Consider the following 57,671-nt stretch of genomic DNA (forward strand, 5'->3'; position numbering starts at 1 on the left):
ATTGCTGGCTATTACGCAAAGCGCTTTGGGAAACGTTTTTTGATGCGCATCGCGGCGGTCGCCGGGCTGCTGTTCTATGTCGGGATGCTGACGGTGCATACGCCCGCGCTGCTGCTGGCTTTACAGCTGCTGAACGCCATCTATATCGGCATTCTCGCCGGGATTGGCATGCTCTACTTCCAGGATTTAATGCCGGGTCAGGCAGGCTCTGCCACCACCCTTTATACTAATACCACCCGCGTGGGCTGGATTATTGCGGGCTCGATGGCCGGTGTCGTGGCGGAGATCTGGAACTACCACACGGTATTCTGGATTGCCCTGGTGATGTGCGTCCTGACAATCACCTGTCTGACGCGGATCAAAGACGTTTAGGGCGCGGTGAGCGCTTCCAGCTCAAGCAGGTACGTCATCGCCTGCGCTCGCGTACTGCCGCACATGTCCGCGGAAGGCTGAAGCCCGGAGCACACCTTCGGGCGCAGGGGCGACCCAAAGATCATACAGAGATTAGCGTCAGAAAGCTGAACGCAGCGGGTATTGGCAGGCTTGCCCTCTGGCATTCCTGGAATGGGGCTTGAAATGGACGGTGCAGTACAGCACGCGCCACAATCTGAACGACAATCCATAAATGCTCTCAGTCAGTGATGAACGCCCGCGCAGTCGGGCATTGGGCGCACAGTAACACCTTTTTTGTATTGATAGCAAAAGCCACGAATTCCGCTTGCCTGAAAGGCCGCGCGCGAGTAATTTGGCGCGATATTTTTTACCTCCCGTAAACAGGATTACTGCAATGCCAAGAGCGAACGAAATTAAGAAAGGTATGGTACTGAATTACAACGGCAAACTGCTGATTGTGAAAGATATCGATATTCAGGCACCTAGCGCCCGTGGTGCAGCGACGCTGTATAAAATGCGTTTCGCCGATGTGCGTACCGGCCTCAAAGTTGAAGAACGCTTTAAAGGTGACGATATCGTCGATACCGTGACCCTGACCCGTCGCTATGTTGATTTCTCCTACATCGACGGCAACGAATACGTGTTCATGGACAAAGAAGATTACACCCCGTACATCTTCACTAAAGATCAGATCGAAGAAGAGCTGCTCTTTATCCCTGAAGGCGGTATGCCGGATATGCAGGTGCTGACCTGGGACGGCGTGCTGCTGGCGCTGGAGCTGCCTCAGACAGTGGATCTGGAAATCGTGGAAACCGCACCGGGCATCAAAGGCGCGTCAGCCAGTGCGCGTAACAAACCGGCTACCCTGACTACCGGTCTGGTTGTGCAGGTGCCAGAATACCTGTCTGCTGGCGAGAAGATCCGCATCCATATCGAAGAAAAACGCTATATGGGTCGCGCTGACTGATTGCGGCGTTTGTCGGGTGGCGGCTTCGCCTTACCCGACCAACAAAAACACAAAAACCGGCTCTCAGGCCGGTTTTTTATTGTAGGCCCGGTAAGCGCAGCGCCTCCGGGCAACAGAGCTTACAGAAGCTCCGGATACTTCGTCATCTTCAGCGCCAGCTCAACGCCGCGCACTTCTGCCATCCCTTTCAGGCGACCAATCGCCGAATAGCCTGGGTTGGTTTTCTTACGCAGATCGTCCAGCATCTGGTGTCCGTGATCCGGACGGAACGGAATGGGACGCACATCGCCCGCGTGCTTACGGCGCACTTCTTCCGCCAGAATGGCGTCCACCACCGCCACCATATTCACGTCACCGTTCAGGTGCGCGGCTTCGTGGAAGGTTTTTGGGTTCTCTTCGCGGCAGGTTGCACGCAAATGCGTGAAGTGAATACGATCGCCAAAGGTTTCAATCATCCGTACCAGGTCGTTATCCGCACGCACGCCGTAAGAACCGGTACACATCGTAAAGCCGTTATAGATACTGTCTACCGTCTCTTTCAGCCACTGCATATCTTCAATCGTCGACACGATACGCGGCAGGCCGAGGATAGGACGCGGAGGATCGTCCGGGTGAACAGCAAGACGCACGCCGGACTCTTCTGCCACCGGTACTATCGCGCGCAGGAAGTACGCCATGTTTTCGCGCAGCTGGTTCTTATCGATATCACCGTATTCCGCCAGACGCGCGCGGAACTGGTCCAGCGTGTAGCCTTCTTCAGCACCCGGCAGCCCGGCAATGATGTTGCGGGTCAGCTTTTCAATATCCGCTTCACTTGCCGCGTGGAACCACGCGAGCGCCTGCTGCTGCTCTTCTGCGGTGTAATCCGCTTCAGCACCCGGACGCTTCAGAATGTGCAGTTCAAAGGCCGCAAACGCGATCTGGTCGAAACGCAGCGCTTTTGAACCATCCGCCATCTGGTATTCAAGATCGGTACGCGTCCAGTCCAGAATCGGCATAAAGTTATAGCAGACCGTATCAATGCCGCAGGTCGCCAGATTACGGATACTCTGCTGATAGTTAGCAATCCAGGTCTGGTATTCACCCGTATGGGTTTTGATATCCTCGTGGACCGGAATACTTTCCACGACTGACCAGGTTAACCCCTTCTCCGCCAGCAACGCCTGACGCTTTTGAATTTCCTCAACCGGCCACACCTGACCGTTAGGAATATGATGCAGTGCCGTGACAACGCCTGTCGCGCCAGCCTGACGCACATCATCAAGAGAAACCGGATCGTTCGGCCCGTACCAACGCCAGGTTTGTTCCATTGCCTCACCCTCTCAAGTTGTTATACCAATATGATTTACCGCAATGACGACTACCATACATGTTTACCGCGAAGGGTCAACACAGCGCCACACATTGATTGATCAAACTCACAGAACGGGGATATTTACGGCTTACCAATTTAATTTGTTGTCATATAACTTTACACTGCCATTGTTAATTAATGGTTAATCAGGTGTGTATTTCATGAAGACAATTGCTTCCACCTCGCTTCCTGCCCGCGTGCAGCAGCCTCGCTACGATCGCCAGCAATTACGCTCGCGCATTGTCCATTTTGGCTTCGGCGCATTTCACCGCGCGCATCAGGCGTTGTTAACAAACCGGGTGCTGAATGAGAAAGGAGGCGACTGGGGTATTTGTGAAATTAGCCTCTTCAGCGGTGATGTGCTGATGAGCCAGCTGCGCGCGCAGGATCATCTCTTTACCGTGCTGGAAAAAGGTGCGGAGGGGAACCAGGCTATTGTTGTCGGCGCGGTACATGAATGTCTGAACGCCAAACTCGATTCGCTGGCGGCCATTATTGAGAAATTTTGCGAACCGCAGGTTGCGATTGTCTCCCTCACCATCACGGAAAAAGGCTATTGCATCGATCCGGCGACCGGCAAGCTGGATATGCACAATACCCGCATCCTGCACGATCTGGAAAACCCGACCGAGCCGCATTCCGCGCCGGGGATCCTGGTCGAAGCCCTACACCGCCGTCGCGAGCGCGGCCTGCCGCCGTTTACCGTTCTCTCCTGCGACAATATCCCGGACAACGGCCACGTCGTAAAAAATGCCGTGCTCGGGATGGCGCAAAAACGTTCCGCTGAGCTGGCCGGGTGGATTGATGCTCACGTGAGTTTCCCGGGCACGATGGTCGACAGAATTGTCCCCGCCGCAACGGAGACCTCGCTTGTGGAAATCACGCAGGAACTGGGCGTTGAAGATCCCTGCGCCATCAGCTGCGAGCCGTTTATCCAGTGGGTGGTCGAAGATAACTTTGTCGCCGGACGCCCTGATTGGGAAGCTGCAGGCGTGCAGATGGTGAAGGATGTTCTACCGTGGGAACAAATGAAGTTGCGGATGCTCAACGGTAGCCACTCTTTTCTGGCTTATCTGGGATACCTCGCCGGATACGCGCATATCAATGAATGCATGGAGGACGCGAGCTTCCGCGAAGCCGCCCGCCGCGTAATGCTGAACGAGCAGGCTCCCACTTTGCGCATCACAGACGTGGATCTCACGGCCTATGCCGACAGCCTGATCGAACGTTTTGCAAACCCCGCATTGCAGCATCGAACCTGGCAAATCGCGATGGACGGCAGCCAGAAGCTGCCTCAGCGCATGCTGGATGGGATCCGTGTCCATCTCGAACGTAACAGCGCGTGGCCGCTGCTGGCGCTGGGGGTTGCAGGCTGGATCCGCTACGTCAGCGGCACGGATGAGCGCGGAGACGCGATTGATGTTCGCGACCCGCTTAGTGATAAAATCCAGTCGCTCGTCAAGGCCAGCAGTGAAGCGGAGCGCGTGAACGCCCTGCTGACGCTGAGCGAAGTCTTTGGACAGGATCTGCCTCATAACAGCGTCTTTGTAGATGCGGTAAACGAAGCCTATCAGCGCCTCACCCGCTACGGTGCGCGTCAGGCTGTTATTGAAACGTTAAAAATTTAACCATTCTTGCCCTTAAGGCGAACGGAAAACCTCTCCGTTCGCCCTTCCCCCTTCTCATGACGCTTTTTTTTCGCCAGGATGATGGCTAATTGTTATAGCATCACAGTAAGTCATGGGAGCGCATGTGACCAAAACCAACCTCATCACCGGTTTTCTCGGCAGCGGAAAAACCACCTCAATTTTGCACCTGCTCGCGAATAAAGACCCGGCAGAAAAGTGGGCCGTACTGGTCAACGAATTCGGCGAAGTGGGCATCGATGGCGCATTGCTGTCTGACAGCGGGGCAATGATCAAAGAGATCCCGGGCGGCTGTATGTGTTGCGTGAATGGTTTACCCATGCAGGTCGGGCTGAACACGCTGCTGCGCCAGGGTAAACCGGACCGTCTGCTGATAGAGCCGACCGGGCTGGGCCACCCTAAGCAGATCCTCGATTTGCTGACCGCACCGGTTTACGAGCCGTGGATCGACCTGCGCGCCACGCTGTGTCTTCTGGATCCGCGCCTGCTTCTGGACGAGAAGGCCGTGGCCAATGAAAACTTCCGCGATCAGCTCGCCGCGGCAGATATCATCGTGGCGAATAAAGAGGATCGCGCAACGGCTGAAAGCCAGGCCGCGTTCGATGCCTGGTGGCAACATTTCGGCGGCGATCGTCAACGGGTTCACACCACTCAGGGCAAAATTGACAATGCCCTGCTCGATCTCCCTCGTCTGAACCTGGCGGAACTGCCCGTCAGCGCGGAACACGCGCATAGCCACGCGGTGAAGCAGGGTCTGGCTGCCCTGAGCCTGCCGGCACATCAGCGCTGGCGTCGTAATCTCAATAGCGGTCAGGGCTACCAGGCTTGCGGATGGATCTTCGATGCCGATACGGTTTTCGACACCATCGGGATTCTGGAATGGGCCAGACTTGCTCCGGTCGATCGCGTCAAAGGCATTATGCGAACCCCGGACGGGCTGGTACGCATCAATCGCCAGGGCGCAGATTTCTTTATCGAAACGCAAAATGTTGCCCCCCCGGACAGCCGGATAGAGTTAATTAGTGCGGTTAACGCCGACTGGAACGCGCTGCAGACCAACCTGTTGAAGCTTCGTTTAAGTTCCGACGGCTAACGTTGCCCCAGATTTCAAACGATGCTGAACGTTATGACGACTCGATTTCCCTTAATACTGCTGCTGAATGCTGCCGGTCTGGCACTCTTTTTATCCTGGTATCTGCCGGTGAACCATGGTTTCTGGTTCCCGCTGGATTCCGGTATTTTCCACTTCTTCAACCAGGCGCTGGTGAAGAGTGAAACCTTCCTGTGGCTGGTCGCGATTACCAACAATCGCGCCTTCGACGGCTGTTCACTGCTGGCCATGGGCTGCCTGATGCTCTCTTTCTGGCTGAAAGAAGATAAAACAGGACGTCGCCGCATTGTGATCACAGGCCTGGTCATGCTGCTGACTGCGGTAGTGATTAACCAGCTGGCGCAACATTTGATGCCGGTAAAACGCGCAAGTCCTTCGCTCTATTTCCCGGATATTCACCGCGTCAGCGAATTACTGCATATCCCGACTAAAGATGCGTCAAAGGACAGTTTCCCCGGCGATCACGGTATGATGCTGCTTATTTTTTCAGCATTCATGCTGCGCTATTTTGGCAAAAAAGCCTTTGCGACGGCGCTGGTAATTGTGGTGGTGTTTGCTTTCCCGCGCGTCATGATCGGCGCTCACTGGCTGACGGATATTGTTGTGGGTTCGCTCTCTGCGGTGCTGATTGGTTTGCCATGGGTGCTGATGACGCCGTTAAGCGATCGATTAATAGCCATTTTTAATCGTTACCTGCCTGGCGATAAGTAACAAGTTCTAAACAAATAACCCATCGTAATTAACGCAAACTATCGGGGATCATTTCGTTCCCTGATAGTCCCCTCTCTTCAATTGCCCCGCGCCGTCATATTCTTGTCATCTCATTCATGTTGAAAATGAAGCAATTGCCTGAGCTGCAGCCGCTTCTGACGGCATTTTGGGGCATTTACGTTTTTTTACTCTCGGTATCACAATTTCTTATAAAAAATCGGACTTTTTTGCTCGCAATGCCCCTTGCAATCGGTTAATCTCGAACTCGTTTTGCCCCACTGAGATAATTATTATCATGGTGAATAAATTTGTGCACTGCGCCACAAATCTGACCAGAAAGAATTGTCTCAATGTGAACAGCTAATTAGTCTCGTCACGTTTGGCATTTTTATAACGATATTTATCGTTAAGGACTTCAAGGGAAAATAAACAAAATGGTCAAATCTCAACCGATTTTGAGATATTTCATGCGGGGGATCCCGGCGATAGCAGTAGCGGTTCTGCTTTCGGCATGTAGTACATCGAACACCGCTAAGAATATGCATCCTGAGACGCGTGTTGTGGGAACAGAAGATTCCTCGTCACTGCAAGCCTCTCAGGATGAATTTGAGAATATGGTGCGTAATCTGGACGTGAAGTCCCGTATTATGGACCAGTATGCTGACTGGAAAGGCGTGCGTTATCGTCTTGGCGGCAGCACGAAAAAAGGCATTGATTGTTCCAGTTTCGTACAACGAACCTTCCGTGAACAATTTGGGTTAGATCTTCCGCGTTCAACCTATGAACAGCAGGAGACGGGCAAGTCGATTTCACGTTCCAAACTGCGTACCGGTGATTTAGTTCTGTTCCGTGCGGGTTCTACGGGTCGACATGTTGGCATTTACATTGGCAACGACCAGTTCGTTCATGCTTCCACCAGCAGCGGTGTGACCATTTCCAGCATGAATGAACCGTACTGGAAGAAGCGCTACAACGAAGCGCGCCGTGTATTGACCCGCAGTTAATATGATGATTGTATCGTTGGTTATCCCTTGGCTGGCGATACAATAAAAAAAAGCACTGCTTCGGCGGTGTTTTTTTTTGCCCGTTACACTGAATACATTCAGCGGCTACTCAGGAATCACGCTCTCTATGTTCACCCGCTACTTTTCCAGTCATCGCAAGATACTGTTTCTCAGTATTGTCACAGGGCTGTTTGTCGCCCTGCTCCTGGGCTCATTGCAGTTTTTCTGGAGTTACCACAAGCGGGAAGTCAGATTCGATACCCTGATTGAAGATGTGAGCATCTACATGGAGAGCTACTTCGGAGAGCTAAAAGAGTCTATCGATCTCCTCCAGCCGCTTACGCTGAACAATTGCCATGAGGTTAACGCTGAACTGACTTCACGCGCTGCCTTCAGTATTAATGTGCGCGCCTTCCTGCTGGTCAGAGACAAAATAGCGTTCTGCTCTTCCGCCACAGGGCCGATGAATTCCCCGATGGAAGCGCTTATACCCGAGCTGCACATCAACAAGCCGATCGATATTGCTCTGTTGTCCGGCACGCCCATGCTGCCGAGTAAACCGGCCATTGCCATCTGGTACCGTAATCCGTTGGTTAAGGACGGCGGCGTCTTTACCTCGGTGAATCTCAATCTGACACCATACCTGCTCTATGCCGCGCGTCAGGACGAGTTCGCGGGTATTGCCATCATCATTGGCGACAACGCGTTGTCGACGATGTCCAGCACGCTGGTTAAGGCGGAAGATCTCCATGAACACGCCGCCCGCACCGCCACGCTGAAAGACATCCCTCTGACCATCAAGATCTATGCCGAAGCCTGGACCAGCGAGGAAATCCTCTTCGCCCTCTTCTTCGGGCTGGTGTGCGGCATAGCCGCCGGAACGCTCAATTTTTATATCCTGACCATACGTCTGAATCCGGGTAAGGAAATTTTAACCGCGATTAAGCACAATCAGTTCTATGTGGTGTATCAGCCCGTGGTCGATGCTAAAGAGCTGAAAATGCGCGGTGTGGAAGTGCTGATGCGCTGGAAGCACCCGACGATGGGCGAAATCCCACCGGATGCGTTTATTAACTTTGCTGAAGCGCAAAAGCTGATTGTTCCTCTGACGCTGCATCTTTTTGATCTCATTATTCGTGACGCACCGGTATTACAAAGCGTATTGCCTGCGGGAGCCAAGCTGGGGATAAACATTGCGCCAGGGCATTTGCATGCGGAGAGTTTTAAAGAAGATATGCAAAGCTTCAACGCCTCGCTGCCGCCCGATCATTTCCAGACGGTACTGGAAATCACCGAGCGCGACATGATTAATCAGCGCGAGGCCAACCAGCTTTTTGAATGGCTACACAATGAAGGCTTTGAAATCGCGATTGATGATTTCGGGACCGGCCACAGTGCCCTGATTTATCTCGAGCATTTCACAATGGACTACATCAAGATCGACCGGGGTTTTGTCAATGCCATTGGAACCGAAACCGTTACATCGCCCGTACTTGATGCCGTATTGACCCTCGCAAGGCGACTGAACATGTCCACCGTCGCCGAAGGGGTGGAAACGCCTGAGCAGGCGGCCTGGCTGCGCGAGCATGGCGTTAACTTCCTGCAGGGATACTGGATCAGCCGCCCTATGCCGCTGGCGCAGTTTCGCACATGGCAACCCAATATGATGTCCGGTGAATAATTTCACAATGGCGGCGACGTCACTTATTATTCAGTTTTAATGTGAACGAAGGATCCGCCACGAGATGTTTATGCGCGTCGTAGTGATGTTAATGGCGGTGGTGAGCCTGTCCAGCCAGGCGCAAACCATCAAAGAGAGCACGGCATTCGCGGTGATTGGCGAACCTAAATACGCGGTTAATTTTACCCACTACGATTACGTCAACCCCGCCGCGCCTAAAGGTGGAAACGTGACGCTCTCAGCCACGGGCACCTTCGATAACTTTAACCGCTTTGCCCTGCGCGGCGTGGCGGCGGCGCGTACGGAGTCCCTCTATGACACGCTGTTTGTGACGTCAGACGATGAGCCGGGCAGCTACTACCCGCTGGTGGCGGAAAACGTACGTTACGCGGATAACTTCGCGTGGGCCGAAATTTCACTTAACCCGCAGGCGCGTTTTCATGATGGCACGCCGGTTAGCGCCCGCGACGTGGCCTTCACGTTTCACAAGTTTATGACCGAAGGGGTCCCGCAGTTCCGTCTGGTGTACAAAGGCACCACCGTAAAAGCTATCGCCCCGCTGACCGTGCGTATCGAACTGAGCGAACCTAACAAAGAGAATATGCTGAGCCTGTTCTCCTTGCCCGTCATGCCTGAGTCCTTCTGGAAAAACCACAAGCTGAGCGACCCGCTCTCCACGCCGCCGCTGGCGGGTGGCCCGTATCGCATTACCGACTGGCGTATGGGGCAGTATGTGGTCTATTCCCGGGTCAAAGATTACTGGGCTGCTAATCTTCCGGTAAACCGTGGCCGCTGGAACTTTGACACCCTTCGCTATGATTATTACCTTGACGATAACGTGGCGTTTGAGGCGTTCAAGGCGGGTGCGTTTGATTTGCGCGTGGAGAGCAGCGCTAAAAACTGGGCTACGCGCTATATCGGGAAAAACTTTGCCAACGGTTACATCGTTAAAGACGAGCATAAAAATGAATCTGCCCAGGATACCCGCTGGCTGGCGTTTAACATCCAGCGCCCGGTATTCAGCGACCGTCGGGTGCGCGAGGCAATTACCCTGGCGTTCGATTTCGAGTGGATGAACAAGGCGCTGTTTTACGGTGCCTACAGCCGCGCTAACAGCTATTTCCAGAACACTGAATATGCCGCTCGCGACTATCCTGATGCCGATGAGCTGGTCTTGCTGGCTCCGCTGAAGGCGGAACTCCCGCCAGAGGTCTTTACGAGCGTGTTTGAACCGCCTAAATCCGACGGTAAGGGCTTTGACCGTGACAACCTTCTGAAAGCCAGCGCGCTGCTGGATGAGGCGGGATGGCACCTGAAAAATCAAAAACGGGTGAACGTGCAAACGGGCAAACCGCTGAGTTTCGAGCTCCTGCTCGCTTCAGGGGCAAATGACCAGTGGGTACTGCCGTTTAAGCAGAATCTCGCCCGGCTGGGAATTACTCTGAATATCCGCCAGGTGGATATCGCTCAGCTCACCAACCGCAAGCGCAGCCGGGATTACGATATGATGCAGAGCCTGTGGGCCGCGCAGCCGTGGCCCAGCGGCGATTTGCAAATTTCATGGGCCTCCAGCTATATCAACTCCTCCTACAATGCCCCCGGCGTTAAGAGCCCGGCGATCGACGCGCTGATTGAGAAAATCGTGGCCGCGCAGGGCGATAAAGAAAAATTGCTTCCGCTTGGCCGCGCGCTCGACAGGGTGTTAACCTGGAACTACTACATGCTGCCAATGTGGTACATGGGCGAAGATCGCCTTGCCCGTTGGGACAAATTCTCGCTGCCCTCTGTACGCCCTGTCTATACGCTGGGTTTCGATACCTGGTGGTATGACGTGAACAAAGCCGCCAAACTGCCCGCAGAGCGGCGTTAAGGAATAACAATGGGTGCTTATCTGATCCGCCGCTTGCTGCTGGTTATCCCGACGCTGTGGGCCATCATCACGATTAACTTTTTCATCGTCCAGATTGCCCCTGGCGGACCGGTGGATCAAGCTATCGCCGCCGTGGAATTTGGCCACAGCGGGGGAATGCCCGGCGGCGGCGGTGAAGGGATGGGCGCAAGTCACGCAAGGACCGGCGTGGGGAATATCAGCGAAAGCCACTACCGCGGCGGGCGCGGGTTGGATCCCGAGGTGATCGCCGAGATCACCCATCGCTACGGCTTTGATAAACCGCTGCATGAGCGTTATTTCAAGATGCTCTGGGATTACGTCCGCTTTGATTTTGGCGATAGCCTGTTTCGCAGCGCATCCGTGCTGACGTTAATTAAGCAAAGCCTGCCGGTTTCCGTCACCCTTGGTCTGTGGGGAACGTTGATTATCTATCTGGTCTCCATTCCGTTGGGCATTCGAAAAGCGGTCTACAATGGCAGCCGCTTTGATATCTGGAGTAGCACGTTCATCATCATCGGCTATGCGATTCCGGCGTTTCTGTTTGCGGTTCTGCTTATCGTCTTTTTCGCCGGGGGGAGTTATTTCGATATTTTCCCGCTCCGGGGATTGGTGTCAGCTGATTTCAGCACCCTGCCGTGGTATCAAAAAATCACCGATTATTTCTGGCACATCACGCTGCCGGTGCTCGCGACGGTCATTGGCGGTTTTGCAGCGCTGACGATGCTGACCAAAAACGCCTTTCTTGATGAAATCCGCAAACAGTATGTTGTCACCGCGCGCGCAAAGGGCGTGGGTGAAAAACAGATCATGTGGAAGCACGTTTTCCGCAACGCGATGCTGCTGGTGATTGCCGGATTCCCGGCCACCTTCATCAGTATGTTTTTTACCGGCTCGCTGCTGATAGAGGTGATGTTCTCCCTGAACGGTCTGGGACTGCTGGGCTATGAGGCCACCGTCTCGCGCGATTACCCGGTCATGTTTGGCACACTCTATATTTTCACCCTGATTGGCCTGCTGCTGAATATCATCAGTGATATCAGCTATACGCTGGTCGATCCCCGAATCGATTTTGAGGGCCGCTGATGCCGCGTTTAAGCCCCGTCAACCAGGCCCGCTGGGCACGCTTTCGCCACAACCGCCGCGGCTACTGGTCGCTGTGGATCTTCGCCGTGCTGTTTATCTTAAGCATGTGCGCCGAGCTGATTGCGAACGATAAGCCGCTGCTGGTGCATTTTAACGACCGCTGGTATGTGCCTGTGTTGAACAACTACAGCGAGAGTGATTTTGGCGGCCCGTTTGCGACCCCGGCTGAATATCAGGATCCGTGGCTTCGCGATCAAATCGACAGGCACGGCTGGGCGCTCTGGGCCCCCATTCGCTTTGGCGCAAACAGCATAAACTTTGCTACCTCAACTCCCTTCCCTTCGCCTCCCTCCGCGCAGAACTGGCTGGGAACCGACGCGAACGGCGGTGACGTGCTGGCGCGCATTCTCTACGGCACGCGGATCTCTCTGCTCTTCGGGCTGATGCTGACGCTCTTTTCCAGCGTGATGGGTGTCGTCGCGGGTGCCGTTCAGGGCTATTACGGCGGAAAGCTCGATCTCTGGGGGCAACGCATCATTGAAGTCTGGTCAGGAATGCCAACGCTGTTTCTGATCATCCTGCTTTCCAGCGTCGTGCAGCCTGGCTTCTGGTGGCTGCTGGGGATCACCGTCCTGTTTGGCTGGATGGCGCTGGTGGGCGTAGTGCGCGCGGAATTTCTGCGCACGCGGAACTTTGACTATATCCGTGCCGCACAGGCGCTGGGGGTCAGCGATGGGGCGATTATTTTCCGCCATATGCTCCCCAACGCCGTAGTCGCAACCCTGACCTTTCTGCCCTTTATTTTGTGCAGTTCCATCACCACCCTCACCTCGCTTGATTTCCTTGGTTTTGGGCTGCCGCTCGGCTCGCCATCGCTCGGCGAACTATTGCTGCAAGGCAAGAACAATCTTCAGGCGCCGTGGCTTGGCATCACTGCGTTTCTCTCGGTGGCCGTGCTGCTTTCGCTGCTGATCTTTATTGGCGAAGCCGTGCGCGATGCCTTTGATCCCGACAAGGCGGTATAGATGACGCAACCTCTTCTGAGCATTGAAAACCTGTCTATTGCCTTTTCGAAGCAGGGCGAAACCCGCACGGTGGTGAATGACCTGTCACTGCAGATCCAGCGCGGCGAAACGCTGGCGCTGGTGGGGGAATCGGGTTCCGGTAAGAGCGTTTCGGCCCTCTCTATCCTGCGTCTGCTCCCTTCCCCGCCGGTCAGCTATCCGCAGGGTGACATTCTGTTCCATGGCAGTTCGCTGCTGCATGCGGATGAGCAAACCCTGCGCGGGATCCGCGGCAATAAGATTGCCATGATTTTTCAGGAGCCGATGGTCTCGCTCAACCCGCTGCATACGCTGGAAAAACAGCTCTACGAAGTGCTGTCACTTCACCGGGGCATGCGCAAAGAGGCGGCGCGGGGTGAAATTCTCGATTGCCTTGAGCGCACGGGCATTCGCAATGCCGCCAAACGACTGACCGATTTTCCGCACCAGCTCTCCGGCGGAGAACGTCAGCGCGTGATGATCGCCATGGCGCTGCTGACGCGTCCTGAACTGCTGATCGCCGATGAACCGACGACGGCACTGGACGTGACGGTTCAGGCGCAGATTTTGACGCTGCTGCGGGAACTGCGTGACGAGCTGAACATGAGCCTGCTGTTTATTACGCACAACCTGGGCATCGTAAGAAAGCTGGCTGACAGCGTGGCGGTGATGCAAAACGGACGATGTGTTGAGCAAAATACGGCAGCCTCGCTGCTGACGGCACCTCAACACCCCTATACGCAGCGCCTGCTCAACAGCGAACCCTCCGGCGATCCCGTTCCCCTGGATGCCGACAGCGAGCCGCTGCTGCGCGTTGAGGGGCTGGGCGTTTCATTTCCCGTTCGTAAAGGCATTTTACGGCGCGTTGTCGATCGGAACCCGGTTCTGAAAGATATTCGCTTCTCTCTGCGTCCCGGTGAATCGCTGGGGCTGGTTGGTGAGTCGGGTTCCGGCAAGAGCACCACCGGTCTGGCGCTGCTGCGCTTAATCGCCTCGCAGGGTGAGATCCTCTTTGACGGCATGCCGCTGCACACCCGGAACCGTCGCCAGATGTTGCCCGTGCGTCCACGCATGCAGGTTGTTTTTCAGGATCCCAACTCCTCGCTTAACCCAAGACTGAGTATTTTGCAGATTGTTGAAGAGGGTTTGCGCGTACATCGTCCCACGCTGAGCGCTCAGCAACGTGAAGAAGAGGTCATGCTTGTCATGGCTGAAGTGGGATTAGATCCCGCTACGCGCCACCGCTATCCTGCGGAATTTTCCGGCGGTCAGCGCCAGCGCATCGCGATTGCCCGCGCGTTGATCCTGAAACCTGAGTTGATCATTCTTGATGAACCCACCTCTTCACTGGACAGAACCGTACAGGCGCAGATCCTGACGCTGTTAAAAGGGTTACAGGAGAAACATCGGCTGGCCTATATCTTCATCAGCCACGATTTACAGGTGGTGCGGGCGTTGTGCCATCAGGTGATTGTGTTGCGGCAGGGAGAAGTCGTCGAACAGGGAGAGTGCCAGCGCGTATTCACTGCGCCGACGCAGAGCTACACGCGCCAGCTACTGTCAGCAGACTAGCGCTCAGAAAGGATATTGACCAGAGAAAGGCTCGGCAATTGCCACGCCGAAGTTTTTCAGACGGCAGGTGGCAGCGAATTCATCCTGGCTGTTCACAAACAGGCAAGGCTCGCCTTCGCATTCCAGCACGGAGCTATCCACTTCGATATCCGTCAGCGCCTGACTGAGGCGCTCCATCACCGGCCATGCATTTTCGTCGCTCGGACTCAGCAGTTTGAGCGCAACCAGACAATTCTCGCACCCTGCGCCGCTTTGCGGAATCGGTTCAACTTTCGAACCTGCAAAACCCGCCGACCAGCGATAGCTCTGGGGCAAGCGATGGACAATGGAGAGTTGTAATGTATTCACGTTCGTTCCCCGGAAGCAAAATTACTTCACAATTTATTTACATTTATAGTATCACATGATTGTAAACCTGCACTATTTAGCGGTTTTTATAGGCATTGCAGGCTCGCGTGGGCGCTATATGTACCCGTTTCTGCGATCTAACTCAACCTTTTTAAATACAATGATGTGACTTTTTACATAAATAGATTTTACATAAAAGAAACAAACACAGGGTAAACGAACAGCGCTTTGGTTGATATGCATCAACAAAAAAGGCCCGAATCGGGCCTTCAGCGTGCTTTAGTGAGCGGCTTTACGCGGCCGACTGGCATAAAGATAGAAAAGAATGGAGCTGGTTGCGCAGAAAGCGATAGCCCACAGCATCGGCCATGCGGTGTTAAACGTGGCCATCGAGAGCAGCGCCCCAACGACAGCGCCAATCCCAAAGCGGAACGTCCCCGCCAGTGACGACGCCGTGCCTGCCATATGCGGGAATTCGTCGAGGATGACCGCCATCGCGTTGGAAGAGATCATCGACACGCAGCCGACAAACGCCGCCACGCCCACCACCAGCGCCCAGAAGCCAATCCCCAGAAACGCGCTCACCACCATCCAGATAGCCATAACGAACTGGATCCACAGCCCGGCGCGGAACATATTGATCGCCCCTACCCGCCGTACAAAGCGGCTGTTGATGATGGTCATAACAAACAGAAACACGATGTTCAGCGCAAAGTAATAGCCAAAGTGCTGCGGTGAAACGTGGTTCAGTTCGATATAAACAAACGGCCCGGCGCTCAGGAAGGAGAACATCCCGGCAAAGCTGAAGCCGCTCGCCAGCATGTAGCTCAGCACGCGCTTATGGCGAAACAGCGAGGCGAAATTCCCCATTGTCGTACGAATGTGGAACTTCTGCCGACGCTCGACGGGCAGCGTTTCATCAATAAAGAAGAAGATCATCGCCGACGCCAGCAGCGCGGCAACCGCCAGGATCCAGAAAATGGCGTGCCAGCTGAACCACACCAGCACGGCACCACCGACCATCGGGGCCACCAGCGGCGCAATGGTGGTGACCAGCATGACGAACGACATCATGCGGGAGAACTCTTCTTTCGGGTAGACATCGCGCATCAGGGCGTTGATCACCACGCTCGCGGCGGCGGCGGCCAGACCGTGGAAAAAGCGCATGATAATCAGCTGATCGATACTCTGCGCCAGCGCACAGGCGACGGCTGCACCCGCAAAGACCAGCGTTCCGCCCAGGATAACAGGCTTGCGCCCAAGGCTATCCGCCATCGGCCCATACAGAAGCTGACCGATAGCAAAACCGAGAATATAGGTACTGAGCGTCATCTGCGCGCTGCCCGCCGGTACGCCAAACTGCGCGGAAATCACCGGCAACGCGGGCAGATACATATCGATGGAGAGCGGCATCAGCATCGCCAGCAGGCCAAGGATGAAAACGATCTTGAAAGACGAGTGTGGCCTGGTGGTCACAGAGTTCTCCTGAAATTTAGCGTGAAGGCAGACCGACGCTGGCGATCTCTTCTTCCGTTAACGGGCGGTATTCGCCTGGCTCGAGTTCCGGGTCAAGCTCAATCGCACCAATACGTTCACGATGCAGGCCCACAACGTGGTTGCCCACTGCGGCGAACATCCGTTTCACCTGGTGATAGCGACCTTCGCTGATGGTCAGACGCACTTCCGTCGGGGTGATGACTTCAAGCACCGCCGGTTTGGTCAGATCTTTTTCATTATGCAGCTGAACGCCTTTGGTGAATTGCTCTGCCGTGTCATCCGATACCGGCGACCCCAGCGTGACCAGATAGGTTTTCTCGCAGTGATGGCGCGGAGAGGTGATGCGGTGAGACCACTGACCGTCATCGGTCATCAGCACCAGACCGGTAGTATCGATATCCAGACGACCTGCGGCATGCAGCTTGTGCGCCACTGGCTCATCGAGGAAATAGAGCACCGTCGGGTGATCCGGATCGTCCGTTGAACAGACGTAGCCTTCCGGTTTGTTGAGCATGAAATAGCGCGGACCGTGCTGCTGGGTCAGCGGATTGCCGTCATACTCCACCTGATGTTCAGGCTGGAGTTTGAAAGCGGTGTCTTTCACAATATCGCCATCCACGGTAACGCGGCTGGCGCGAATCTCGCGCCCGGCAATAGCGCGGCTTACGCCGAGTTGCTGAGCGATAAACTTATCAAGTCGCATGAAATCTTTTTAGCCTTAATGGTGCTGGAAGTCGGACAACGCGCCCGAAAAAGAAGCAGTCAAGAACGGTTCAGTATAATGGTCTGGTTGCGCCACTCAAGGGAAAAAGTTTCGTGGCATACTATCTATACCCTAAATAATTCGAGTTGCATGAAGGCGGCAAAGGAGTGAATCCCCGGGAGCTTACATAAGTAAGTGACCGGGGTGAACGAGTGCAGCCAACGCACAGGCAACTTGAAGTATGACGGGTATATGTGCGGAATAACGAAACCGAGACCCTATGACTTTTACACTTCGCCCCTATCAGCAAGAAGCCGTCGACGCCACCCTCGCCTGGTTCCGTAAACATCGGGAACCGGCAGCCATCGTGCTCCCGACAGGTGCAGGCAAAAGCCTTGTCATCGCCGAGCTGGCGCGTCTGGCACGCGGGCGCGTGCTGGTGCTGGCGCACGTTAAAGAGCTGGTAGCGCAAAACCATGCCAAATATTGTGCGCTTGGACTTGAGGCCGATATTTTCGCCGCCGGGCTGAAGCGCAAAGAGAGTCACGGCAAAGTGGTGTTTGGCAGCGTGCAGTCGGTCGCCCGTAACCTGGACCTGTTTCGCAGCGAGTTTTCACTGTTGATTGTCGACGAGTGCCACCGCATCAGCGATGACGACGACAGCCAGTATCAGCAAATCCTGACGCATCTGAAGGAAGTGAACCCTCACATTCGCCTTCTCGGCCTGACGGCCACGCCGTTTCGTCTGGGGAAAGGCTGGATTTATCACTTCCATTATCACGGCATGGTGCGCGGGGATGCGAAAGCCCTGTTCAGCGACTGCATTTATGAGCTTCCGCTACGCTACATGATTAAACATGGCTACCTGACGCCGCCGGAGCGGCTGGATATGCCGGTGGTGCAGTACGACTTCAGCCGCCTGCAGGTGCAAAGCAACGGATTATTCAGCGAGGCCGATCTTAATCAGGAGCTGAAAAAACAAAAGCGCATTACCCCGCACATCATCAGCCAGATTGAAGAGTTTGCGCAGACGCGCAAAGGGGTGATGATCTTTGCGGCCACCGTTGAGCATGCCCGAGAAATTACCGGGTTGCTGCCCGCTGACGACGCGGCGCTGATCACCGGCGAAACGCCCGGTCCGGAGCGCGACAGCCTGATCGACGACTTCAAAGCGCAGCGGTTTCGCTATCTGGTCAACGTGTCGGTGTTAACCACCGGGTTTGATGCGCCGCACGTTGACCTGATTGCTATTTTACGCCCGACCGAATCGGTGAGTCTCTATCAGCAGATTGTGGGCCGCGGCCTGCGCCTCTCGCCGGGCAAAACCGACTGCCTGATTCTGGATTACGCCGGGAATCCGCACGATCTGTACTCCCCTGAGGTCGGCACACCGAAAGGCAAAAGTGACAACGTGCCGGTCCAGGTGTTTTGTCCCGCCTGCGGGTTTGCCAATACCTTCTGGGGAAAAACCACCGCCGACGGTACGCTGATCGAACACTTTGGCCGCCGCTGTCAGGGCTGGTTTGAAGACGATGAAGGCCATCGCGAGCAGTGCGATTTTCGTTTCCGCTTTAAAAACTGTCCGCAGTGCAATGCCGAAAACGATATTGCCGCCCGTCGCTGCCGGGAGTGTGACACGATCCTGGTCGACCCTGATGACATGCTTAAGGCTGCGCTGAAGCTGAAAGATGCCCTGGTGCTGCGTTGTTCCGGCATGGCGATGCAGCCCGGCGCGGATGAAAAAGGCGAGTGGCTGAAAATCACCTACTACGATGAGGATGGTGCAGACGTCAGCGAGCGTTTCCGGGTGCACACACCTGCGCAGCGAACGGCTTTCGAGCAGCTCTTTATCCGCCCGCACACCCGTACGCCGGGGGTGCCGTTGCGCTGGATAACCGTTGCCGATATCGTTCATCAGCAGGCGCTGCTGCGCCACCCGGATTTTGTTGTCGCCCGCAGGAAAGGCCAGTTCTGGCAGGTGCGTGAGAAGGTCTTCGACTACGAAGGACGCTTCCGCCGGGCAAATGAATTGCGCGGTTAACGGGACTTTTCGTTGATGTGAGGGGCATTTGAGTATAAAATGCCGCCCGCTTCACATCCGTGAGGCAGAACACTCACCTGCTGCTGGGTCGCCTGTAGTAGGGTTTTAAATACAGAGAGAAATCAATGTTCACTATCGAAGCAGAAGTACGTAACGTGCAGGGTAAGGGTGCGAGCCGCCGCCTGCGTAACGCCAACAAGTTCCCAGCTATCGTTTACGGTGGCGAAGCTGCTCCAGTTGCAATCGAACTGGACCACGACAAAGTATGGAACCTGCAGACCAAAGCTGAATTCTACAGCGAAGTTCTGACCATCGTTGTTGGCGGTAAAGAAGAAAAAGTGAAGGTTCAGGCTGTACAGCGTCACCCGTTCAAGCCAAAACTGTCTCACATCGACTTCGTTCGCGCGTAATCGCAAACTCGTCGAATAAAAACCCCGCTTCTGCGGGGTTTTTTTATGGCTGCTATTTACCGCCAGAGGTGCGGCGCTGCAGCTGATCGCGCAGGTTCGGCGGCGTGCCTTTGATGGTCAGCGTGTCGGTGGCCGGATCCCAGAAGATGCGTTCCCCCAACAGCATGGCGTCAAAGTTGATGGTTAATCCACCGCCGCTACCGGCAAATTTGGTGAGCTGACGCAGCGTACTGCGGTCCGCCGGGAAGCTCTCTTCCAGTTCATAGCCTTTTTCAGCCGTAAATTCCTGGAAGCTGACTTCACTCACACCTGCCAGCTCTTTTGACAGTGATTCCAGCTCAATCTCTTCGCCTGCCTGCAGCTGCTCGTTGCAGTAGCTGTAAACCTGCTGACGCACGGTCTGACGCTCGGATTTATCGAGCTGCGCTTCTGCCGTAAAATCATCAACCGCCTGCAGCAGACCTTTGTTCTGCGCTTTGGCATTCAGACCTTCGCTGGCGCCGAGAAAGTCCATAAAGAAATCGGCGACTTTGCGCCCCACGCGCCCTTTCAGGAAAGTCAGATAGCGGGTCGATTCCGGATTGGTTTCCCACTCGGTCAAATCGATACGCGCCACGATATCCGCATGGTTGATATCCAGATAGTGCGTCGAGCTGATGTCCAGCTGCTCATTCACGCGCATGCTGCTTAAGTTGTTCAGCACGGTCACCAGCAGGTATTCCACCGCCAGGTAACGGTAATGGCAGAACAGGACGATACCACCATCGGCGAACGGATATTTTGCCAGCTCGTCGCGCAGACGCCCGGTTGCGGCACGGCTGAATGCCAGGAAATCTTCTTCGCCCTGACGCTGAAGACGCAGGCTATCCGCCAGTTCGCTCTCTTCGCTGAACAGACCATAGGCTTTATTTTTAGCACTGTAGACGCGGTGCAACTCCGCCATCATTTCCACAACGGTCGCCGTGGGTTCAAGTAACGAATCGCGCAGCACCACTTCAAGGGTTTGCTCATCACGCTTGATAAGCTGGTGCAAGGCAATCTGGTTGATTTCCAGACTCATGATAAACTCTCCTTTTAGACCGGGCGGTATTCAACCACCACCAGCGCATGTGTGCAACAGAAGATAAAAAAGGGGAAAAAAAGCTGTTGCTACGGTAATATGTCGCCCTTCTCTCAACAAACTGATTTTGATTTATGCCACAACATTCCCGCTACAGTGACGAACACGTTGAACAACTGCTCAGTGAGCTGGTCAACGTACTGGAAAAACATAAAACGCCAACCGATCTCTCCCTGATGGTTTTGGGAAATATGGTTACCAACCTTATCAACACCAGCGTTGCTCCGGCTCAACGTCAGGCGATCGCCAAATCTTTCGCCCAGGCACTGCAGTCCTCGGTTAGCGACGACCAGGCACACTAAGGGAAACGAACAACAGTTTATGGTGACGAATCGTCAGCGCTACCGTGAAAAAGTCTCCCAGATGGTCAGCTGGGGGCACTGGTTTGCCCTGTTCAACATTCTGTTGGCGATGGTTCTCGGCTGCCGTTATCTGTTTGTGGCGGACTGGCCCACCACGCTTATCGGACGTGTTTACTCCTGGATAAGCCTGGTCGGTCACTTTAGCTTTCTGGTCTTCGCCACCTATCTGCTCATCCTGTTCCCTCTGACGTTTATCGTCATGTCGCAGCGTCTGATGCGGTTCTTGTCCGCCATCCTTGCGACCGCGGGCATGACGCTTTTGCTGATCGACAGCGAAGTCTTTACCCGTTTCCACCTGCATCTCAACCCTATTGTCTGGGAGCTGGTCATTAACCCCGATCAGAACGAGACCGCACGTGACTGGCAGCTGATGTTTATCAGCGTGCCCATTATTCTTCTGATTGAGATGCTGTTCGCCACCTGGAGCTGGCAGAAGCTGCGAAGCCTCACCCGGCGGCGCCATTACGCGAAGCCCGTTGCTGCGCTCTTTTTCATCTCATTCATCAGTTCGCACCTCATGTATATCTGGGCGGATGCGAACTTCTATCGTCCTATCACCATGCAGCGCGCAAACCTGCCGCTCTCGTATCCGATGACGGCACGTCGTTTCCTTGAGAAACACGGTCTGCTGGATGCGCAGGAGTATCAGCGCCGCCTGGTCGAGCAAGGTAATCCGGAAGCGGTCAGCGTGCAGTATCCGCTGAGCGATTTGCGCTATCGCGACATGGGCCGCGGGCAAAACGTTCTGCTGATCACCGTTGATGGTCTGAACTATTCGCGCTACGAGAAGCAGATGCCCGCACTGGCGGCGTTCGCAGATAAGAACATCACCTTTACGCAGCATATGAGCTCGGGCAACTCAACCGACGCGGGTATTTTCGGCCTGTTCTATGGGATATCGCCGAGCTACATGGATGGCGTACTGTCTTCACGCACGCCAGCAGCATTGATTACCGGGCTTAACCAGCAAGGTTATCAGCTGGGGCTGTTCGCGTCCGATGGCTTCAACAGTTCGCTGTACCGTCAGGCTCTGCTCTCTGATTTCTCTCTGCCTGCCGCGCAGAGCCAGTCTGACACCCAGACGGCAAACCAGTGGATTAACTGGCTGCAGCGCTACGCTCAGGAAGATAACCGCTGGTTCTCCTGGGTTGCGTTTAACGGCACAACGGATGACAGCAATCAGAAAGGCTTCACCCGTCGTTACACGCGTGCGGCAGGTGATGTTGATGCACAAATTGCGCGCGTGCTGACCGCCCTGAACGACTCGGGCAAGCTGGACAATACGGTAGTGATTATCACAGCAGGCCATGGCGTGCCGCTGGGCGACGATATGGAGAGCATGGCCTGGTCACGTCCGAACCTGCATGTGCCACTGATCGTTCACTGGCCGGGTACCCCTGCGCAGCGCATCAATATGCTTACCGATCATAAAGATGTGATGACCACATTGATGCAGCGCTTGTTGCACGTCAGCACGCCTGCTAACGAGTACTCTCAGGGGCAAGATCTCTTTAGCGCCACTCGTCGTCACAACTGGGTGACTGCCGCAGGTGGCAATACGCTGGCGGTCACGACGCCTGAGCTGACGCTGGTACTGAACAGTAACGGGAGTTATCAGACCTATAACCTGAAGGGCGAGAAGCTGAAGGACCAAAAACCACAGCTCAGCCTGCTGTTGCAGGTCTTGACGGACGAGAAACGGTTTATCGCTAACTGATTAATAATAAACCAGTTAGCGCGTTCTTCCCCTTGCATTCAAAAAGGAATCGAGTAGTATTCCTTTCATGCGTCGGCACGTAGCGCAGCCTGGTAGCGCACCGTCATGGGGTGTCGGGGGTCGGAGGTTCAAATCCTCTCGTGCCGACCAAAACTTTTAAAACCAGCCTTTTACGGCTGGTTTTTTTATTGCAGCGCGTCCGGCGTTTTACGCAAGTAAACCAGCGTAGCCAGGCAAATCACCGCCCCGGCATAAAACGTATATTCTGCGCCTGCCGCTTCCCAGATCGCTCCTGCCCCCACGCTGGCAATAAGCAAGCCAACGCCACTGACCATGCTGAAAATGCCGTAGGCGGTGCCGCGTAAATCCGCTGGTGCAGTTTTCGCAATCATTGCCGCCAACAGTCCCTGCGTCATCCCCATGTGCAAGCCCCACAGCGCGACGCCTAAAATAATCCCGCCCCAGTGGGAACTCAGCGCCAGCACAACGTCGGCACCTATCAATACCACCAATCCCCACTGCAGCAGCCGGGTGTGGCTCATTGCGTCTGAGAGCTTGCCAAAAGGATAGGCTGACAGGAAATAGAGCAGGTTCATGGCCACCATCACCAGTGGGATCAACGCCAGCGGGACGCCCGACTGCTGCGCGCGAAGCACCAAAAACGCTTCACTAAAGCGAGCCAGAGTGAAGACGGCCCCCAGTCCAATGACCCACCAGCAGCCTTTGCCCAGTCGCTTCAGGTTCTCTTTTTTAATCGGATTGGTTCGCTTATGTTCGACAGGGGTTTTCGGTTCACGAAGTCCGAAGAAAAGTAACGCTACCGCGAGCACGCCGGGGATCACTGCGATCCAGAATATGGTGCGAAAATCGTCGTTCCACAGCAGCATTAACCCGACGGCCAGCAAAGGGCCAAGAAATGCACCGATGGTATCCATAGACTGACGCAGACCGAACGCCGCACCGCGCAGTTCGGGCGGCGTCACGTCAGCGACCAGCGCGTCCCGCGGTGCGCCGCGGATGCCCTTCCCCACCCGGTCGATGAGTCGTGCCCCCAGAATCATGCCGGATGACGAGGCGATGGCGAACAGCGGTTTGCTCAGCGCGCCCAGCCCGTAGCCCAACACCGCCAGCCCTTTTCGCTTGCCGAGGTAGTCGCTGATTGCACCGGAAAAGACTTTAATAAACAGCGCCGTGGCTTCTGCCAAACCTTCAATAAGACCGATGAAAATCACGCTGGCACCGAGCGTTGTGACCATAAACAACGGCAGCAGGCTGTGAATGATCTCCGAGGAGATATCCATCAACATGCTAACGCCACCTACAACCCAGACTCCTTTCGGGATCCGGCTGAGCGTTGCAAACCGGGATAACATTGAGCATCTCCTGCTTTCTGTAGAACCATCTCGTTCGACACAGAATATCCTGGAAATGCGAATAAATATCATCAGACATAAAAAAAGCCAGCCGAGAGGCTGGCTTGATTCTCGCCGATAAACGATCAGTGCTTATCGCGTCCGCCCAGGAAGAAAATGCCCAGCGGAATGGCAAGCAGAACGGTGAACACCAGGCTGTAAACAAAGATCATCGCCGATTGCAGAACGTACATGCTGGTCGTCCATGCAGAGAGGGGAATGTTGTACTGTTCAATGACGCCAACAATGGTTGCCCGTCCAACGCATGCAGCAGCAATCATAAACACAACCAGCAGCGCCAGCAGGAATTTACGGCCTTCAGGTGTTTTCAGTTTTGCGCGAACCATCTCTCTTCCCTTTACAGATGAATAACATTATCTGACGCTTAAAATAACACGATCTCCCCACCGACTCCACACCAGCATTAAAAACCTTTTTTAATGCATAAATGCAGTTTATTACACTACACTCAATGAAAATATAAGTAAATCACTCCAGTCATTCATGGTGGTTATGTTAATCTCGGCAGGATCGTTTTGACTTAAAGGAATGACTGTGAAAAACGCACCTAAATATACTATCGCTCTTATCGCCGCCTGTGTCAGCACCGGGGCTTTCGCCAGTAACACGCAAAGTGAACAGCCGCTTGAAAAAGTCGCGCCGTATCCGCAAGCGGAAAAAGGGATGAAGCGTCAGGTAATTCAGTTACCGGCGCAGCAGGAAGAAGCGAACTTTAAAGTCGAGCTGTTAATCGGCAAGACGCTGGAAGTGGACTGCAACCAGCACCGTCTGGGCGGTCAGCTGGAAAGCAAAACCCTGGAAGGCTGGGGTTACGACTACTATGTCTTCGACAAAGTGACGTCGCCGGTTTCCACCATGATGGCGTGTCCGGACGGCAAAAAAGAGAAGAAATTTGTCACCGCGTATCTGGGTGATAACAGCCTGCTGCGCTATAACAGCAAGTTGCCGATCGTGGTCTATACGCCTGAAAACGTGGAAGTGAAGTATCGCGTGTGGAAGGCAGATGAAACTGTCGGACAAGCGGTCGTACGTTAAAAATAAGTCGGGTGGCGGCTTCGCCTTACCCGACCTACAAAACAACATCGAACGTAGGCCGGGTAAGCGTCAGCGCCACCCGGCTTTTTTACACTACAGCGCGATATCCGCAACCGGTTTGTTTTCCGCCTGAGGCTTCAGCTCCGCTTTTGGCGCAGCATCCGCCGCCTGTGGCTTCACGTACTGCAGTTGCAGTACACGGCTGGTGTACTCCAGCTCCTGCTCCGTCGCATCCACGTTACCGTTCAGCTTCGTACCGTAAGATGGAATAATGGTTTTCAGCTTCGCCTGCCATTCCGGGCTGGCGACTTTATCTTTAAACACTTTTTCCATCAGATGCAGCATGATTGGCGCAGCGGTAGACGCACCCGGTGACGCACCCAGCAGCGCGGCAATGGTGCCATCTTTATCGCTCACCACTTCGGTACCCAGACGCAGCACGCCGCCTTCTTTAGGATCGCGCTTGATGATTTGTACGCGCTGACCCGCCTGCCATAAACGCCAGTCTTCTTTCTTCGCCTGCGGGTAGTACTCTTTCAGCGCCTCGAAACGATCGTCATCAGAGAGCATCACCTGGCTAATCAGGTATTTCACCAGATCGAAGTTATCCAGCCCCACGTCCATCATTGGCTTCACGTTAGAGGTGGTGGTTGCGCTGAGCAGATCCCACAGGGAGCCATTTTTCAGGAACTTGGTGGAGAACGTCGCGAACGGCCCGAACAGTACGACGCGTTTGCCGTCAAGCATACGGGTGTCGATGTGCGGAACGGACATCGGTGGCGCGCCCACGGAAGCCTGACCGTACACTTTCGCCAGATGACGGTTCACCACTTCCGGGTTTTCAGAGACCAGGAACTGGCCGCCGACCGGGAAGCCCGCATAGTCATCAGCTTCAGGAATACCGGACTCCTGCAGCAGCTTCAGCGCTGCACCGCCGGCACCGATGAAGACAAATTTCGCCTTGATCACGTGTTCGGCTTCATTGTTTTTCAGATCGGCAACGGTCACGCTCCAGCTGTTGTCCGCGTTGCGCTTAAAGCCACGCACTTCGGTGCTGAGCTGCAGATTGAAGTTCTCTTTTTTCTTCAGAGACGCGACCAGCTGACGGGTAATTTCACCGTAGTTGACGTCAGTACCAATTTCGGTACGGGTCGCTGCTACTTTCTGATTCGGGTCACGACCTTCCATCACCAGCGGTGCCCACTCTTTGATCTGGGCATGATCTTCAGAGTATTTCATCCCGCGGAACAAGGTGCTCTGCTGCAGAGCGGCATAGCGCGCGCGCAGGAAGTTGACGTTCTGGTCGCCCCACACAAAGCTCATGTGCGGTACGGTGTTAATGAAGGAGTGCGGATCGTGCATCACGCCGCTGTTGACCTGGTGTGACCAGAACTGGCGTGAGATCTGGAACGCTTCGTTGATCTCTACCGCCTTCTCGATACTAATGGAACCGTCCTTTTTCTGCGGCGTATAGTTCAGTTCCATGAGTGCCGAGTGTCCGGTACCGGCGTTGTTCCAGCCGTTAGAGCTCTCCTGCGCCACGCCATCGAGGCGTTCAACCATGGTCATGGACCAGTCCGGCTGCAGTTCGTGCAGATAAGTTCCCAGCGTGGCGCTCATGATACCGCCACCAATTAATAGGACGTCCGTTTCCTGCTCTTTTGGTGCGTCTGCTTTCGCCGCCATTGAGACGGTGTTAAGCCCCACGGCCAGAGAAAAGAGCATGGCAGTCATTTTTTTCATAATTTATGCCTTAGTGTAAAAGTGCTTGATGCGTGGAAATTGCAGGTGAAAAAAGCTGCGGGGGCACGGTAACAACTTTTAAATATTGTTTAAAGGTTACGAAATTATTGTAATTGTGAAATTTAATGATGGATTGTTTGTAGGGGATTACGCTGGCAACTGGCAATCACTGAATTTTGTGGATACTATGCTGCACTTTGTGATCGCGCGCACGGAAGCCTGCCCTAACCAGCGAACTGTTATGTCCTTACCCCATTCAGCTTTATCCTCCGAAGACCGCGTAGCCAACGTGCTGCGTTCCCCTAAGCTGCTGACGCGTGAAATGCTGGCGGGCGTGATCACCGCTCTGGCGCTGATCCCCGAGGTCATCTCATTTTCCGTGGTGGCGGGCGTTGACCCGAAGGTCAGCCTGATCGCCTCCGTGGTGTTGTGTCTTGCCCTGTCTGTACTCGGTGGTCGTCCGGCGATGGTCACGGCCGCGGCCGGTTCCGTGGCGCTGGTCATTGGCCCAATGGTGCATCAGCACGGCGTACAGTACATTCTTCCCGCCGTGCTGATGGCTGGCGTGATTCAGATTCTGTTTGGCGTACTGGGCATGGCAAGACTGATGCGCTTTATTCCCCAGTCGGTCATGACCGGGTTTGTTAACGCCCTGGGCATTTTGATCTTCTTCGCACAGGTGCCGCATTTCTGGAGCCGAAGCCCGCTGATTGTGGGGCTGTTCGTGCTAACGCTGCTGATCGTGCTGTGGGTGCCGCGCTATATCAAAAGCATCCCTTCCCCGCTGATTGCGATTGTGCTGTTAACCTTGTTCACCGTTTCAACCGGCCAAATCCTGCCGACCGTGGGCGATGAAGGCTCCATGAGCGGCGGTTTGCCGGGGCTTACCGAGCTGTTGGTTCCGCTCAATGTGCAGACGCTGAGCATTATCTGGCCGTGCGCGTTGAGCATCGCGTTTGTCGGCCTGCTGGAATCCCTGCTGACGGCAAAGCTGGTGGATGAGCTGACCGCAACGCCGTCAAGTAAACGCCGCGAAAGCATTGGATTAGGCGTCGGCAATATTCTGTCGGGTTTTTATGGCGGCATTGCGGGCTGCGCGATGATCGGACAGACCATCGTCAACGTAGAGATGGGCAAGGGCCGAAGCCGTATTTCAACGCTTGCGGCGGGCATCGTGCTGCTGATTCTGGTGACGGCGCTCAGCGAAGTGATGGCCAAAATCCCGATGGCGGTGCTCGCGGGGATCATGGCGATTGTCGCCGTTAAAACCTTTAGCTGGCACAGCCTTCAGCCTGCAACGGTAAAAAATGCCCCGATAGCGGAAACGGTGGTCATGCTGGTCACCGTTGCCGCCACGGTATCAACCGGGAATCTGGCGATTGGCGTACTGGGCGGGATTATCGTCATGGCACTGCTTCCCGCCCGCATTAAACGTCGGGCTACAGAAGAAAAATCGTCGCCAGCCCAAGAAAAATAAAGAAACCACCGGTATCGGTGATGGCGGTAATCATCACGCTCGACCCCACCGCGGGGTCGCGCCCCAGTTTGGTCATCGTCAGCGGGATAATCACGCCCATTATCGACGCCACCAGCAGGTTCAGCACCATCGCCAGCATCATCACGCCGCCCAGCGCCATATCGTCGTACAACCACCAGGTGATGCCGCCCATAATCCCGCCCCACACCAGGCCGTTAATGAGCGCGACGCCCATCTCTCTAAAAATGAGCCACGAAAAGTTACCCGGCTGAATATTTTCCAGCGCCAGGGCGCGAACGATCATGGTTATCGTCTGGTTTCCGGTGTTACCACCAATCCCTGCGACGATCGGCATCAGCGAGGCGAGCGCCACCAGCTGTGAAATGGTATGCTCAAAGCCGTCAATCACCCGGGAGGCGATAAACGCGGTACAGAGGTTAATGGCCAGCCACGCCCAGCGGGTTTTGACCGCTTTGCCCACGGACGCATGGACGTCATCTTCCGCGCTGATCCCACCGAGAGCACGTAAATCGTTATCGGTCTCTTCATAAACCACGTCAATGATTTCATCGATGGTCAGACGCCCCATCAGCTTGCCGACGGAATCCACTACCGCCGCGCTCACAAGGTCGTCACGTTCGAAGGTTCGTGCCGCTTTTTCCGCATCGTCTTCCGGGGAGAAGACCATCGGCTCGGTTTCCATCACCTCGCTCACCCGCCGCTGGGTACTGTTCAGCAGGATGGTTTTCAGCTCCAGCTCGCCGAGCAGAGTTTTGTCCCGGGAGGTAACGAACAGTTTATCGGTGTTGTCCGGCATGCTGCCCAGACGTCGCAAATAGCGCTGCACCGTACCGAGCGTGACGTCAGGACGCACCATGATGACGCCGAACTCCATGATCGCGCCGACGCTGTTTTTCTCGTAGTGCATCACCTGACGCACGCGCGCCCGCTCCTCCGCAGGCAGTGACGCCAGCAGGCGACCGGTCAGGTTCCGCGGCAGGTGCTGAACGAGGTAAATCTGCTCGTCGATATCCAGCGTTTGCAGGGCATCCAGGATATCGCGGTCGCTCATCTCATCGATCAGGTCGTCCCAGACGTTTTCCGACGCCTCAAGCAACACCTGTCCGCGCTCGTGATCCTGCACCAGCCGCCACAGGGCGTGGCGTTCTTCCGAGGGAAGCGCTTCGAGAGTATCCGCCAGATCCGGCGGGGGTAAATGAGCAACCAGCGCGCCTACCTCAGCAATATCGTCGGCTAAGGTGCCGACATCATATTGCTCAGCCAGGGTCAGTTTGCCTAATAACGCAGAAGTGACCGCTTTATCGGTCGTGAGAAGCCAGATAAGTCGCGCACGCTCCTGGTCACGCTGTCTGGCGCTGTTTTTCTTTAATACCGACATCAATCATAAATCCATTAAATGAGTTGGCATTAAGCATAGCGCGGGGATATGTAAATAAGAATAAACAACGGGGCGGGATGGGTAAAAAAACAGCGAGGGAGGTTAAAAAAAGTAGGCCGGGTAAGGCGAAGCCGCCACCCGGCACAATCGCACTCAGGCCGTGCGCGCCACCGCGTCACGCGATGCTGCATCGCGCTCTTCACCGGTCAGCTCGCTCAGCGTGCCGTCGCGCATCTCCAGCAGACGGTCGGCGTGAATGAAGTAATGATCGTCGTGGCTGATGGCGAAAATGGTTTTGCCCATCTCCTGCATCAGCGGCAGCAGCACCTGATAAAACTCGCGGCGGAAATGCGGGTCCTGATCGGCCGCCCATTCATCCAGCAGGATGATGTCACGCTCTTCCGCCAGGGCCAGCAGCAGCGCCACGCGCTTTTTCTGCCCTTTCGAGAGCTTAAGGTTCAGGATCTTGCCGTCCTGAAGCTCAAGCTTGTGCGACATCTGCAGATGCCCAAGCCACTTCTCCACCAGCGCCGGATTGGCCTGCTGGCCTTCCGGCCCCAGCAGCCGATCAAACAGCCAGACGTCGGTAAATACCGCCGAGAACAGCTTACGGTAATCCTCCGGTTTCTCTGCGCTCAGCGCCTTACCGTCCAGCAAAATCTCGCCCGACTGCGGTTGATAAAGCCCGGTCAGCAACATCGCCAGTGTGGATTTACCGCTGCCGTTGCCGCCAATCAGGAACAGCAGCTCGCCACGGTGAATCGTCAGGTTAACCGGCCCCACGGAGAAGGCGTTATCCTGATAGCGGAACGTGACGTTACGCAGCTCCAGCGTCTGCCAGTTCGGGAAAGCCTGCGGGCGCGGGAATTCAGCCTTAAACGGCGCGAGATCGAACTTCTTAAGCTTGTTAAACGCCACCTGCGCACTCAGCAAGGTGGGCAACGCACCGACGGCCGAGAGCAGCGGCGTGCGCAAAAACAGCAGCGTCAGCGAGTAGGTTGCCGCCACATTGGTGTCCGCCCAGCCCAGGCTGTTCGCCATCCAGAATACCAGGCCAATGGCACCCAGCATCATAATGTTCGACCAGTTCACCGCGCTCAGGTGGAAGGTATCAGCGCGAATGATGTGATGCCGGTATTCGCGCGCGTCCGGGATATAGAGATTATTGAAAATATGCTCAGCGCGCTCGCGGTTCAGGGTCAGCTCTTTGCGCCCTTCCAGCACCGTCTGGTAATCGTTGTAAAGTTTATCTTCGGTTTCGCGAAGTACCGCCATGTGTTTGTAGACGCGCGACACCAGCAGGAACCCGCCCCAGATGGTAATGGCAATCCACAGCGCGGTAACCGCCAGCATTTTAGTGGAGAGCCAGGCAAGGTAGGCCGCCGAACCGAAGGTCAAAATGATACCTTGCACAAGCTCAGGCAGACGCACAAAGGCGATGGTTATGGCGCGCACGTCGCTGGTCAGCCCTGCCAGCAGGGAGGCACTGCCGAGTTGCTCCACGCGCTCAACCTGCGTATCGAGGATCCGCTTGATAAATTCGCTGCGCAGACGGAAAACGAAGTGGTGGCCGAGCGCGGTCAGGGCCAGCTGTGAACCCAGCGTGACCGCCATCAGCAGCAGCAATAAACCCAGGAATTCCGGCAGAACGGCCAGCGAGGTGTCGACCATTTCAATCAAACGGACGTTGATAAAGGCGATCAGGCCGATACCCAGCGCGGCGCTGGCAAGGCTTAACGCCATCACCGCAATAAAAGGCCAGCGATACTGACGCCAGACAAGAAGAAGTAGTTGCATGCAGAGCAATCCGGACAAGAAAATCAGCCCGCAGTGTAAACTGCCTTGCGTTTACATCAAGAATAATTCTTATTTTTATTCGCCATAAGCCGCCTGACGGAACGTCAGGTTAAAGCGAAACGCCCCCGTTTGCGGGTGAACACCAGGTTTAAGCGGTTGAATGCCGTGATAAAAGAGCCTCGACTCGCCGCCCCAGACCACCACATCACCGTGCTCCAGCATCAGACGCTTAAGCGGGTCGTTACGATGTAATCCACCAAACTGAAAGACAGCGGGCAGACCCAGAGAGACCGAAACGATTGGGGCGCGCAGATCCGGCTCATCCTTATCCTGATGCAGCGACAGTTTTGCCCCGACGGCATAGCGGTTGATCAGACAGGCATCCGGCTGAAAATCGGCATACCCGGCGGCAACCGCAGCCTCGTGGCAGAGTCGCTGAAACGCATCCGGCATCGGCGGCCACGGCCTGCCGGTGGTGGGATCATTCGGTGCATACAGGTAGCCGCGTTCGTTGGTCGCCCAGCCGAGTTGACCGCAGTTGGTCATCGCCACCGACATGGTATACCCGCCCGGCGTCACCATATGGCGAAATGGCGAGACGGCCGCCACCTCATCAATGCCTGTCAGTAACGCGGCGGCGCGGGAAAGCGCAAAGCGGCGCAGAATCACTGCCCCCGGCGCGAGCGGCTCCTGCCAGGGCTCCGCATCGGCAAAAAGATCGAGCATTATTCCTCCCGGCGACTCGCCTCACGTTTAAGCAATATCGCTTTTCGTGCCGTCCCCCAACGATAACCCGAAAGCGCCCCGTCGTTTCGCACTACGCGATGGCAGGGAATGACGATCGCCAGTTTGTTTGCGGCGCAGGCGCCTGCCACGGCGCGTACGGCATTGGGTTTACCCATCGCCTTTGCCACCTGTTGGTAGCTTGCCGTTTCACCACAAGGGATAGCACGCAGTGCCTGCCAGACCTGCTGCTGAAAAGCCGTTCCGCGGATATCCAGCGGAAGCGCCAGCGGCACCGAGCGGCTGTCAATAGTGCTCATCACCTGCTGGATGCGCTGCGCGAACGGACCTTCAAGCACTTCTCGCTCCGCGCGGGGAAACAGCGTCAACAGCTCCCCTTCTAAAGTCGCATCGTCGTCACCCAGCAGGATTGCGCAGATCCCACGCTCGCTTTCGCCAACCAGACAACGCCCCAGGGAACAGTCGCTGATGGCGTAACGAACCGCGACATCCCCGCTGCGGTACTGCTTCGCCGTCATCCCCAACGCCTCATCGGCTTTCCGGTAATAACTGCTGCTATCGGGAAACCCTGCCGCCAGTACAGCGTCGGTAATTTTATCCCCCTGCGCCAGCGCGCTGCGCAGACGGTGTTCCCGCGCGGCCTGCTGCCAGGCTTTAGGCGTCATGCCGGTCACGGATTTAAACAGACGGTGGAAATGGAAAGGACTGCTGGCGACCTTCTGCGCCAACGCCTCCAGCGTTAACGCCGGATCCTGCTCCAGCAGGCGGCAGGCCTGTTCAACTTTCGCCAGCGTCTGCTGATGTGGGTTGAGCTTGTCCGGCATACAGCGTTTGCAGGGGCGAAAGCCGTCCTGAACAGCGTGCTGAGCATCAGGATAGAAGCGGACATTTTTACGCAGCGCGTGGCGGGCACGGCAGGACGGGCGGCAATAGATCCCCGTCGTCTGAACCGCAAAGACAAACTGATTATCGGCGCGAGGATCGCGGCCAAGCACGGCTTGCCAGCGATCTTCATCGGTAGTAAAGGTTACGTTTTTCATCATCAGCTCCTCTTACAAGCATAATCCTACCTTGCCCGAGTGCCACCGAACAAAAACCCGCAACCTTGCTTTTTAATTTTTTTCACTCACCAGGAAGCCCGTAAACTGCGGCGAGCTCCAGGTTTTGAACCCGTCGTCCTCTTTGGTGATCATGTAGACCGCGAGCTGTTCCTGCCGCGCCACCTCTTTAGCCTTTTCCGGACCGAGCACCATCAGGCCGGTATCCCAGGCGTCCGCTTCCAGTGCCGTCGGCGCGATCACCGTAACGGAAACCAGATTATGGGTAATCGGACGGCCGGTCTGCGGATCGATGACATGCGAAATGCGTTTGCCGTCGAGCTCATAATAGTTTCGATAGCTTCCCGAGGTGCTGATCCCGTGGCCGTTGATATCCACAATCGCCTGCACCGCGTTTTGCCGATCGGTGGGTTTTTGAATGGCCACCCGCCACGGTTTGCCGCTGGCGTTCATCCCCCGGCTGACGAGCGCACCGCCCACCGAGACCAGATAGCGGGAAATGCCTTCCCGCTCCATCAGCGCCGCAAGATGATCTGCCGCATACCCCTCGCCTACCGTTGAGAGATCGACAAACAGATCGGGAATGTCTTTTTGCAGATATTGTTGACCGTACTGGTTAATGACCGTCAGGTGTTGCAGCCCGGTGCGCGCGCGGGCGTCATCAATCGCCGCCTGGTCAGGCGTGGTCACCGGCTGCTTGTTGGGGCCAAATCCCCACAGATTCACCAGCGGCCCGACGGTCACGTCCATCGCGCCGTTGGTTTTATACCCCACGCGCATCGACTCCGTCACAATATCGGCCATGGCTTCACTCACCGGCCACAGAGAGGTACTGGTTGAGAGGTTAAAACGCATGAGCGCTGAGTCGTTTTTATAGGTTGAAAGCAGCTGGTCGTCAGCGTCGAGCTGGGACTGAATTTTGCCGCGAAGTTCGTCAGCCCGCGCCGTGTCGAGATGCATGACGCTCACGCGCCAGAAGGTGCCCATCGTTTTCCCTTCCAGCACCGTCGCCGCTGGCGCGTCAGTTTGTGCTGAGGGGGTAGGCGCGTCACACGCTGTCAGGAAAAAAAGCGTAGCCAGAACGCTGGCGCGTAAAAAAGTCATATCCATTCATTATTATCCTCATGCCAGGGCGGCAAGAGTACACCAAAATGGTCTCGTTGTAAGACCCAAAAAAAGGGGCCAGAAGGCCCCTTAGTCACGCAATGAAGCGATTAGAACTGGTAAACCAGACCCAGCGCGACGACATCGTCAGTGCTGATGCCAGCGCTACGAGTGAAGTCGTTCTCGTCCAGCAGGTTGATTTTGTAATCGACATAGGTGGACATGTTTTTGTTGAAGTAGTAAGTCGCGCCCACGTCAACATATTTCAGGATATCCTGGTCGCCGTAGCCGTTTTCCAGATCCTTACCTTTAGACTGCAGGTAAGCCACGGATGGACGCAGACCGAAGTCGAACTGGTACTGTGCAACCACTTCGAAGTTCTGTGCTTTGTTAGCCCAGCCCAGATCGCCCGCGCGGGTCGCGTTGTAGGTCTGAGTGTACTGTGCAGCCAGGTAGAGGTTGTTCGCGTCGTATTTCAGACCACCGGTGTAGGTGTCAGCACGATCGCCGGTACCGAAGCCCATGTCGTTCTGGGAGTTGGTACGTTTAGAGCTGGTCAGAGCAGTACCGATACCGAAGCCTTCGCCCAGATCGTAAGTGATAGAACCACCGTAGCCATCACCGTTCTGACGGAGTGCAGAACGACCGTTGTTGGTCTGATCTTCACCGCTTACGCTACCGTTTTTACCCTGATACTGCAGCGCGAAGTTCAGGCCATCAACCAGACCGAAGAAGTCCTGGTTACGGTAGGTCGCGAAGCCATTACCACGCTGCTGCATGAAGTTGTCAGAACCGTAGGTGTCGCCGCCGAATTCTGGCAGTACGTCAGTCCAGGAGGTGACATCGTAAACAACACCGTAGTTACGACCGTAATCGAAAGAACCCGCGTCAGCAAATTTCAGACCCGCGAACGCCACACGCGTCCAGGAGTTGTTTTCGTTTTCGCCGGAGTTACCCTGAATCTGGTATTCCCACTGGCCGTAACCGGTCAGCTGGTCATTAACCTGCGTTTCGCCCTTGAAGCCAAGACGCATGTAGGTCTGGTCGCCGTCAACGCTGTCGTCATCAGAGAAATAGTGCAGACCATCAACTTTACCGTACAGATCTAATTTGTTGCCGTCTTTGTTATAAATTTCAGCCGCATTTGCTGCGCCTGCTACCAGCAGTGCTGGTACCAGGAGGGACAGTACTTTAACTTTCATTTTATTAACCCTCTGTTATATGCCTTATTATTACCACTGCTTACTGATTAACCCTCTTAACCAGTCGGCAACTTCATTCTCCTCAAAAATACAGAATAATCCAACGGGAATATGATACGAAAACTTTTAAGATGTTTCATTTATCTATCAAGATGTTTCAATTTGTAAATATCAAGGAACTTTTACAAAGCACGCAAGGGTCAAAAATATAGCACCAATAATCAAAATGAAAAAAAAGAAGCTTAAAATCATACCATTACATAAAAACCCATGACAGCACTGAATGATAAAACAAAACAAGCCAATATCACTAAAATAACTCTCGCTATCATCATTAACTTTATTTATTACCGTCATTCAGTTTTGAATGTCTGTTTATCCCTAATTGAACCGAATGCCGAGCGTTCGGTTTTTTTTTACCTTTCTTTACGCAATTATATTTTTCTTGTGCTACCGCCCCGAAATCGTAACGACTATTAACTAAATCGCCCACTGACCCTTCGCGGACCCGCATCATTTCTACAAAACTCAATTTCTTGTTTATTCGTGCTATTCCCGGAAAGATGTCGATTTATATTTATACACCCCGCCGTCATTTGTACATATTTTACGCACCGAGCACTGCCGACATTCTTCGTGGAAAAAGTCCGTCATTCTCAGACCATGACGCTGGAAATTCAGGTTTTACCCTTTATACTGCCGTATCCCCTTAAAGCACGGCCATCACGGGTTAAAGATATCAATGAGTCAGACTGAAACTACCGCCCTGAGCAAATTCTCCCTCCTTCCCGGGAGCATCACCCGTTTCTTTCTTCTATTGATCGTTGTGCTGTTGGTCACGATGGGGGTCATGGTTCAAAGTGCGGTCAATGCCTGGCTGAAGGACAAGAGTTACCAGATCGTTGATATCACTCATGCGGTCCACAAACGGATCGACACATGGCGCTATGCGACCTGGCAGATCTACGACAACATTGCCGCCGCGCCCGCAACCACCACCGGGGAAGGATTACAGGAGACACGCCTTAAGCAGGATGTGTATTACCTGGAAAAACCTCAGCGTAAGACAGAAGCCCTGATTTTCGGTTCGCATGACAGCGCGACGCTTGAGATGACGCAGCGCATTTCAACCTATCTTGATACTCTGTGGGGCGCAGAGACCGTGCCCTGGTCGATGTACTACCTGAACGGTCAGGACAACAGCATGATCCTGATCTCTACCCTGCCGCTCAAAGACCTCTCATCCGGATTTAAAGAGACGACGGTAGGCAGCATTGTGGATTCACGCCGCGCAGAAATGTTGCAGCAAGCCAACGCCCTGGATGAGCGCGAGAGTTTCTCCTCTTTGCGCCGTCTGGCCTGGCAAAATGGGCATTACTTTACGCTGCGCACGACGTTTAACCAGCCGGGACACCTCGCAACCGTGGTGGCGTTCGATCTGCCGATCAATGACCTGATCCCGCCAGACATGCCGCTGGACAGCTTCCGTCTGGAGCCTGACAACAGTACGCAAAACCTGCGCAACCCGCCGGATAAAGAAGGGGCCGAGAGTGTCTCTATTTCATTTAACGGCTCAAAAATTGAAATTGCGTCATCGTTAAATTCAACCGGCATGCGTCTGGTGTGGCAGGTGCCGTTTGGCACCTTGCTGCTTGATACATTGCAAAACATCCTGCTGCCGCTGCTGCTGAACATCGGTCTGCTGGCGCTGGCGCTGTTTGGCTACAGCACGTTCCGCTTCCAGCCGGGACGTCAGAGTGACACCTCGGCTGTCTCTGCGGGCACCAGTAATGAACTTCGCGTATTGCGCGCTCTGAATGAAGAGATTATTTCGGTCCTGCCGCTCGGGGTGCTTGTTCACGATCAGGAAGCCAACCGCACAGTGATGAGCAACAAGATTGCCGATCACCTTCTGCCCCACCTCAACCTGCAGAACATCACGGCGATGGCGGACCAGCACCAGGGGGTAATTCAGGCGACCATTAATAACGAGCTGTATGAGATCCGTCAGTTCAGCAGCCAGGTTGCATCCCGTACGCAAATCTTTGTTATTCGCGATCAGGACCGTGAAGTGCTGGTCAACAAAAAGCTCAAGCAGGCGCAGCGGCTTTACGAGAAAAACCAGCATGGCCGCACGGCGTTTATGCAAAATATTGGTGATGCGTTCAAACAACCGTTAAAAACGCTGGCTGCTCAGGCTGCGGGCCTGAATACGCCAGAAGGCCAGCAGTTGACGAGCCAGGCCGAGTCGCTGGTGCGTATGGTCGACGAAATCCAGCTCGCAAACATGCTGGAAAATGACATCTGGAAAGGCACCCCAACGCTCTTTTCTATCCAGGATCTGATCGATGAAGTGGTTCCGGAGGTGCTCCCGGTCATTAAGCGCAAAGGGCTGCAGCTGCTGATCAACAACCACCTCCCGGCGAATGACGAGCGCCATGGCGATCGCGAAGCGCTGCGTCGGATCCTGCTGATGCTGATCCAGTATTCGGTCACCACCACCCAGATCGGGAAGATTACTCTCGAAGTCAGCACTGACGAATCGACGGAGGATCGCCTGACGTTCCGTATTCTGGACACGGGTGAAGGCGTCACCGTAAGTGAAATTGATAATCTGCACTTCCCGTTCCTGAACGATACCCAGAGTGATCACTACGGCAAAGCGAACGCCCTCACCTTCTGGCTGTGCGATCAGCTGGCACGTAAACTGGGCGGTCATCTGAATATTAAGGCGCGTGAATCCCTCGGCACACGCTACTCGCTGCATGTCAAAATGGCGGCGAATCCACAGGAAGAAGATGAAGAACGTCTGCTGGATGATGTGGTGGTGATGGTCGATGTGACCTCAAACGAGATCCGCAATATCGTGGTTCGCCAGTTAGAAAACTGGGGTGCGGCCTGCATCACGCCGGACGAAAGGCTTACGAGTCAAGAATTTGATCTATTTTTAACTGATAATCCGTCTAATCTTACTGCCACAGGCTTGCTTTTAAGCGATGATGAGTCAGGCGTGCGAAAAATCGGCCCAGGCCAGCTGCGCGTCAACTTTAATATAAGCAATGCGATGCAGGAAGCTGTACTACAACTTATAGAAGAGCAACTGGCGCAGGAAGAGATAGCGGAATCACCGTTAGGCGGCAATGAAAATGCCGAGCTCCACGCCAGCGGATACTATTCACTCTTTGTTGATACAGTACCAGATGATGTTAAGCGGTTGTATACTGAGTCCGCTGCGAATGATTTTGCAGCGCTGGCACAGACAGCACACCGGCTTAAAGGGGTGTTTGCCATGCTTAATCTGGTTCCCGGCAAGCAGTTATGTGAAACGCTGGAACATCTAATTCGTGAGAAAGATGCCTCTGGCATTGAAAAATACATCAGCGACATTGACACCTATGTCAAGAGCTTGCTGTAGCAAGGTAGCCTTATACATGAACAATATGAACGTAATTATTGCCGATGACCATCCGATTGTACTGTTCGGTATTCGCAAATCACTTGAACAGATCGAGTGGGTGAATGTAGTCGGTGAATTTGAAGACTCTACAGCACTGATCAATAACCTTCCTAAACTTGATGCACACGTGCTCATTACCGACCTGTCCATGCCTGGAGACAAATACGGTGATGGGATCACGCTCATCAAATACATTAAACGTCACTTCCCGGACATCTCGATCATCGTTCTGACCATGAACAACAACCCGGCGATTCTGAGCGCAGTGTTGGATCTGGATATCGAAGGGATTGTGCTGAAGCAAGGTGCACCAACCGACCTGCCAAAAGCGCTAGCAGCGCTGCAAAAAGGCAAGAAATTCACGCCTGAAAGCGTCTCCCGCCTGCTGGAGAAAATCAGCGCGGGTGGCTATGGCGACAAGCGCCTGTCTCCAAAAGAGAGCGAAGTTCTGCGTCTCTTCGCAGAAGGTTTCCTGGTAACCGAGATTGCCAAGAAGCTGAACCGCAGTATTAAAACCATCAGCAGCCAGAAGAAATCAGCAATGATGAAGCTGGGTGTGGACAATGATATTGCGCTGCTCAACTATCTCTCCTCCGTGACGCTGAGCGCAACGGACAAGGATTGATCCCCACTGTAAATGCCGGGTGGCGCTCACGCTTACCCGGCCTACAAAACCCGTAGGCCCGCGCAAGCGCAGCGCCGCCGGGCAAATAAAAAGGCCCTCGCGGGCCTTTTTTTATATTCTGGTTTTTCTCACGCGGTCCGCATAAACAGACAACGTCTGCTTCAATACGTCCAGCGTCACCGGCTTCGACAGGCAGCTGTCCATGCCAGACTCCAGGCAGCGCTGCTTCTCTTCCGCCAGGGCGTTCGCCGTCACGCCAACGACCGGCAGCGTCAGGCCAAGCTGGCGAATGCGCTGCGTCAGACGGTAGCCGTCCATGTTTGGCATATTCACGTCGCTCAGCACGATATCAATATGGTTTTTACTCAGCACGTTCAGCGCATCGACGCCGTCGTTGGCGGTTTTACACTGATATCCGAGCGAGCCAAGCTGGTCGGCCAGCAGGCGGCGGTTGATCGGATGGTCGTCCACCACCAGAATCATCATATCGTCATTCACCGACGCCAGCGCATCCGGTGACGGCAGTGCCGTTGCACCATCGCTGTCTTCAAGCTGTACGCTGTATATGCGCGCCAGTAGCCCTAACAGCTCATGCGGGGTCGCCACGCTGTGCACCCATTCCCCCGGCGCGCGCTCCAGCGGAATTCCAATGTGGCGACGGCAGAACATGATCACCCCTCTTCCCGGCCACGCCTGTTCCGGCATGTCGTCAGCGATCAGCATATCGTCCACGTCCGGAGTCTGCCCTTCATATCGGCATACCCGTACGCCACTGTGGTTAAGCAGCGCCGTCAGATAATCATTGAGCGAAGCGTTATGCACCGCCAGCCAGCAGCGCTTGTCGCTCAGCCCATCGACCGTCGTTTTAGCCGGATACTGCGCCGAGTAGAGCGGAATACGGATGGTGAACTGGCTTCCCATGCCCGGTTCGGTATCGACGGAGATATCCCCGTCCATCATGCTGATGAGCTTTTCACAAATCGCCAGCCCCAGCCCGGTGCCCTGGAAGTTACGCTGCACGCCCGTCCCGACCTGGAAGAACGGGTCGAACAGACGGACCACCTCCTTCGCCGGGATGCCCACGCCCGTATCACGCACGCGGATAGTCAGATAGTCCCCTGCGCGGCACACGTGCAGCACAATACAGCCGATATCGGTAAATTTGATGGCGTTGCTCAACAGGTTGGAGATGACCTGCTGCAGGCGCATCGGATCGCCGTGCAGCGTCAGCGGCACGTCCGGTTCGATAAAGCAGTACAGTCCCAGCTGTTTACGCACCACCAGCGGCAGATAGTTGGCGCTAATATGGTTCATGACCTCGCGCGGGGAAAACTCGCGCGGCTCGATTTTCAGCTGCTCTGACTCAATTTTTGAGAAATCGAGAATATCGCTAATGATTTTCAGCAGCAGGCTTGAAGAGTTGTTCATCGCCGTGACCAGGCGATCAACCCCTTTCGGCAGCTCTTTCGTCTGCAGCAGATCGAGGTTACCGATGATCCCGTAAAGCGGCGTGCGCAGCTCGTGGCTGACGGTAGCAAGGAACATCGATTTCGACTGGCTGGCCTGCTCGGCCGCCTGCGCCATCTCCTGAAGCGACTCTTCCATTTTCACGCGCGCGGAGACATCCACCAGCACGCAAATGGCCACGTTTTCATTGCGATAGCGCGAATGCACGAAGCTGATTTGCAGGTTGGTGTGGGTGCTGGTCAGCACGTCCACAAAGTTAACCTGCTGCCCGCAGATAATCTGCGTCAGCCGCTGCCTGTCCTCATGCGTCAGCATGTTCAGGTAGTTATGCGCCAGCTCGTTACTGAGGATATTGGTGCCGTCCTGGGTGCGCAGGATACAGATCCCCACCGGCGCAGAGGCGACAATCTTACGGTTAAACTGCTCATGTTCTTCGAGACGCTGGGCGTCTGCCTCAGCCGGAATAAATATCCGCCGCTCATACATGCGCGCCAGCATAAACAGCGCCACGCCCACCGCGATATTCAGCAAAATGGCGTTGAGGATCAGGATGCGAATGCGTTCAAGCACCATATCCACCGGCACCGAATAGACAATGCTGAGCGACGAAGGCGGCAGACTTTTCTTCAACACCAGCTCGCGGAAACCGGAGGTATAGCCAAACCACGACCGCTCCTGCATCCAGTGCGGATCAACGTTCAAACGGTTATCCGGTCCGGCGAGGGAGATCAGGGAATGACCGTTTTCATCGAGAATGGTCACCCCCATCGGCAGGCTGCCCGGCGTGAAGAAGTTTTCCATGCGGATGGTTTGTTCAATGCCCAGCAGCGCCTGCAGGCGGTTGCCCAGATACACCGGCGTCAGGGCATAGAAGTAGCCCACGCCCGTGCGCGGACCCTGGCTAATCCAGAAGATGTTATTCCCGCGCTCGTCCTGCGGCGCATTGCGGTATTTCACAATACGCTCATGCAGGCTCTTCAGCGCGTCATCACGCTCTACGGGCATGTCGCGCAGGCCAAAATCGGCCATGCAGAGATTTTCGCTGCCAATCAGGTACACGCGGTTCAGGTCATAGGCCGCGGAGAAGTTGTCACGCCAGTAGCGCATAAACCACGCCAGCGATTCCAGCGAGCCGCGCCAGGTGCTGCCCATTGCGGAGCAGTCAGAGTCCGGGAACAGGGGCTCAAAGTCGGGCACTTCAGTTTTATCATTGCGCCCACGAATGGCAAGAATACCGTTTTCCGCCGTCAGGCGATTCTCGGCAATGTACTTCAGCTCCTTCATGACGTCAGAGGTGCGCTGAATGTAGCGCTGAGCCTGATCGGAGCTGAGATTAAACTCCTGGCGGATCTCCGCTTCTTTCTGGTGTAGCGCATTAACGATGAAAAACACCGAGAACAGAGCCACCAGCAACCAAAGCAGTAGCGCCAGCGCCCGGAACAGATAGCGAGAGACTTTCAGCGTGGTACGAAAGGAGACGAGGTATTTCAAAGGGGCGAGGCTCCGCCATCGGGGTCAAAAAGAATGTGGTTAAGGTAGCGGTAAACGCGGCTTGTCGCAACGTTCACTTGTCTGCTTGTGCAAAAGAAAAGGGCCGGAAACCGGCCCTTTTTGCGTCAGGAGACATTACTCGTCAGCGTCATCCGCTGCATCTTCGTCGGTGTCCGCTTCCGGCGCGATTTCATCATCGCCTTCCGCTACCGTACCATCGATGGAGTCGAGTTCTTCGTCATCTACAGGCTCAGCAACGCGCTGCAGACCCACCACGTTTTCATCTTCCGCTGTACGGATGAGGATCACGCCCTGGGTGTTACGACCCACCACGCTGATCTCAGATACGCGAGTACGCACCAGCGTACCGGCATCGGTGATCATCATGATCTGGTCGGCGTCGTCCACCTGCACCGCGCCGACAACGGAACCGTTGCGCTCGGTCACTTTGATAGAGATAACGCCCTGCGTACCACGGGACTTCGTCGGATATTCGCTTTCCGCCGTACGTTTACCGTAGCCGTTCTGCGTGACGGTCAGGATAGCCCCTTCGCCGCGTGGAACGATCAGGGAAACAACGGAGTCTTCACCCGCCAGTTTGATCCCACGAACGCCTGTTGCCGTACGGCCCATTGCGCGGACCGCGTTCTCTTTGAAACGCACCACTTTACCGGCGGCGGAGAACAGCATCACTTCATCAGAACCGGAGGTCAGATCCACACCGATCAGTTCGTCGCCTTCGTTCAGGTTCACGGCGATAATACCGGCCGAACGCGGACGGCTGAATTCGGTCAGCGCGGTTTTCTTCACGGTACCGCTCGCGGTCGCCATAAAGACGTTCACGCCCTCTTCGTACTCGCGTACCGGCAGGATAGCGGTGATACGTTCATTCGCTTCCAGCGGCAGCAGGTTGACGATTGGACGGCCACGCGCGCCACGGCTTGCTTCCGGCAGCTGATAGACTTTCATCCAGTAGAGACGACCACGGCTTGAGAAGCAGAGGATCGTGTCATGGGTGTTCGCCACCAGCAGACGGTCAATAAAGTCTTCTTCTTTAATACGTGCCGCAGATTTCCCTTTACCGCCACGACGCTGTGCTTCGTAGTCGGTCAGCGGTTGATACTTCACATAGCCCTGGTGAGACAGGGTGACCACCACATCTTCGCGGTTGATCAGATCTTCAATGTTGATATCAGAGCTGTTTGCGGTGATTTCGGTGCGACGCGCATCACCGAACTGATCGCGAACCAGCTCCAGCTCTTCGCGGATCACTTCCATCAGGCGGTCTGCGCTACCCAGGATATGCAGCAGCTCAGCAATCTGTTCCAGCAGCTCTTTGTATTCGTCGAGCAGTTTTTCATGCTCAAGGCCGGTCAGTTTCTGCAGACGCAGATCCAGAATCGCCTGTGCCTGCTGCTCGGTCAGATAGTACTGACCGTCGCGCACGCCGAATTCAGGCTCCAGCCACTCAGGACGTGCCGCGTCGTCGCCCGCACGTTCGAGCATCGCAGAAACGTTACCCAGCGCCCAAGGACGGGCCACTAATGCCGCTTTCGCTTCCGCCGGCGTCGGCGCACGGCGAATCAGCTCAATGATCGGGTCAATGTTTGCCAGTGCAACGGCCAGCGCTTCAAGGATGTGGGCACGGTCACGCGCTTTACGCAGCTCGAAGATAGTACGGCGGGTCACCACTTCACGGCGGTGACGCACGAACGCGCTCAGGATCTCTTTCAGGTTCATGATCTTCGGCTGACCATGGTGCAGTGCAACCATGTTGATACCGAAGGAAACCTGGAGCTGAGTCTGGGAGTACAGGTTGTTCAGCACAACCTCACCCACCGCGTCACGTTTGATCTCAATCACGATGCGCATACCGTCTTTGTCAGACTCGTCACGCAGCGCGCTGATACCTTCAACACGTTTTTCTTTTACCAGCTCGGCGATTTTTTCAATCAGACGCGCTTTGTTCACCTGATACGGGATCTCGTGAACGATAATGGTTTCACGACCCGTTTTGGCGTCCGCTTCCACTTCGGCGCGGGCACGGATGTAAATCTTGCCGCGACCGGTGCGGTAGGCTTCTTCAATACCGCGACGACCGTTGATGATCGCCGCCGTCGGGAAGTCCGGGCCCGGGATGTGTTCCATCAGCCCTTCAATGCTGATCTCTTCATCGTCGATATAGGCCAGGCAGCCGTTGATCACTTCGGTGATGTTGTGTGGCGGAATGTTGGTAGCCATACCGACCGCGATACCGGATGAACCGTTTACTAACAGGTTCGGGATCTTGGTTGGCATAACATCAGGAATGCGCTCGGTGCCGTCGTAGTTATCGACGAAATCAACGGTCTCTTTTTCCAGGTCGGCCATCAGCTCGTGGGCGATTTTCGACATACGGATTTCCGTATAACGCATCGCCGCTGCGGAGTCGCCGTCAACAGAACCAAAGTTACCCTGACCATCTACCAGCATGTAGCGCAAGGAGAATGGCTGCGCCATACGGACGATGGTGTCATAAACGGCGGTATCACCATGCGGGTGATATTTACCGATGACGTCACCCACGACGCGGGCAGATTTTTTATAGGCTTTATTCCAGTCATTGCCCAATACGTTCATGGCGTATAGTACGCGACGGTGTACCGGCTTAAGGCCATCGCGGACGTCCGGCAGCGCACGGCCAACAATGACCGACATCGCATAGTCCAGATAGGAGCTCTTCAGCTCTTCCTCGATGTTAACCGGTGTAATTTCTCTCGCAAGGTCGCTCATCTAACCGCTATCCCTCTACTGTATCCCGGATTCAAAGGTCGCAAATTATAACACAGCCGCGGTGATTGAGGTAAACCAATAAGCTTTATTCACCCGCGCGGGCTGATATACTCCTTTGTCTTGCTAAATAAGGAGTAAAAGCGCCCATGAATGCCGAAAAATCCCCGGTGGCTCACAACGTTGACCACGAAGAGATTGCCAAATTTGAAGCGGTGGCGTCCCGCTGGTGGGATCTCGAAGGTGAGTTCAAACCTCTGCATCGCATTAACCCGCTGCGTCTGGGCTATATCGCGGAGCGTTCCGGCGGTCTGTTCGGTAAGAAAGTGCTCGACGTCGGCTGCGGCGGCGGCATCCTGGCTGAAAGCATGGCGCGCGAAGGGGCCACCGTTATCGGCCTGGATATGGGCTTTGAACCGCTGCAGGTTGCCCGCCTTCACGCGCTGGAGTCCGGCATTCAGGTGGAATACGTGCAGGAAACCGTGGAAGAGCACGCGGCAAAACATGCTCATCAGTACGATGTGGTGACCTGCATGGAGATGCTGGAGCACGTTCCCGATCCGCAGTCCGTGGTGCACGCCTGTGCAAAACTGGTGAAACCGGGCGGACAGGTCTTCTTCTCGACCATCAATCGCAACGGCAAAGCCTGGCTGATGGCCGTCGTCGGCGCGGAGTACGTGCTGCGCATGGTGCCGAAAGGGACACACGACGTGAAGAAATTCATCAAGCCTGCGGAGCTGTTAAGCTGGGTTGACCAGACGTGGCTCAAAGAGCAACACATCACCGGCCTGCACTACAATCCGCTGACCGATAAATTCAAGCTCGCACCGGGCGTAGATGTTAACTATATGTTGCATACCACCGCCAAAAACGACTAACGTCATTCGTTATTCTTATAAAGATTGCGCGACATCATGTTGCGCAATTCTGACCTCCCGTTGAAGAAATCAGCACTCGATCAAATTTTGAATTTTTTTTCTTAATTATTGACATGTCTTCCAGGCCTTACGGTACGAGGACTTAGCCTTTTTTACCCTTTCACAACCTCAATTTAACGTCAAAATCAACCCTTGTGCTGAAAAGATTCGATACTAGAATACTCACCATATAGCGTTTTTCTTATCGCAAACCCCCTATATGTAGTATTTATCCACAGAGTTAGTCACAAGACGGATCTGTGGATAAGCGGGGGATATTTTTTTATTTCACGGACAGGTAAACCCCACATGAATCAGAGTCTGCTGGTGACAAAGCGCGACGGTACCACCGAGCGTATCAATCTGGACAAAATCCATCGAGTTCTCGACTGGGCAGCAGAAGGACTGAACAACGTATCTATCTCCCAGGTTGAACTGCGTTCCCACATCCAGTTCTACGACGGCATCAAAACGTCTGATATCCATGAAACCATCATCAAGGCAGCGGCGGATCTGATCTCCCGTGAAGCACCGGATTATCAGTACCTCGCTGCACGTCTGGCGATTTTCCACCTGCGTAAAAAAGCCTACGGCCAGTTTGAGCCGCCTAAGCTGTACGATCACGTGGTGAAAATGGTCGAGCTGGGCAAATACGACACGCATCTGCTGGAAGACTATACGGAAGAAGAGTTCGAGCAGATGAACGGGTTTATCGATCACTGGCGCGACATGAACTTCTCCTACGCGGCGGTGAAGCAGCTCGAAGGCAAATACCTGGTTCAGAACCGTGTGACGGGCGAAATCTACGAGAGCGCCCAGTTCCTCTATATTCTGGTGGCCGCCTGCCTGTTCTCTAACTACCCGCGCGACACCCGTCTGGAATACGTGAAGCGTTTCTACGATGCGGTATCGACGTTCAAGATTTCTCTGCCGACGCCAATCATGTCTGGCGTGCGCACCCCAACCCGTCAGTTCAGCTCCTGCGTACTGATCGAGTGTGGTGACAGCCTAGATTCCATCAACGCCACCTCCAGCGCCATCGTGAAATACGTTTCCCAGCGCGCCGGTATCGGCATTAATGCCGGTCGCATCCGTGCGCTGGGCAGCCCGATTCGCGGCGGTGAAGCGTTCCACACCGGCTGTATTCCGTTCTATAAGCACTTCCAGACGGCAGTAAAATCCTGCTCTCAGGGCGGCGTGCGCGGCGGTGCTGCGACCCTGTTCTACCCGATGTGGCACCTGGAAGTGGAAAGCCTGCTGGTCCTGAAAAACAACCGCGGCGTGGAAGGCAACCGCGTGCGTCACATGGACTACGGCGTGCAGATCAACAAGCTGATGTACACCCGTCTGCTGAAGGGCGAAGACATCACCCTGTTCAGCCCGTCCGACGTCCCGGGCCTGTATGATGCGTTCTTCGCCGATCAGGACGAGTTCGAGCGTCTGTACACCAAATACGAAAAAGACGACAGCATCCGCAAACAGCGCGTGAAGGCTGTAGACCTGTTCTCCCTGATGATGCAGGAACGAGCCTCTACCGGTCGTATCTACATCCAGAACGTGGACCACTGCAACACCCACAGCCCGTTTGACCCGGTGGTTGCGCCAGTGCGCCAGTCCAACCTGTGCCTGGAGATCGCCCTGCCGACCAAACCGCTGGAAGACGTGAACGACGAAAACGGCGAAATCGCGCTGTGTACGCTGTCCGCGTTCAACCTGGGTGCGATTAAGAGCCTGGACGAGCTGGAAGAGCTGGCCGTGCTGGCGGTTCGCGCGCTCGACGCCCTGCTGGACTACCAGGATTACCCAATCCCGGCCGCTAAACGCGGTGCGATGGGTCGTCGTACCCTGGGTATCGGCGTGATCAACTTCGCCTACTGGCTGGCGAAAAACGGCAAGCGTTACTCTGACGGCAGCGCCAACAACCTGACGCACCAGACGTTTGAAGCCATTCAGTACTACCTGATGAAAGCCTCTAACGAGCTGGCGAAAGAGCAAGGCGCGTGCCCGTGGTTCAACGAAACCACCTACGCGAAAGGCATTCTGCCCATCGACACCTACAAGAAAGACCTGGATGCGATTGTCAGCGAGCCGCTACACCTGGACTGGGAAGGCCTGCGCGAGTCCATCAAGACCCACGGCCTGCGTAACTCCACGCTCTCTGCCCTGATGCCGTCCGAGACCTCTTCGCAGATCTCCAACGCCACCAACGGCATTGAACCACCGCGCGGCCACGTCAGCATCAAAGCGTCGAAAGACGGCGTGCTGCGTCAGGTGGTACCGGATTACGAAACGCTGGGTAACAACTACGAGCTGCTGTGGGAAATGCCAAACAACGACGGCTATCTGCAGCTGGTGGGTATCATGCAGAAGTTTATCGACCAGTCGATCTCTGCCAATACCAACTATGACCCGACGCGCTTCCCGTCCGGCAAGGTTCCGATGCAGCAGCTGCTGAAAGACCTGCTGACCGCGTATAAGTTTGGCGTGAAAACCCTGTACTATCACAACACCCGTGACGGTGCAGAAGACGCACAGGACGACATGGTGCCGTCAATTCAGGACGATGGCTGCGAAAGCGGCGCATGTAAGATCTAATGTAAATGCCGGGTGGCGCTACGCTTACCCGGCCTACGATTTTGTTTGCCCGACTGACAAAATCTCTCACAGGACACACTCATGGCATATACCACCTTTTCACAGACGAAAAACGACCAGCTCAAAGAGCCGATGTTCTTCGGCCAGCCGGTCAACGTGGCACGCTACGATCAGCAAAAATATGACATCTTCGAAAAGCTGATTGAAAAGCAACTCTCCTTCTTCTGGCGCCCGGAAGAAGTGGACGTTTCCCGCGACCGTATCGATTTCCAGGCGTTGCCGGATCACGAAAAACATATCTTCCTCAGCAACCTGAAGTACCAGACGCTGCTGGACTCCATTCAGGGTCGTAGCCCGAACGTTGCGCTGCTGCCGCTGATCTCGATTCCTGAGCTGGAAACCTGGGTAGAAACCTGGGCGTTCTCCGAGACGATCCACTCCCGCTCTTACACCCACATCATCCGCAACATCGTGAACGATCCGGCGGTGGTGTTTGACGATATCGTCACCAACGAGCAGATCCAGAAGCGCGCGGAAGGCATTGCGCACTACTACGACGAGCTGATCGAGATGACCAGCTACTGGCATCTGCTGGGCGAAGGCACGCATAACGTGAACGGCAAAACCATTACCGTGAACCTGCGCGCGCTGAAAAAGCAGCTGTACCTGTGCCTGATGAGCGTTAACGCGCTGGAAGCGATCCGCTTCTACGTGAGCTTCGCCTGCTCCTTCGCCTTTGCCGAGCGCAAGCTGATGGAAGGCAACGCCAAAATCATCCGCCTGATCGCCCGTGACGAAGCCCTGCACCTGACCGGGACTCAGCACATGCTGAACCTGCTGCGCAGCGGCGCGGACGACCCGGAAATGGCTGCGATTGCCGAAGAGTGCAAGCAGGAATGCTACGATCTGTTCGTGCTGGCGGCCCAGCAGGAGAAAGAGTGGGCAGACTACCTGTTCCGCGACGGCTCCATGATTGGCCTGAACAAAGACATCCTGTGCCAGTACGTTGAGTACATCACCAACATCCGCATGCAGGCTGTCGGTCTCGACCTGCCGTTCCAGACGCGCTCCAACCCAATCCCGTGGATCAACACCTGGCTGGTGTCCGATAACGTGCAGGTGGCGCCGCAGGAAGTGGAAGTGAGTTCTTACCTGGTCGGTCAGATTGATTCTGAAGTCAACACCGACGACCTGAGCGACTTCCAGCTCTGATGACGCGCGTAACGCTGAGCCTTTCGGGCACCGAAGTGTTGTGCCAGGAAGAGCACCCTTCCCTGCTGGTGGCGCTAGAAGCACATCAGGTGGAGGTAGAGTACCAGTGTCGTGAAGGCTATTGCGGCTCCTGCCGCTGCCGTCTGGTCGCAGGCCAGGTGGACTGGCTGACCGAGCCGCTGGCCTTTATCAGTGAAGGCGAAATTTTGCCCTGCTGCTGCAGGGCAAAAGGCGATATTGAGATCGAGATGTGATGTTGTCCTTATCCCCTCTCCCGGTGGGAGAGGGTTAGGGTGAGGGCATCAGGCCGCAGAGCCTGATTGTCGGGTGGCGGCTTCGCCTTACCCGACCTACAAATCCTACTTCCGGTGAATGAATTCGACTGCTTTATCCGGGAAATCCGTAAACAGTCCGTCCACGCCCGCCTGGTTATACAACATCTCATAAAGCTGATTCACGTCCGTTGCGTACTCCGGCAGCTGGTCTGCACGCACGGTATACGGATGCACCTGCATCTTGCTGGCATGCGCCTCTTTCACCATCGCCGTCAGCTTCACGTGGCCCGGCGTGGAGCCTTCCGCCACCAGCATGTGGTAATCCGGCCCGATGCCATCGGCGTACTGCGCAATCTGCTTCATCGCGCCCGGCTTAAACATCCAGTCGTAGTTGTAGTTCACCCACTTCCCGTCCGGCTGCTTCTCCTGGGTTTCATTCCAGTCGGTATAGGCAATCAGCTGTACCAGATTGAGATCCATCCCCATCTTCGGCTCCAGCTCGGTTTTGATGCGCTTTAGCTCGGCGGCGTCAAAACACTGCAGGTAAACTTTGTCCTTCTTGCTGGTGTAGCCGTACTGTTTCAGCACCTCCAGCGTCTTCGCGGCAATGTCTTTCCCTTCCTGATGGTGGAACCACGGCGCTTTGATCTCCGGGTAGATACCGATGTTTTTACCGGTGGAGTGGTTCAGCCCCTGAACAAACTCAATCTCCTCCTGGAAGGTATGGATGCGGAAGTCGGACTTGCCCATCGGGAAACGTCCCGGATAGACCTGCACCTTCTTGCCATTTTCAATCTCGAAGCCTTCGGTAAACTTCAGCGAGCGGATCTCCGCCAGCGTGAAGTCGATGGCGTAGTAGCGCCCATCTTTTCGCGCGCGGTCCGGAAAACGCTCGGCCACGTCCGTCACGCGGTCAAGATAATGGTCATGCAGGACAACCAGCTGGTCATCCTTGGTCATCACCAGATCCTGCTCAAGATAATCCGCGCCTTGCGCATAGGCCATCGCTTTCGCCGGGAGCGTATGCTCCGGCAGATAGCCGCTGGCACCGCGGTGGGCAATCACAATCTTATTAGCAGCCAGCGCGGAGCCGGTCATTAAACCGGCCAGCAGCAGGCCGGTTGCAAGTTGGGTTAATTTCATCGCATTGCTCCTTATTGACGACGCGCCAGCACTTCCGCGTGGTGACGTTTTTCACCGATCATGACGACAATCAGCAGCAGGACAGCCAGCACGCTACCGCCGATCATCACCATAAAACCGCCGTCCCAGCCGAAGAAGTCAACGGTGTAGCCCACGATGGCGCTCGCCGCGACCGAACCGCCGAGGTAGCCGAACAGACCGGTAAAGCCTGCCGCCGTGCCTGCCGCTTTTTTCGGGGCCAGCTCCAGGGCATGCAGGCCAATCAGCATCACCGGACCGTAAATCAGGAAACCGATAACGATCATGCAGGCCATATCTACTGACGGGTTGCCCGGCGGGTTGAGCCAGTAAACGACGGTGGCAATGGTCACCAGGGTCATAAAGAACACGCCCGTCGCACCGCGGTTGCCCTTGAACACTTTGTCTGACATCCAGCCGCAAAGCAGCGTGCCCGGGATCCCGGCATATTCATACAGGAAATAGGCCCAGGAGGATTTATCCAGCGCGAAGTGCTTCACCTCTTTCAGGTAGGTTGGCGACCAGTCGAGGATGCCGTAGCGCAGCAGGTAAACGAACACGTTGGCGACCGCGATGTACCACAGCAGCTTGTTGGGCAGCACGTACTTCATGAAGATCTGTTTTGCGGTCAGCTCTTCTTCGTGCTCCTTGCTGTAATCATCCGGATAGTCGTTTTTGTACTCTTCAATCGGCGGCAGGCCACAGGACTGCGGCGTGTCGCGCATCAGCGCGAAAGCGATAATTGCCACGACGATGGCGCCAAAGGCGGGCATATACAGCGCGGCTTTCCAGTCGTTAAACCAGGCCATCCCCAGCAGGAACAGCAGAGGCGGAAGCCCACCGCCGACGTTATGGGCACAGTTCCACACCGACACGATGCCGCCGCGCTCTTTCTGCGACCACCAGTGCACCATGGTGCGTCCGCACGGCGGCCACCCCATCCCCTGGAACCAGCCGCAGAGGAACAGCAGGACGAACATGACGGCAATGCTGGAGGTTGCCCACGGCACAAAGCCCATGAACAGCATGACCGCGGCCGCCAGGATCAGGCCGGCGGGCAGGAACACGCGCGGATTCGAGCGATCCGACACCGAACCCATAATGAATTTGGAAAAACCGTAGGCGATGGAGATCCCCGACAGCGCGAACCCCAGATCGCCGCGGGAGAAGCCCTGCTCCACCAGATACGGCATGGCGAGCGCAAAGTTTTTACGCACAAGGTAGTACGCCGCGTACCCGAAGAAGATCCCCAGGAAGATTTGCCAACGCAGACGGCGGTAAAGCGGATCAATTTCTGCCTCTGGCAGACGCGCCCGATGCGGCGCGGGTTTGAAGATACTGAGCATGACAGCCTCCGTGGCCTTGAATTAAATGGGCAGGTGGCTCGCACCTGAATTCCAGTGGCGGGGATGTTAAGAAATCACGGTGATTGTTACTGTGAATCAACGCACAGATTGTTACAGAAATATGACAGAATGCGCAAAAAAGCGCATGAAATCACGTTTCACTTTCGAATTTCGCGCGTTTATGTTCGAAATCAAACAAACCACACGATTGATATGGCTAAATGATAAAAAAACGAACATAGAGGGTAAACAATGACCATTCACGATCCTCGTTATAGCGATGTGATAATCATTGGTGGTGGTGCAACCGGCGCCGGGATCGCACGCGACTGCGCGCTGCGCGGCCTCAGCGTCACACTTCTGGAGCGTCATGACATTGCCACAGGCGCAACCGGGCGTAACCACGGCCTGCTGCACAGCGGCGCGCGGTATGCGGTGACCGACGGTGAATCCGCGCGTGAATGTATTGCTGAAAACCAAATCCTCAAGCGTATCGCCCGCCACTGCATTGAGCCGACTGACGGCCTCTTTATTACCCTGCCCGAAGATGACCTCGCCTTTCAGAAGACCTTTATTACCGCCTGCACCGCGGCGGGCATTCAGGCGGAGGCCATGGACCCGGCGCTGGCGAGGCGGCTGGAACCGTCGGTTAACCCGGCGCTTATCGGCGCGGTGAAGGTGCCTGACGGCACCGTCGACCCCTTCCGCCTGACGGCCGCCAATATGCTGGACGCCCGCGAGCATGGCGCACGCATTCTGACCGGGCACGAAGTGACCGGGCTTATACGCGAAGGTCATCGCATCTGCGGCGTGCGGATCCTTGATACGCAGTACAACGAACACAGCGAGCTGTATGCCGCCGTAGTGGTCAACGCAGCGGGGATCTGGGGGCAGCGCATTGCGGAATACGCCGACCTGTCGGTGCGCATGTTCCCGGCGAAAGGATCGCTGCTGATCCTCGACCACCGCATCAATAACCACGTGATCAACCGCTGCCGCAAACCGTCCGACGCCGATATCCTCGTCCCGGGCGACACCATTTCGTTAATCGGTACCACCTCAACCCACGTCGACTACAGCGAAATTGACTACAACCGCGTGACCGCTGAAGAGGTCGACATCCTGCTGCGGGAAGGGGAAAAACTGGCCCCGGTAATGGCGCAGACGCGTATTCTGCGCGCCTACGCGGGCGTGCGTCCGCTGGTCGCCAGCGACAACGACCCGAGCGGACGCAACGTCAGCCGGGGCATCGTGCTGCTCGATCACGCCGAGCGCGACGGCATGGACGGATTTATCACCATCACAGGCGGCAAGCTGATGACCTACCGCCTGATGGCCGAGTGGGCGACCGATGCCGTCTGCCGCAAGCTGGGGAATACCGAAGCCTGCGTGACGGCAGACCAGCCGCTGCCCGGCTCGCGGCAGTCCACCGAAAAAACCCTGCAAAAAATCATCTCTCTGCCCGCGCCGCTGCGCGGATCCGCGATTTACCGCCACGGCGACAGAACGCCACAGTGGCTCGGTGAAGGACGGCTGAGCCGCAGCCTGGTGTGCGAGTGCGAAGCCGTCACTGCCGGTGAGGTGCAGTACGCGGTGGAGAGCCTGACGGTCAATAGCCTGCTCGACCTCCGCCGCCGCACCCGCGTGGGCATGGGCACCTGCCAGGGCGAGCTGTGCGCCTGTCGTGCCGCCGGCCTGCTGCAGCGTTTTCACACCACCACCGCCACCCAGTCGCTCGATCAGCTCAGCGCGTTTTTAAACGAGCGCTGGAAAGGCATTCAACCTGTCGCCTGGGGGGACGCCCTGCGCGAAAGCGAATTTACCCGCTGGGTCTACCAGGGACTTTGTGGTCTTGAGAAGGAGCAACGCGATGAAATTTGATACCGTAATCGTCGGCGGCGGGCTGGCAGGCTTGCTCTGCGGCATCAAACTCACGAAGCGGGGGCTGCGCTGCGCCATTATCACCCGCGGCCAGAGCGCCCTGCACTTCTCGTCGGGATCGCTGGATCTGGTGGATGAAGTGTACCGCGATACGCTGCCGCCGGAGCACCCGTATCACCTGATTGGTGCCCACAACGTTGATCGTTTTGCCCTGGAAACCGAAGCGCTGCTGGCGGACTGCGGCGCGCGTCTGAAGGGAAGCGCCAGGCAAAATCACCAGCGCGTCACGCCGCTCGGCACCCTGCGCTCCGCGTGGCTCAGCCCGGAAGAGGTGCCCGTAGCCCCCCTTAACGCCGCGCGCGTGCGGGTGGTGGGCATTAGCGGCTTTCTGGATTTTCAGCCCCATCTCGCGGCGGCGTCGCTCTGTCGCCAGGGCGTTAACGCCGAGACGGCAGAGATAGAACTGCCTGAACTGGATGTCCTGCGCGATAACCCGAGCGAGTTTCGCGCGGTGAATATCGCCCGTTTTCTGGATAACGAGGACAAATGGCCGCTGCTGTATAACGCGCTCAGGCCGCTCGGCGAAACCTGCGACGCCCTGTTGATGCCCGCCTGCTTTGGTTTAAACGACAACCGGCTCTGGCGCTGGCTGTCCGATCGTCTGCCCTGCTCGCTCGGCCTGCTGCCTACGCTTCCCCCTTCCGTGCCGGGCATTCGTCTGCACACCCAGCTTCAGCGCCAGTTTGTTGCGCAGGGCGGCGTGTGGATGGCGGGGGATGAAGTGAAAAAAATCACCCTGAACGACGGCGCGGTGAGCGAAATCTGGACGCGGAACCATGATGATATACCGCTTCGCGCGCGCTACGCGGTGCTGGCAAGCGGCAGTTTCTTCAGCAATGGGCTGCTAAGCACACGCAACGGCATTCGCGAAGCCATTATGGGGCTGGATGTCCGGCAGAGCGCTTCCCGCGCGGACTGGTATCAGAGTGATTTCTTCACACCGCAGCCCTGGCAGCAGTTCGGCGTCATCGCCGATACGCATCTGCACCCGCAGCTTTCCGGTAAATCGATCGGCAATCTCTTCGCCATCGGCTCCGTACTGGGCGGATACGATCCCATCGCACAGGGCTGCGGCGGCGGGGTTTGCGCCGTCACGGCGCTCCACGTTGCAGAGCAGATTATTCAGCGCACGGAGGTTGCACAATGAACGACACCCGTTTCGAAAGCTGCATCAAATGCACGGTCTGCACCACCGTCTGCCCGGTCAGCGGCGTGAACCCGCGCTACCCCGGTCCGAAGCAGGCCGGGCCGGACGGCGAGCGTCTTCGTCTGAAGGACGGCAAGCTGTACGACGAGGCGCTGAAATACTGCATCAACTGCAAACGCTGCGAAGTGGCCTGCCCGTCGGATGTTAAAATCGGCGATATCATCCAGCGCGCCCGCGCGCGCTACAGCACGCAGAAACCCACACTGCGCGATGCGATCCTGAGCCATACCGATCTCATGGGCAGCGTCTCGACGCCCTTTGCCCCGCTGGTGAATGCCGCGACCTCACTCAAGCCGGTGCGTCAACTGCTGGATGCCACGCTTAAAATCGACCATCACCGCAGCCTGCCGAAATATTCTCACGGCACCTTCCGCCGCTGGTACAGGTCCGTTGCGGCGGAACAGGCCCGGTACGCCGACCAGGTGGCCTTTTTCCACGGCTGCTATGTGAATTACAACCACCCGCAGCTGGGTAAAGATCTGCTGAAAGTCCTGAACGCCATGGGAATCGGCGTACAGCTCCTTAGCAAGGAGAAGTGCTGCGGCGTCCCGCTGATTGCCAACGGGTTTATCGATAAAGCGCGTAAGCAGGCGAAAAGTAACGTCTCGTCGCTGCGCGAGGCCATCGTCGACAAGGGGATCCCGGTACTGGCCACCTCGTCCACCTGTACCTTTACGCTGCGCGATGAGTATCCGCACCTGCTGGATGTCGATAATACCGGACTGCGCGAGCATATTGAGCTGGCGACGCGCTTCCTGTGGCGCAAGCTGGACGGCGGACAGACGCTGCCGCTGAAGACATTACCGCTGAAGGTGGTCTATCACACGCCGTGTCATATGGAAAAAATGGGCTGGTCGCTCTATACGCTGGAGCTATTGCGGCTTATACCGGGGCTGGAGCTGACGGTGCTGGACTCACGCTGCTGCGGGATTGCGGGCACCTACGGCTTCAAGCGTGAAAACTACGAAACGTCACAGGCGATTGGCGCCCCGCTGTTCCGCCAGATTGAAGAGAGCGGCGCGGATATCGTGGTAACGGACTGCGAAACCTGCAAGTGGCAGATTGAGATGTCCACCAGCAAACGCTGCGAACATCCCATTACCCTGCTGGCGAAAGCGCTGGGGTAAGCATTGCCGGGGCGAGAGACCCCGGCAAACGCATCATTCGATGAACAGCGACTCCACGACGTTAATCCAGCCGTGCTCGCTGGCGACTTCTTTACCGTTCAGCCAGCGGCGCAGCATGTTCAGCGCCATCATCGCGCAGACCTCCTGACGCACCGCCAGGCTGTGGCGCGTGATGCTCATTTTCACCCGCAGCGCATGCGTGCCTTCCGGCGTGGCCAGCGCAAAATTGAGATGTTCCTCATCCAGCCCGCCCACAAACATCGCCAGACCGGCAAAGTGTTTCACCCTGCGCTCTGACGCCCAGCGCGCGGTCTGCGCCAGCGTCTCCTGCTGGAACGGCACCACTTCACTGGCAAGCAGCGGCGCATTCACGCGGGAAAGCTGCAGCGCCAGCAGGCCGCCGGTGAACTGTTCGCTGAGGGTGACGCTCAGCTG

General features: G+C 55.7%; 46 protein-coding genes and 1 tRNA gene (2 of these 47 only partly in view). 27 read left to right on the forward strand and 20 right to left on the reverse strand.

What is annotated here, in order from left to right; all coding sequences use genetic code 11:
* A protein-coding gene (setB, locus tag EXW94_RS07860; RefSeq protein WP_174339857.1) for a sugar efflux transporter SetB crosses the window boundary here: on the forward strand, window positions 1-372 show its final stretch. The gene continues 810 nt to the left of window position 1, outside the view; only the last 372 of its 1,182 coding nucleotides appear in the window; its start codon lies off the left edge, out of view; its stop codon occupies window positions 370-372.
* Here the strand turns inward: setB and EXW94_RS07865 are convergent.
* Window positions 369-623, reverse strand: a complete 255-nt coding sequence (locus EXW94_RS07865; RefSeq protein WP_108416608.1) for a YkgJ family cysteine cluster protein — start codon at window positions 621-623, stop codon at window positions 369-371. The two genes, setB and EXW94_RS07865, sit on opposite strands and share 4 nt — an antisense overlap.
* Before the next feature lie 164 nt (window positions 624-787).
* On the opposite strand from EXW94_RS07865, the gene yeiP reads away from it, so the two are divergent.
* Window positions 788-1,360 (forward strand): elongation factor P-like protein YeiP, encoded by a 573-nt coding sequence (gene yeiP / locus EXW94_RS07870; protein WP_008500940.1) that lies wholly within the window; start codon window positions 788-790, stop codon window positions 1,358-1,360.
* Window positions 1,361-1,479: 119 nt separating this feature from the next.
* Here yeiP and uxuA read toward each other — a convergent pair whose 3' ends face one another.
* Window positions 1,480-2,670 (reverse strand): mannonate dehydratase, encoded by a 1,191-nt coding sequence (gene uxuA, locus EXW94_RS07875; protein ID WP_174339858.1) that lies wholly within the window; start codon window positions 2,668-2,670, stop codon window positions 1,480-1,482.
* Window positions 2,671-2,875: 205 nt separating this feature from the next.
* On the opposite strand from uxuA, the gene EXW94_RS07880 reads away from it, so the two are divergent.
* The 9 genes from EXW94_RS07880 (at window position 2,876) to yejF (ending at window position 14,456) form a co-directional block, all read left to right on the forward strand.
* Window positions 2,876-4,342, forward strand: a complete 1,467-nt coding sequence (locus EXW94_RS07880) for a mannitol dehydrogenase family protein (protein ID WP_174339859.1) — start codon at window positions 2,876-2,878, stop codon at window positions 4,340-4,342.
* 124 nt (window positions 4,343-4,466) lie between these two features.
* Window positions 4,467-5,453: a GTP-binding protein gene (locus tag EXW94_RS07885; RefSeq protein ID WP_174339860.1), complete on the forward strand. Its 987-nt coding sequence runs from the start codon at window positions 4,467-4,469 to the stop codon at window positions 5,451-5,453.
* Window positions 5,454-5,486: 33 nt separating this feature from the next.
* On the forward strand, window positions 5,487-6,182 hold the full coding sequence (locus tag EXW94_RS07890) for a phosphatase PAP2 family protein (protein WP_089597986.1): 696 nt from the start codon (window positions 5,487-5,489) through the stop codon (window positions 6,180-6,182).
* A gap of 434 nt (window positions 6,183-6,616) precedes the next feature.
* Window positions 6,617-7,186: a bifunctional murein DD-endopeptidase/murein LD-carboxypeptidase gene (gene mepS, locus EXW94_RS07895; RefSeq protein WP_010433488.1), complete on the forward strand. Its 570-nt coding sequence runs from the start codon at window positions 6,617-6,619 to the stop codon at window positions 7,184-7,186.
* Between the two features lie 127 nt (window positions 7,187-7,313).
* Window positions 7,314-8,867, forward strand: a complete 1,554-nt coding sequence (locus EXW94_RS07900; RefSeq protein ID WP_174339861.1) for a cyclic di-GMP phosphodiesterase — start codon at window positions 7,314-7,316, stop codon at window positions 8,865-8,867.
* A gap of 64 nt (window positions 8,868-8,931) precedes the next feature.
* The gene (locus tag EXW94_RS07905) at window positions 8,932-10,737 is read left to right on the forward strand and encodes an extracellular solute-binding protein (protein ID WP_174339862.1); all 1,806 of its coding nucleotides are present in this window, start codon (window positions 8,932-8,934) and stop codon (window positions 10,735-10,737) included.
* A 9-nt stretch (window positions 10,738-10,746) separates the two neighbouring features.
* Complete coding sequence (locus tag EXW94_RS07910; protein ID WP_042714263.1) at window positions 10,747-11,841, forward strand: microcin C ABC transporter permease YejB; 1,095 nt, start codon at window positions 10,747-10,749, stop codon at window positions 11,839-11,841.
* On the forward strand, window positions 11,841-12,866 hold the full coding sequence (locus EXW94_RS07915) for an ABC transporter permease (protein ID WP_174339863.1): 1,026 nt from the start codon (window positions 11,841-11,843) through the stop codon (window positions 12,864-12,866). The genes EXW94_RS07910 and EXW94_RS07915 overlap by 1 nt, the downstream gene beginning before the upstream one ends.
* On the forward strand, window positions 12,867-14,456 hold the full coding sequence (yejF, locus tag EXW94_RS07920) for a microcin C ABC transporter ATP-binding protein YejF (protein ID WP_010433474.1): 1,590 nt from the start codon (window positions 12,867-12,869) through the stop codon (window positions 14,454-14,456).
* A gap of 3 nt (window positions 14,457-14,459) precedes the next feature.
* Here yejF and EXW94_RS07925 read toward each other — a convergent pair whose 3' ends face one another.
* From EXW94_RS07925 to rsuA, 3 genes are all read right to left on the reverse strand, one after another.
* Window positions 14,460-14,804 (reverse strand): YejG family protein, encoded by a 345-nt coding sequence (locus tag EXW94_RS07925; protein ID WP_010433471.1) that lies wholly within the window; start codon window positions 14,802-14,804, stop codon window positions 14,460-14,462.
* 279 nt (window positions 14,805-15,083) lie between these two features.
* On the reverse strand, window positions 15,084-16,280 hold the full coding sequence (locus EXW94_RS07930; protein WP_042714271.1) for a Bcr/CflA family multidrug efflux MFS transporter: 1,197 nt from the start codon (window positions 16,278-16,280) through the stop codon (window positions 15,084-15,086).
* Window positions 16,281-16,296: 16 nt separating this feature from the next.
* Window positions 16,297-17,004, reverse strand: a complete 708-nt coding sequence (rsuA, locus tag EXW94_RS07935; RefSeq protein ID WP_174339864.1) for a 16S rRNA pseudouridine(516) synthase RsuA — start codon at window positions 17,002-17,004, stop codon at window positions 16,297-16,299.
* 280 nt (window positions 17,005-17,284) lie between these two features.
* Between rsuA and EXW94_RS07940 the strand changes: the two genes are divergently transcribed.
* Both EXW94_RS07940 and rplY read left to right on the forward strand, forming a co-directional pair.
* Window positions 17,285-19,045: a DEAD/DEAH box helicase gene (locus EXW94_RS07940; protein WP_174339865.1), complete on the forward strand. Its 1,761-nt coding sequence runs from the start codon at window positions 17,285-17,287 to the stop codon at window positions 19,043-19,045.
* 125 nt (window positions 19,046-19,170) lie between these two features.
* On the forward strand, window positions 19,171-19,455 hold the full coding sequence (rplY, locus tag EXW94_RS07945; protein WP_010433464.1) for a 50S ribosomal protein L25: 285 nt from the start codon (window positions 19,171-19,173) through the stop codon (window positions 19,453-19,455).
* A gap of 52 nt (window positions 19,456-19,507) precedes the next feature.
* Here the strand turns inward: rplY and yejK are convergent, their stop codons facing one another.
* Window positions 19,508-20,515: a nucleoid-associated protein YejK gene (gene yejK / locus EXW94_RS07950; protein WP_008500957.1), complete on the reverse strand. Its 1,008-nt coding sequence runs from the start codon at window positions 20,513-20,515 to the stop codon at window positions 19,508-19,510.
* Between the two features lie 134 nt (window positions 20,516-20,649).
* On the opposite strand from yejK, the gene EXW94_RS07955 reads away from it, so the two are divergent.
* From EXW94_RS07955 to EXW94_RS07965, 3 genes are all read left to right on the forward strand, one after another.
* Window positions 20,650-20,877: a YejL family protein gene (locus tag EXW94_RS07955; protein WP_001135586.1), complete on the forward strand. Its 228-nt coding sequence runs from the start codon at window positions 20,650-20,652 to the stop codon at window positions 20,875-20,877.
* Window positions 20,878-20,896: 19 nt separating this feature from the next.
* Window positions 20,897-22,654, forward strand: a complete 1,758-nt coding sequence (gene yejM, locus EXW94_RS07960) for an LPS biosynthesis-modulating metalloenzyme YejM (RefSeq protein ID WP_010433458.1) — start codon at window positions 20,897-20,899, stop codon at window positions 22,652-22,654.
* 73 nt (window positions 22,655-22,727) lie between these two features.
* Window positions 22,728-22,804 (forward strand) — tRNA-Pro (locus EXW94_RS07965).
* Between the two features lie 35 nt (window positions 22,805-22,839).
* Here the strand turns inward: EXW94_RS07965 and EXW94_RS07970 are convergent.
* Window positions 22,840-24,027, reverse strand: a complete 1,188-nt coding sequence (locus EXW94_RS07970; protein WP_126816604.1) for an MFS transporter — start codon at window positions 24,025-24,027, stop codon at window positions 22,840-22,842.
* 125 nt (window positions 24,028-24,152) lie between these two features.
* Window positions 24,153-24,413: a DUF2534 family protein gene (locus tag EXW94_RS07975; protein WP_010433451.1), complete on the reverse strand. Its 261-nt coding sequence runs from the start codon at window positions 24,411-24,413 to the stop codon at window positions 24,153-24,155.
* A gap of 202 nt (window positions 24,414-24,615) precedes the next feature.
* Here EXW94_RS07975 and eco point away from each other — a divergent pair, with 202 nt between their 5' ends.
* Entirely contained in the window at window positions 24,616-25,122 is a 507-nt protein-coding gene (gene eco, locus EXW94_RS07980) for a serine protease inhibitor ecotin (protein WP_174339866.1), read from the forward strand.
* A gap of 93 nt (window positions 25,123-25,215) precedes the next feature.
* Here eco and mqo read toward each other — a convergent pair whose 3' ends face one another.
* Entirely contained in the window at window positions 25,216-26,865 is a 1,650-nt protein-coding gene (gene mqo, locus EXW94_RS07985; protein ID WP_089597942.1) for a malate dehydrogenase (quinone), read from the reverse strand.
* A 187-nt stretch (window positions 26,866-27,052) separates the two neighbouring features.
* Between mqo and EXW94_RS07990 the strand changes: the two genes are divergently transcribed.
* Window positions 27,053-28,342, forward strand: a complete 1,290-nt coding sequence (locus EXW94_RS07990) for a SulP family inorganic anion transporter (protein WP_174339950.1) — start codon at window positions 27,053-27,055, stop codon at window positions 28,340-28,342.
* Here EXW94_RS07990 and mgtE read toward each other — a convergent pair.
* The 6 genes from mgtE to EXW94_RS08020 form a co-directional block, all read right to left on the reverse strand.
* Complete coding sequence (gene mgtE, locus EXW94_RS07995; protein ID WP_042716638.1) at window positions 28,305-29,741, reverse strand: magnesium transporter; 1,437 nt, start codon at window positions 29,739-29,741, stop codon at window positions 28,305-28,307. The two genes, EXW94_RS07990 and mgtE, sit on opposite strands and share 38 nt — an antisense overlap.
* 153 nt (window positions 29,742-29,894) lie before the next feature.
* The gene (locus EXW94_RS08000; RefSeq protein ID WP_174339867.1) at window positions 29,895-31,538 is read right to left on the reverse strand and encodes a multidrug ABC transporter permease/ATP-binding protein; all 1,644 of its coding nucleotides are present in this window, start codon (window positions 31,536-31,538) and stop codon (window positions 29,895-29,897) included.
* Window positions 31,539-31,613: 75 nt separating this feature from the next.
* Window positions 31,614-32,264 (reverse strand): DNA oxidative demethylase AlkB, encoded by a 651-nt coding sequence (alkB, locus tag EXW94_RS08005; RefSeq protein ID WP_174339868.1) that lies wholly within the window; start codon window positions 32,262-32,264, stop codon window positions 31,614-31,616.
* Window positions 32,264-33,322 (reverse strand): bifunctional DNA-binding transcriptional regulator/O6-methylguanine-DNA methyltransferase Ada, encoded by a 1,059-nt coding sequence (gene ada / locus EXW94_RS08010; protein WP_174339869.1) that lies wholly within the window; start codon window positions 33,320-33,322, stop codon window positions 32,264-32,266. The genes alkB and ada overlap by 1 nt, the downstream gene beginning before the upstream one ends.
* A 72-nt stretch (window positions 33,323-33,394) precedes the next feature.
* Complete coding sequence (gene apbE / locus EXW94_RS08015) at window positions 33,395-34,450, reverse strand: FAD:protein FMN transferase ApbE (protein WP_174339870.1); 1,056 nt, start codon at window positions 34,448-34,450, stop codon at window positions 33,395-33,397.
* 104 nt (window positions 34,451-34,554) lie between these two features.
* Entirely contained in the window at window positions 34,555-35,646 is a 1,092-nt protein-coding gene (locus EXW94_RS08020; RefSeq protein ID WP_126816609.1) for a porin OmpC, read from the reverse strand.
* Window positions 35,647-36,388: 742 nt separating this feature from the next.
* On the opposite strand from EXW94_RS08020, the gene rcsD reads away from it, so the two are divergent.
* On the forward strand, window positions 36,389-39,061 hold the full coding sequence (gene rcsD / locus EXW94_RS08025) for a phosphotransferase RcsD (protein WP_174339871.1): 2,673 nt from the start codon (window positions 36,389-36,391) through the stop codon (window positions 39,059-39,061).
* 16 nt (window positions 39,062-39,077) lie between these two features.
* A complete protein-coding gene (gene rcsB / locus EXW94_RS08030) occupies window positions 39,078-39,728 on the forward strand; it encodes a response regulator transcription factor RcsB (protein ID WP_003859405.1) in 651 nt (216 codons plus the stop codon).
* 111 nt (window positions 39,729-39,839) lie between these two features.
* On the opposite strand, the gene rcsC is transcribed toward rcsB, so the two are convergent.
* Window positions 39,840-42,686, reverse strand: a complete 2,847-nt coding sequence (gene rcsC / locus EXW94_RS08035) for a two-component system sensor histidine kinase RcsC (RefSeq protein WP_120157801.1) — start codon at window positions 42,684-42,686, stop codon at window positions 39,840-39,842.
* Window positions 42,687-42,821: 135 nt separating this feature from the next.
* Complete coding sequence (gene gyrA / locus EXW94_RS08040; protein ID WP_089597934.1) at window positions 42,822-45,458, reverse strand: DNA topoisomerase (ATP-hydrolyzing) subunit A; 2,637 nt, start codon at window positions 45,456-45,458, stop codon at window positions 42,822-42,824.
* 146 nt (window positions 45,459-45,604) lie between these two features.
* Between gyrA and ubiG the strand changes: the two genes are divergently transcribed.
* The 4 genes from ubiG to yfaE all read left to right on the forward strand — a co-directional run bounded on the left by ubiG (window position 45,605) and on the right by yfaE (window position 50,433).
* On the forward strand, window positions 45,605-46,333 hold the full coding sequence (ubiG, locus tag EXW94_RS08045) for a bifunctional 2-polyprenyl-6-hydroxyphenol methylase/3-demethylubiquinol 3-O-methyltransferase UbiG (protein ID WP_174339872.1): 729 nt from the start codon (window positions 45,605-45,607) through the stop codon (window positions 46,331-46,333).
* A gap of 348 nt (window positions 46,334-46,681) precedes the next feature.
* A complete protein-coding gene (gene nrdA, locus EXW94_RS08050) occupies window positions 46,682-48,967 on the forward strand; it encodes a class 1a ribonucleoside-diphosphate reductase subunit alpha (protein ID WP_023312513.1) in 2,286 nt (761 codons plus the stop codon).
* Window positions 48,968-49,048: 81 nt separating this feature from the next.
* Window positions 49,049-50,179, forward strand: a complete 1,131-nt coding sequence (gene nrdB / locus EXW94_RS08055) for a class Ia ribonucleoside-diphosphate reductase subunit beta (protein WP_010433416.1) — start codon at window positions 49,049-49,051, stop codon at window positions 50,177-50,179.
* Window positions 50,179-50,433, forward strand: a complete 255-nt coding sequence (gene yfaE, locus EXW94_RS08060; RefSeq protein ID WP_010433414.1) for a class I ribonucleotide reductase maintenance protein YfaE — start codon at window positions 50,179-50,181, stop codon at window positions 50,431-50,433. Before nrdB ends, yfaE begins: the two co-directional genes overlap by 1 nt.
* A gap of 105 nt (window positions 50,434-50,538) precedes the next feature.
* Here yfaE and glpQ read toward each other — a convergent pair whose 3' ends face one another.
* Both glpQ and glpT read right to left on the reverse strand, forming a co-directional pair.
* Complete coding sequence (gene glpQ, locus EXW94_RS08065; protein WP_174339873.1) at window positions 50,539-51,597, reverse strand: glycerophosphodiester phosphodiesterase; 1,059 nt, start codon at window positions 51,595-51,597, stop codon at window positions 50,539-50,541.
* 11 nt (window positions 51,598-51,608) lie between these two features.
* Entirely contained in the window at window positions 51,609-52,961 is a 1,353-nt protein-coding gene (gene glpT / locus EXW94_RS08070; protein WP_126816616.1) for a glycerol-3-phosphate transporter, read from the reverse strand.
* 252 nt (window positions 52,962-53,213) lie between these two features.
* Between glpT and glpA the strand changes: the two genes are divergently transcribed.
* From glpA to glpC, 3 genes are read left to right on the forward strand one after another with little or no spacing between them, the layout of a single operon-like run.
* Window positions 53,214-54,842: an anaerobic glycerol-3-phosphate dehydrogenase subunit A gene (gene glpA / locus EXW94_RS08075; RefSeq protein WP_174339874.1), complete on the forward strand. Its 1,629-nt coding sequence runs from the start codon at window positions 53,214-53,216 to the stop codon at window positions 54,840-54,842.
* Window positions 54,832-56,049, forward strand: coding sequence for a glycerol-3-phosphate dehydrogenase subunit GlpB (gene glpB, locus EXW94_RS08080; RefSeq protein WP_174339875.1), 1,218 nt, complete (start codon window positions 54,832-54,834; stop codon window positions 56,047-56,049). Before glpA ends, glpB begins: the two co-directional genes overlap by 11 nt.
* Window positions 56,046-57,236 carry an anaerobic glycerol-3-phosphate dehydrogenase subunit GlpC gene (gene glpC, locus EXW94_RS08085; protein ID WP_174339876.1) on the forward strand — a complete coding sequence of 397 codons (1,191 nt, stop codon included), beginning with the start codon at window positions 56,046-56,048 and terminating at the stop codon, window positions 57,234-57,236. The genes glpB and glpC overlap by 4 nt, the downstream gene beginning before the upstream one ends.
* Before the next feature lie 33 nt (window positions 57,237-57,269).
* Here glpC and EXW94_RS08090 read toward each other — a convergent pair whose 3' ends face one another.
* Window positions 57,270-57,671, reverse strand: the 3' portion of a protein-coding gene (locus EXW94_RS08090; protein ID WP_089597928.1) for a nicotinamide mononucleotide deamidase-related protein YfaY. 798 nt of this gene lie beyond the right edge of the window; the window shows 402 of its 1,200 coding nt (coding positions 799-1,200); its start codon lies beyond the right edge, outside the window; it ends in the stop codon at window positions 57,270-57,272.

This window comes from Enterobacter sp. JMULE2 (assembly GCF_013337145.1).
Classification (GTDB): Bacteria; Pseudomonadota; Gammaproteobacteria; order Enterobacterales; family Enterobacteriaceae; genus Enterobacter; species Enterobacter mori.

Excerpts from the sequence above, each read along its gene's own strand:
- EXW94_RS07865 (WP_108416608.1), bottom strand. The coding sequence starts at position 623 with ATGGATTGTCGTTCAGATTGTGGCGCGTGCTGTACTGCACCGTCCATT.
- yeiP (WP_008500940.1), top strand. The coding sequence starts at position 788 with ATGCCAAGAGCGAACGAAATTAAGAAAGGTATGGTACTGAATTACAAC.
- uxuA (WP_174339858.1), bottom strand. The coding sequence starts at position 2,670 with ATGGAACAAACCTGGCGTTGGTACGGGCCGAACGATCCGGTTTCTCTT.
- EXW94_RS07880 (WP_174339859.1), top strand. The coding sequence starts at position 2,876 with ATGAAGACAATTGCTTCCACCTCGCTTCCTGCCCGCGTGCAGCAGCCT.
- EXW94_RS07890 (WP_089597986.1), top strand. The coding sequence starts at position 5,487 with ATGACGACTCGATTTCCCTTAATACTGCTGCTGAATGCTGCCGGTCTG.
- mepS (WP_010433488.1), top strand. The coding sequence starts at position 6,617 with ATGGTCAAATCTCAACCGATTTTGAGATATTTCATGCGGGGGATCCCG.
- EXW94_RS07900 (WP_174339861.1), top strand. The coding sequence starts at position 7,314 with ATGTTCACCCGCTACTTTTCCAGTCATCGCAAGATACTGTTTCTCAGT.
- EXW94_RS07905 (WP_174339862.1), top strand. The coding sequence starts at position 8,932 with ATGTTTATGCGCGTCGTAGTGATGTTAATGGCGGTGGTGAGCCTGTCC.
- EXW94_RS07910 (WP_042714263.1), top strand. The coding sequence starts at position 10,747 with ATGGGTGCTTATCTGATCCGCCGCTTGCTGCTGGTTATCCCGACGCTG.
- EXW94_RS07915 (WP_174339863.1), top strand. The coding sequence starts at position 11,841 with ATGCCGCGTTTAAGCCCCGTCAACCAGGCCCGCTGGGCACGCTTTCGC.
- yejF (WP_010433474.1), top strand. The coding sequence starts at position 12,867 with ATGACGCAACCTCTTCTGAGCATTGAAAACCTGTCTATTGCCTTTTCG.
- rsuA (WP_174339864.1), bottom strand. The coding sequence starts at position 17,004 with ATGCGACTTGATAAGTTTATCGCTCAGCAACTCGGCGTAAGCCGCGCT.
- EXW94_RS07940 (WP_174339865.1), top strand. The coding sequence starts at position 17,285 with ATGACTTTTACACTTCGCCCCTATCAGCAAGAAGCCGTCGACGCCACC.
- rplY (WP_010433464.1), top strand. The coding sequence starts at position 19,171 with ATGTTCACTATCGAAGCAGAAGTACGTAACGTGCAGGGTAAGGGTGCG.
- yejK (WP_008500957.1), bottom strand. The coding sequence starts at position 20,515 with ATGAGTCTGGAAATCAACCAGATTGCCTTGCACCAGCTTATCAAGCGT.
- EXW94_RS07955 (WP_001135586.1), top strand. The coding sequence starts at position 20,650 with ATGCCACAACATTCCCGCTACAGTGACGAACACGTTGAACAACTGCTC.
- yejM (WP_010433458.1), top strand. The coding sequence starts at position 20,897 with ATGGTGACGAATCGTCAGCGCTACCGTGAAAAAGTCTCCCAGATGGTC.
- EXW94_RS07970 (WP_126816604.1), bottom strand. The coding sequence starts at position 24,027 with ATGTTATCCCGGTTTGCAACGCTCAGCCGGATCCCGAAAGGAGTCTGG.
- EXW94_RS07975 (WP_010433451.1), bottom strand. The coding sequence starts at position 24,413 with ATGGTTCGCGCAAAACTGAAAACACCTGAAGGCCGTAAATTCCTGCTG.
- eco (WP_174339866.1), top strand. The coding sequence starts at position 24,616 with ATGACTGTGAAAAACGCACCTAAATATACTATCGCTCTTATCGCCGCC.
- mqo (WP_089597942.1), bottom strand. The coding sequence starts at position 26,865 with ATGAAAAAAATGACTGCCATGCTCTTTTCTCTGGCCGTGGGGCTTAAC.
- EXW94_RS07990 (WP_174339950.1), top strand. The coding sequence starts at position 27,053 with ATGCTGCACTTTGTGATCGCGCGCACGGAAGCCTGCCCTAACCAGCGA.
- mgtE (WP_042716638.1), bottom strand. The coding sequence starts at position 29,741 with ATGTCGGTATTAAAGAAAAACAGCGCCAGACAGCGTGACCAGGAGCGT.
- EXW94_RS08000 (WP_174339867.1), bottom strand. The coding sequence starts at position 31,538 with ATGCAACTACTTCTTCTTGTCTGGCGTCAGTATCGCTGGCCTTTTATT.
- alkB (WP_174339868.1), bottom strand. The coding sequence starts at position 32,264 with ATGCTCGATCTTTTTGCCGATGCGGAGCCCTGGCAGGAGCCGCTCGCG.
- ada (WP_174339869.1), bottom strand. The coding sequence starts at position 33,322 with ATGAAAAACGTAACCTTTACTACCGATGAAGATCGCTGGCAAGCCGTG.
- apbE (WP_174339870.1), bottom strand. The coding sequence starts at position 34,450 with ATGGATATGACTTTTTTACGCGCCAGCGTTCTGGCTACGCTTTTTTTC.
- EXW94_RS08020 (WP_126816609.1), bottom strand. The coding sequence starts at position 35,646 with ATGAAAGTTAAAGTACTGTCCCTCCTGGTACCAGCACTGCTGGTAGCA.
- rcsD (WP_174339871.1), top strand. The coding sequence starts at position 36,389 with ATGAGTCAGACTGAAACTACCGCCCTGAGCAAATTCTCCCTCCTTCCC.
- rcsB (WP_003859405.1), top strand. The coding sequence starts at position 39,078 with ATGAACAATATGAACGTAATTATTGCCGATGACCATCCGATTGTACTG.
- gyrA (WP_089597934.1), bottom strand. The coding sequence starts at position 45,458 with ATGAGCGACCTTGCGAGAGAAATTACACCGGTTAACATCGAGGAAGAG.
- ubiG (WP_174339872.1), top strand. The coding sequence starts at position 45,605 with ATGAATGCCGAAAAATCCCCGGTGGCTCACAACGTTGACCACGAAGAG.
- nrdA (WP_023312513.1), top strand. The coding sequence starts at position 46,682 with ATGAATCAGAGTCTGCTGGTGACAAAGCGCGACGGTACCACCGAGCGT.
- nrdB (WP_010433416.1), top strand. The coding sequence starts at position 49,049 with ATGGCATATACCACCTTTTCACAGACGAAAAACGACCAGCTCAAAGAG.
- yfaE (WP_010433414.1), top strand. The coding sequence starts at position 50,179 with ATGACGCGCGTAACGCTGAGCCTTTCGGGCACCGAAGTGTTGTGCCAG.
- glpQ (WP_174339873.1), bottom strand. The coding sequence starts at position 51,597 with ATGAAATTAACCCAACTTGCAACCGGCCTGCTGCTGGCCGGTTTAATG.
- glpT (WP_126816616.1), bottom strand. The coding sequence starts at position 52,961 with ATGCTCAGTATCTTCAAACCCGCGCCGCATCGGGCGCGTCTGCCAGAG.
- glpA (WP_174339874.1), top strand. The coding sequence starts at position 53,214 with ATGACCATTCACGATCCTCGTTATAGCGATGTGATAATCATTGGTGGT.
- glpB (WP_174339875.1), top strand. The coding sequence starts at position 54,832 with ATGAAATTTGATACCGTAATCGTCGGCGGCGGGCTGGCAGGCTTGCTC.
- glpC (WP_174339876.1), top strand. The coding sequence starts at position 56,046 with ATGAACGACACCCGTTTCGAAAGCTGCATCAAATGCACGGTCTGCACC.